We start from the raw sequence: 45,442 nt of genomic DNA, 5'->3' as shown, positions 1-45,442 counted from the left end.
TCTTCTCTTTTATGATGCTCCCTCCCCCGCGCCACCGCGGCGTCGGTCTCCCGCGAGACCAGTGGGGCCCCCCCCCCTTCCTTCCTACCCCCTTTCCCCCGCTTCACTTGTTCGACGGTCAGTCGCCGATCACTCGGCGTACGCGTCCAGCGGCGGGCACGAGCACACCAGATTGCGGTCGCCGTAGGCGCCGTCGATGCGGCGCACCGAGGGCCACACCTTGGCCCGGGCGTGCTTCACACCCATCGGGTAGACGGCGAGTTCGCGGCTGTACGGGTGATCCCATTCGCCCACCAGGCATTCCGCGGTGTGCGGCGCGCCGCGCAGTGGGTTGTCCTCGACCGGCCAGACCCCGGCCTCGACCTGGTCGATCTCGCCCTTGATGGCGATCATGGCGGCGATGAAAGCGTCCAGCTCTTCGAGGTTCTCGCTCTCGGTGGGCTCCACCATGAGGGTGCCCGCGACCGGGAAGCTCATGGTCGGGGCGTGGAAGCCGTAGTCCGCCAGGCGCTTGGCCACATCGTCGACGGTGACGCCGGTGCGCTTGGTGATCTCGCGCAGATCCAGGATGCACTCGTGGGCGACCATGCCGTTGTCGCCGGTGTAGAGCACCGGGAAGTGCGGATCCAGCTTGCGCGCAATGTAATTGGCCGAGGCGATGGCGGTCAGGGTGGCACGGCGCAGGCCGTCGGCGCCCATCATGCGGATGTAGGCCCAGGTGATCGGGAGGATCGAAGCCGAGCCGTACATGGCCGCCGACACCGCGTGCGAACCCTTTTCGAGGGGATTGCCCGGCAGGTACTGCGCCAGGTGCTCGCGCACCGCGACCGGACCCACGCCCGGGCCGCCACCACCGTGCGGGATGCAGAAGGTCTTGTGCAGGTTCAGGTGGCTGACATCGCCGCCGAACTTGCCCGGACGGGCCAGTCCGACAAGGGCATTGAGGTTCGCGCCGTCCACGAACACCTGGCCGCCGGCCTCGTGCACCAGCCCGCACAGCTCGGCCACCTCGTGCTCGTACACGCCGTGGGTGGACGGGTAGGTGATCATGATGCAGGCCAGCCGCTCGGCGTGGTCGGCGATCTTGGCGCGCAGATCGTCGAGGTCGATATCGCCGTTGGGACGGGTCTTCACGACCTCCACCCGCATGCCCACCATGGCGGCGGAGGCGGCGTTGGTGCCGTGCGCGCTGGAGGGGATCAGGCAGGTGTCCCGGTGCGAGTCACCGCGATCCAGGTGGTAGCGGCGAATGGCCAGCAGGCCCGCGTATTCGCCCTGGCTACCGGCATTGGGCTGCAAGGAAACCCGGTCGTAGCCGGTGACCGCGCACAGCCAGCCCTCCAGGTCCTCGATCAGCTTGATCAGGCCCGGGGCGTCCTCGACGGGGGCGTAGGGGTGCACCCGGTTGAAGCCCGGCCAGGTGATGGACTCCATCTCCGCGGCCGCGTTCAGCTTCATGGTGCAGGAGCCGAGCGGAATCATGCTGCGGTCCAGGGCGATGTCCTTGTCCGACAGCGCGCGCAGGTAGCGCAGCATGGCGGTCTCGGTGCGGTACCTGGTGAACGCGGGCGCGGTCAGGTACTCCGAGGTGCGGACCTCGATGTGCGGGCGCTGCTTGCCGTGGAAGAGCGCGCCCTCCGGGCCGACCGGGATCTCCGCGCCGAAGCAGTCCAGCACGTCGACCACATTGGCATCGGTGGTGACCTCGTCACAGGCGATCGCCACATGATCGGCATCGACCAGCCGCAGGTTGATCCCGCGCCCCTTCGCCTTGGTCACAATGGATTCCGCACGCGCGGGCACCTTCACCAGCACGGTATCGAAGAAGGTCTGGTGCACCACCGCGTCGCCGAGCCCGGCGGCCAGCCACTGGGCGTGCCCGTGCACCCGGCGCGCGAGCGAGCGCAGCCCGTCCGCGCCGTGATACGAGGCGTACATGGCGGCCAGGATGGCCAGCAGCACCTGCGCGGTGCAGATGTTCGAGGTCGCCTTCTCGCGGCGAATGTGCTGCTCACGGGTCTGCAGGGCGAGCCGGTAGGCCAGGTTGCCGTCCGCGTCCACGGACACGCCGACCAGGCGGCCCGGCAGCTGCCGCGCGTGCGCGCTGTGCACCGCGAGGTAGCCGGCGTGCGGCCCGCCGAAGCCCAGCGGCACGCCGAAGCGCTGCGTGGTGCCGAAACAGGCATCCGCGCCCTGCTCCCCCGGCGGCGTAATCAGCGTCAGCGCAAGCAGATCCGCGCCGACCGCCACCAGCGCGCCCCGCGCGTGCGCGGCCTCGATGACCGGCGCCCAGTCGACGATGCGGCCGGACGCGCCCGGCTGCTGCACGATCACGCCGAAGAAGTCGCCCTCGGGCAGCTGCCCGTCCGCCAGATCGGCCTCGACGATCTCGATGCCCAGCGGCTCGGCCCGGGTGTAGAGCAGCGTCCGGGTCTGCGGGAACAGATCGGTGTCGATGAGCAGCCGCCCGGACTTGCTCTTGCGGTTGGCCCGCTGCAGCAGCGTCATGGCCTCGGCCGCCGCGGTGGCCTCGTCCAGCATGGAGGCGTTGGCGACCTCCATGGCGGTCAGGTCGGCGACCATGGTCTGGAAGTTCAGCAGCGCCTCGAGGCGGCCCTGGCTGATCTCCGGCTGGTACGGCGTGTACGCCGTGTACCAGGCCGGGTTCTCGACGAGATTGCGCAGCAGCACCGGCGGGGTGAGGGTGTCGTAGTAGCCCAGCCCGATCATGGAGGTGGCCACGGTATTCGAATTCGCCAGCGCCGCAAGCTCGGCGAGCGCCTCGTGCTCGGACAGCGCGGCGGGCAGCGCGTTGAGCCCATTGCCCTCGGGCGCGTCCAGGATGCCGGCGGGCACGGCCCGGGTGGCGAGTTCGTCCAGCGACTCGACGCCCACGGTCTCGAGGATGCGGCCGGTCTCGCCGCTGTCGGGGCCGATGTGGCGGTCGGCGAAGGATCGAGTCCAGATCACGGCTGCTCTCCAAAGGGGTGGGCGGGGGTCGGCCCGACGGCCGACGTGTCGTCTGCCCTCCCCCTCTGTCCTCGATGCCTGAGAGATTCGGACCCCAGCCTTGCGGCCGTTGACCTTTCACCATGGGCGGGTGACGCGAGGTCACCACTTTCCAGAGGCGTCGAAACTCCGCACGGTCCCTGGTGCCTGAGAGATTGACGGGGAGGTGCTGCTCCTTCGGCGTCCGAGACTATCCCCGGAACTCTCCCGCACGGCTGCGACGCACTGTCAGTCTAAGCGGCGCCAGGTTACAAGAATGTTGCCTGGGCAGGTTTCAGACTGTGGCGCAGTTCAAACGGCCCGCCCCGGATACGCGAAACGCGCGCCGCAAGAAGCGGCGCGCGTCCGGAAAACGGTGCCTAGCCGGTCTTGCTCATGCGGGCCTTGCGGCGGAAGGACAGCTCGTCCTCGGGTCGGTCCGAGGTGGTCGCGGTCTCGGCGCGCTCGGCCGGGAAGTTGGCGATCGCTCCGGTGAGTTCGCGCATGGCGCCGCTGACGGCGATGCCGAACACGCCCTGGCCACCCTGCAGTAAATCGACCACTTCTTCGGCGGAGGAGCACTCGTAGACGGTGGTGCCGTCGGAGAAGAGGGTGATCCCGGCGAGGTCTTCGACGCCCCGGCTGCGCAGGTGATCCACGGCGATGCGGATGTTCTGCAGCGAGATGCCGGCGTCGAGGAGCCGCTTGACGATCTTCAGGACCAGGATGTCCTTGAACGAGTAGAGGCGCTGGCTGCCGGATCCGGTGGCACTGCGGATGGACGGGACGACCAGTCCGGTGCGGGCCCAGTAATCGAGCTGGCGGTAGGTGATGCCGGCCACCTGGCAAGCGCTGGGCACGCGGTAGCCGACGAGTTCGTCGGGCACCGTGTCATCGGGGAACAGCCCTGGCTGCACCACATCCTGAGGTTGCGGTTGATCTCCCACTGACTACTCCCTTACTGCTTACCTATCAGGGCTCGGGCTCTGTCAATCGACTCTGGAGCGTTGGCCTAACAATCGAGGCTACTCCCCTGATTGTCGCGGCAGAATCGGCACCGGCAAAGCTTGATCAGCCGCGTGTTTTTAACCCTAAACCTGAGGTAGAGACCCGGTTTTGTCCTGTTTGGAGATCATTACCAGGTCAGGAACTGGTCAGCTGTCCGTGGCCTTGAAATCATCGGGAGATACCGATTCGAGAAACTCCTTGAACTTCTCGACCTCGTCCTCGCGCTCGTCCGGCATGACCAGTCCGGCCTCTTCCAGCACCGGCTCCTCGACATAGATCGGGCAGCCCACCCGCAGCGCGATGGCCACCGAATCCGAGGGCCGCGCGGAGATGCGCAGATCGTTCTCGAAGACCAGGTCGGCGTAGAAGGTGCCCTCCTGCAGATCCACGATCCGCACCTCTTTGAGGGTGTGCCCGAGCTCCTTGATCAGGATCTTGATCAGATCGTGGGTCAGCGGGCGGATGGGCGTGACTCCCTCCTGCTCCAGCACGATCGCGGTGGCCTCGGCCTGGCCGATCCAAATAGGTAGATAGCGGTCGCCGGAGACCTCTCGGAGCAACAGCACGGGCTGATTCTGTGGTTGTTCGACACGGATGCCGATCACACGCATTTCGCTCATCGCACTGCCTCCCAAGATCCTCACCGGCCGCCCAACCCGGCTGTAATACCGAGTCTAGGCGAAGAATTCAGCCCCCGAGGGAAGCGCGCACAGAGGTCTTCACCAGGCAGGTGTGCAGAGTCAGCGACAATGCCGCCAACTCGCGGACCGTCTCCTCGGCCCGGGCGCGGGCATCCGCGTCGCGGCTCTTGGCGATCGGCGCCGCGATCTGCGCGACCATGGCGGCCTCGCGATCGGCGGCCAGTTTGAAGGCGCGCAGATGCCTTGCCTCCAAACCGAATTCGCTCAGAGCCTTGGCGGTGCGGGCCAGCGTGACGGCGTCACCGTCGAAATAGCCTGCGGCACCGGGGGTAATGAGGTTGGCGCGAATCAGCTCGGTCAGGAACTTCTCGTCGATGCCCGCCTGCTCGAGCAGATCCGCCCGGGTGATCCGGATTTCGTGGTCGAACCGGAGCTCCTCGGGCGATACCTCACCGGGCACGGCGTTCAGCCGCCGCAGGCGGCCGCCTCCATTGGGCGACAGACCATCTCTCGTGTCGGGCCCAGGTCTGGAATCGGGCACGGCCCCTCCCACGGCGTTCGCCCGGGCCCGGGCCTCCCGGACCCCGAGCGTCGCCGCCCCACTGTCGATCGCTTCGAGCTGTTCCTTGATCACCTTCAACGGCAGGTACTGATCCCGCTGCGCGGTCAGCACGAAGCGCAGGCGCTCGACGTCCGCCACATGAAAGCGGCGGTACCCCGAGGGCGTGCGCTCCGGGCTGATCAGGCCCTCCGACTCCAGGAATCGGATCTTGGAGATGGTGATGTCCGGAAAATCCGGACGCAGGAGATCCAGCACGGAGCCGATCGACATGCCTCCGCGCGTCCACTGCGCTGCGCCAGTCATTCCGCTCGGTCCTATAGACCCGAGTCGCTCGTCGCCGGTCGCGGTCCCGTCAGGAAGACGAGACGGAACTTGCCGATCTGGACCTCGTCACCGTTCTGCAGCTCCGAGGAATCCACCGGCTCCCGGTTGACGTAGGTGCCGTTGAGGCTGCCCACGTCGACGACCTGGAAGGTGTCGTCGTCCTGGCGGAATTCCGCGTGACGCCGGCTGACGGTGACATCGTCCAGGAAGATGTCGCTGTCGGGATGGCGTCCCGCCGAGGTGGTCGGCTGGTCGAGCAGGAAGCGCGAGCCGGCGTTCGGACCACGCTTGACCACCAGCAGGGCCGCGCCCGCGGGCAGGCCCTCCACTCCCTGCACCGGCTGCTCGCCGGTCTGCTCGGTGCGCGACGTGTCGACCTCGTTCAGGAAGTCGGCACGGAACACCGAAGTGGTCTCTGCTGCCGTTTCCTGGTAACCCGGGTCCTTGTTCTCGCTCACCCTTGCTCTCCTCCTCGAACCGAATAATCCATGCAAGCAGTTGATGCCCTCAGCGATGCGGCACTCCGGCCGCTCCCCGCTTCGGGTAGGTCCGGATAATCCGGACACCGGCTGCGCGCACTTCTGTTGGCATTGACCGTACCCTGCCAGGGCGTACCCGTGCAGGTAGAACTGTGAAGGCTCCTTCAGCCTCCGATAACTCCTTGATAACCTGCGGCATCGAGGAGCTTTCCGAGCGCCGCTTCGAGCGCCTCGGCGGACTCCGCCTCGACCTCGAAGAGCCACCCGTCGCCGTAGGCGTCGGAGTTGACCGTCTCGGGTTCGGCATCCAGAAGATCGTTCACCGCAACGACTTTCCCGGCCAGCGGGGCGTAGATGTCGGACACGCTCTTGGTGGATTCGATCTCGGCGATGCCGTCACCGCTGGCCACGTCGGAGTCCACCGCCGGCAGCTGCACGAACACGACGTCACCCAGCTGCGACTGCGCGTAATCGGTGATACCCACCCGCACCCGGGTCGGACCCACTTTGCTCACCCACTCGTGCTCTTCGGAGTAGCGCAAATCCTCGGGTACTGCGGTCACTGGCAGTGTCCTTTCAACGGGCGTTCCTCTCGGGATCGTCGTCGATCCGTCCGCCGCACACCCTATCGGGAGTGATCATGGTGTGGCACGGGCGGTATCGCTCGGGCCACGGCGACGGCTTTGCGGAGATACAGCATTCCGGTCCAGACGTAGACCGCCGTGCCCCAGATCAAGAATGCCCCACCGAACGCGCGGCCGAAACCTGCCGCCGCCCAGTCCATCTGCCCCGCCAGCAGCCAGGGCAGCGCGGACATCAGCGCGAAGGTGGCGGCCTTGCCCAGGTAGATGACCTCGGGCGGGGGGAGGTTGCGGCGCCGGTAGATGCCGAGGGTGAGGGTCAGGATCGCGTCGCGGCCGACCAGGATCAGCACCACCCACCAGGGCAGGATGCCGCGAATCAGGAAGCCGCCCAGGGTCGCCAGCAGGTAGAGGCGATCCACCAGCGGGTCGAGGATGGCGCCCAGTTTGGACGACTGATCCAGCAGGCGGGCCAGCTTGCCGTCCAGGAAGTCGGTGATGCCGCTGACGACCAGCAGCGCGAAGGCCCAGCCGTCGGCTTTCTCGGCGAGCAGCAGCCACAGGAAAACCGGGACGCCGATCAACCGGATCACGCTGAGCACGTTGGGCACGGTGAGGATGCGGTCGCTGTAGACCGGTTCGGCGTTCCGCTCGGTTGTCACAACCCGGTCATACCCCAATCGCTGCGCCATCTCCATCCGGGCACGCCGCCGCGCCGCCGCCGGAGCCAACCGATATGTTCGCTGTCATACTCACCCCGTGAGAGAATGACATCAGTATTTTCTCATCGTATTGGAGGGGTGCGAATTCGCAGGGCGTGCTGCGGTTCGGGCCCGAGTGGTGAAGGCTGATCGGTACAGCCCAGGGAGAGGAAAGACCATGCCCGACTTCGACTATGACGTCGTCGTTATCGGCTCCGGGTTCGGGGGGAGTGTGAGCGCGCTGCGCCTGAGCGAGAAGGGCTACCGGGTCGCCGTGCTGGAAGCCGGCCGCCGCTGGAACGCCGAGGACATTCCCAAGACGAACTGGAATGTGCGCAAGTCGATCTGGGCCCCGCGGCTGGGGCTGACCGGCACCCAGCGCATCAGCATTCTGGGCAAGTGCGCGGTGTTCTCGGCGGCGGGCGTGGGCGGCGGGTCGCTGATCTACGGCAACACCCTCTACGAGCCGCTGCCGGCCTTCTACACCGACCGGCAGTGGGCCCACATCACCGACTGGCGCTCGGAGCTCGCGCCGTACTACGACCAGGCGCAGCGCATGCTGGGCGTGGCCCCGAATCCGCGCATGACCCCGGCCGACGACGTGATCCGTTCGGTGGCACAGGATCTGGGCGTGGCCGACACCTTCCACGCCACCAATGTGGGTGTGTTCTTCAACGAGGCCGCGCCCGGCGAGGAGGTGGACGACCCGTACTTCGGCGGGGCGGGGCCGAGGCGCGCCGGCTGCATCCACTGCGCGCGCTGCTTCACCGGCTGCCCGCACAACGCCAAGAACACCACGCCGAAGAACTACCTGTACCTGGCCGAGCAGGCCGGCGCGCACGTGTTCGAGCTGACCACGGCCAGCAAGGTGCGGCCCATGACCGGCGGCGGCTACGCCATCGAGACGCAGCGCTCGGATCGCTGGATCCGCAAGGGGCGCAAGGTGTTCACCGCCGAGCAGGTGGTGTTCGCGGCGGCCGCGCTGGGCACCCAGAAGCTGCTGCACAAGATGCGGGACGAGGGTGTGCTGCCGAACCTGTCGCCGCGGCTGGGCGAGCTGACCCGGTCCAACTCCGAGGCCATCCTGAACGTGGTGAGCAAGGCCCGCGACGACTTCGCGGAGGGCATCGCCATCACCTCCTCGATCCATCCCGAGCCCGACACCCATGTCGAGGTGTGCCACTACGGCAAGGGCCAGAACGGCCTGTTCCCGCTGTCGGTGCCGCTGGTGGACGGCGGCGCGTTCCGGTTCCTGCGCTTCCTGCTGGCCATGGTGCTGCACCCGGTGGTGTTCGCGCGCAGTCTCAATGCCCGGCGGGCGTCGGAGAAGTCGGTCATCCTGCTGGTCATGCAGTCGCTGGACAACTCGCTGACCTCGTTCCGGCGCTGGGGGCAGCTGAAGACCAAACAGGGCATGGGCAAGCCGAATCCGACCTGGATCCCGCTCGCGCACGACGTCGGCCGCCGCTTCGGGGCGAAGGTCGACGGCGACGTGCAGATGCTGGCCATGGACGTGTTCAACATCCCGGCCACCGCCCACTACATCGGCGGCTGCGTCATCGGGGAGGGCCCGGAAAGCGGTGTGGTGGACCCGTATCAGCGCGTGTACGGCCATCCGGGCCTGCATATCGCCGACGGCTCGGCGGTGACGGCGAACCTGGGCGTGAACCCGTCGCTGACCATCACCGCCCAGGCCGAGCGCGCAATGGCGTTCTGGCCCAACCGAAACGAGGCCGATCCGCGGCCCGAGCTGGGCGCCGCGTATCGTCGGATCCGCCCTGTCGCGCCCAAGCACGCGGTGGTGCCTGACTTCGCGCCCGGCGCGTTGCGACTGCCCCTGTTCCCGAACGATCACGAGCTCTCCGCGTACTGAGCGCGGCGGCGTGGCCGGCGGTAGTTTGGGGTGTTGTGCCCGTACCATTCCCGGTATCGATTCGACGAGGAAGGTGAGAGCCGATGCTCGTCCGAGTGCAGAACGCCGCCGGCAGCCACGCCGAGAAGGTGCTCATCGATTGGCTGCGGACCTGGAAGGGCAGCACCGATCCCAAGGGCGTCGCCACCGTCAATTGCAGTCTGTTCCACGGCGATAAGCTGCATCCGTTCGACGCGGTGGTGTGGACGCCGACCAGCTGTGTGGTGATCGAGGCCGAGGCGCTGTCGGAGCGCATGGACGGCGAGCTCGAGATTCCGGTCAACGGCCCCTGGCGGGTCGGCGACCGGATCATCACCTTCGAGGGCGGCGACAAGCGCAGTCCGCTGGACAAGTCCCGCGATCACACCTTCGCGCTGCAGAACTGGCTGGCCGAGCGGGGACTCGGGCAGCGCGTCATCCACGGCATCGTGCTGGTGGTGCCGGCGCCCGGCTCGAATCTGCGGGTCACCCAGCTGTGGAACGATCCCAGCTTCCAGGTGCTGCTGGGCGACGAGCGGCGGCTGCGCGATCACTTCACCAGCCTGCTCTCGCGCGGGCGGCCGCAGTGGTCGGCCAATGACGTGGCCTGGGCGTTCCGCGGTCTGGGCATCCTGCCGTATCTGCCCGCGCCGCAGGATCTGCTGAACGAGGGCTTCCTGGGCCCGGTGGATCCGACGCTGTGGCACGGCGGTCCGCAGCAGGCCCAGGCCGAGGCCTTCGCCGAGGAGCAGGCGCGGCTGGAGCGCGAGCACTCGTCACGCGGTCTGAACATCCCCGAGCCGTGGTTCAGCCCGCGCAAGCTCTACCCGCGCCGCAGCGACCGGATCGAGGTGACCCGCGGGCTCATGCGGGTGATGCTGACGCTCGGTTTCGTGGTGGCCGCGCTGTGGGTGGTGTGGTTCATCATCGCGGTTGCGGCGTCGTATTAGACGGCGCCGCAACCGGTGTAGCCGTGAAGTAGCGGAACGGCAGGTAGAGGACGGTCACGAGCGCGACCGCGGCCGCCGTTCCGCCCAGGACGTCGGTCGGATGGTGGTATCCGAAGCCGACCATGCCGATCATGACGGCCGGCAGCACCACCACCATGACGATCACCGTGCCGGTCCGCACGCGGGCGGATTCGGCCACCAGCGCGAAGGCGGTGACGACCGCGACCAGCTGGACGGTGTGCCCGCTGGGGTAGGCGAGATAGTGGTCGAGCCTGCGGTCCCAGAACGGTTTGAGCGCAAAGGTATTGACGGCCACCACCAGCTCGGGGGCCACCAGCGCGAATCCGGCCTGCCACCATTGGCGGCGGTAGGCGAACCACGCCGCGGAGGCGCACAGCAGCGGCAGGACGACGTAACTGTTACTGGGGAACACCAGGACTCGGTATACCCACGTGTACGCGTCCAGCCCCGAGTGGATATCGCGCTCCAGCACCAGATCCGCGCTCGCCGACCCGCCGCCCGCCGGAAACGACAGCGGCACAAGCACAGTGACGATGACCCCCGCCAGCACGACGGCGGGCAGGGCGGCACGGTGTATCCGGTGATCCGGCGGGGTGGGGGCGGGCGCGGTCGATCGAGTCACGGCTGCACGATACCGACGGCCCGCCCGCGCCTCAGGACCGGCGCTCGAGCAGCATGCGCCGCAGCAGCCCGTCACGCAGCCCGATCGCATGCCACAGCACCGCGGACAGGTGGGCGGTGAACAGGGCCAGCAGCAGATAGGCCAGCCAGGAGTGCAGGGTGCGCAACTGTGCGTAGAGGTGCGCGTTCTCCGGCGCGATCGCGGGCAGGTGGATGCCGCCCCCGATCCGCACCGGAATCCCGGAGGCCGACACCAGCGCCCAGCCGACGACGGGCTGGAGCAGGAACAGCGCGTACAACGACAGCTCCGACGCCATCGCGATCCGGCGCTCGGCCGGTGACAGCGCCGCCGGGGCGGGCGCCCGCCGCAGCAGCCGGTTGACCAGCCGCGCCATGCCGAGCACCAGGATGGCGATGCCGACCGTCCGATGGACGCTCAGCAAGACGCCGTAATCCCCGACCGATCCGACCAGGGCGGCTCCAAGGAACAGCATGGCTACGATGAGCACGGCCATCAGCCAGTGCAGCGCCCGCGTGGTCAGGTCGAAATGGCCCGCTCGCGCGGTGGGTTCGGCGGGCGCCGGGTCGTCGGCCTCCGGCACGTCCGGTGTCGCCGGATCCGGTTCCTCGACCGTGGTCCCGGCCGGTTCCATCGCCCCGCTCATGCCAGACCCTCCACCTGCAGCGGCTGCCGGGTCGCGGTCTCGCCCGCCCGGCGTCGATACGACTCGGCGTAGGCGGCCGAGCGTGCTTGCAGCACACGGTCGTCCGAGGCCACGATGCCGTTCGGCAGTACCAGCGGATCGAAGTTGACGTCCCGCACATTGGCCGCGGACTCGCTCGCGACCCCGGTCAAAACCAGTGTGCCGGTGTCGATGCCGCGCCGCTCCGCCGGCCAGGGGATGGTCGGGTCGTGAGTCGGATCGGTGCCGCGATTGCCCACCACCGCGATCAGTTTCCAACGCAGCGATTCCCGGCGGAGGTCCCGGACCAGCCCGGTGAAGAGCTGATCGTCACCGGATGCACCGGTGGCGCCGGTGGTTTCGGGTTCGAGCCGCCAGCGGACCGGAGTCCGGGTGCCGTGCGCGTCGACGCATTCGAAGGCGTTGAGGCCGTGGAAGGTCGAGGTGGCGAAGCTCGCCGTCGGCGGGTTCCCCTTGATAACCTCCAGTGCGGCAGCGGTTTTCGGATGCGTGGCCAGGTAGGCGCGTACTCGCTCCGGATCGGGTTTCCCGGTGGCAGGGTCGGGCGCGTAGGCCGCGGTCCGGTCGTGGAAGTCCTGGGCGGAGGGGTCGGTGAAGACGGGGATATTGAGCAGCGCCAGCCGCCATTCCGCTCCGGCGGGCAGGGTGACCCGCAGTCCGAGTCCCCGGCGCGCGTCGAGAACGTCGGGCGCGAACGGCTTGCCGCCCGCCAGCGAGAACCGCCCGTGCACCGGGTAGCTGCCGGGCCGGAACACCGCGGCCATCGACAGCTCCGTTCCGGCCCCGTTGCTCTCGCAAGCGTCCCGCCACCGCGACGCCCTTGGCATGGTTGCGCCGATAGCCCGGGACGAAACCGTTGGCGGCCTGCAGGCCGTCGACGATGCGCCGGGCGGTCAGCCGCGCCGGTCCGATGGCATTCTCCGCGAACAGGAATCCGCCGACGCCGGCGGTTCCCGCAGCGGCGATCACCGCCGCGGCCAGCAGCGTGCGCCGATTCAGGGGTAGCGGACCGTTCTCCTCGCCCATTCGTATCTCCTCGTGTCGATCATCGAAACGGGAGAGACGATGCCGTGCGAGCGGGTGCGGACACCAAGCGACACGGCGGGTATCGGCATGACTTCACGGTTCCGTAAGAACTCGCGCGCCGTGGACGGTGGCGACAATCAGCCCGACCGTGCCGTCGCGGCTGCGGAGGACCCGGCTCGGCATGGGTTCGGTCCAGGGCGAGACGGCCTTGGTGACGCCGGTCGTGTGTGCAATCTCTCAACGATGTACGGAGGCAACAGGATTCAGCTGCGATGGCGACCGGGTCAGCCGAGCATGGCGGCGCGCAGCATGCCCTCCGGGACGCCGAGTCCCTCGATCAGGGTGAGCGCCTGCGGCCGCAGCCGATCGACGAGTTCGTTGACGCCGCGGCGCACCGCCTTGGCCCGCTCCACGGACATGAACCGGTGCATGATGTACCAGGCCTGGTTCTGCTCGATGGTCCAGTAGACGTACAGGTCGCAGACGGAATCGGCGAGGGCGCGCGCGTCCGGGTCCTCGATCTCCGCGATGCCGTCGATGAAGGCCTCCAGCACCAACCGCTCGATGTGCGCGGTGCCGGCGGCGAGGATGTGGTCCTGGGCATTGTTGAACGCCTCGAAGGGCCCGGTCTCCTTGGCGCGGGCCTGGAGCCGGTGCGCGGCGGTGCGGACCATGTAGTCCTCGCGATCGGCGAACAGCTGCAACTGGACCGACCGCCGGGACAGGTCGGCCTCGTCGACGGATTCGTCGCCGCGGTCGCGCAACCGCTGGATCATCTGCCGCACACCGGATCGCTCGCGTACCACGTCGCGCGCCATGGTGGCCGCGAAGCGCACCCAGCCGAGGGCGTCGAGGTCGCGCACCTCATCGGCATAGGCGGTCAGCAAGTCCTTGGCTACCAGCTGGGTCAGGACCACGTTGTCACCTTCGAAGGTCGTGAACACATCGGTGTCGGCCTTGAGGGTGACCAGGCGGTTCTCGGTGAGATAGCCTGCGCCGCCGCAGGCTTCGCGGCATTCCTGGATCGCCTGAGTGGCGTGGCGGGTCTGGGCGACCTTGAGTCCGGCGGCGCGGTTCTCCAGGGCGCGCTGGGCGCGCGGGTCGGTGGTCTGGCCGGTCTGCACCAGGTGCATGCGGTGCACGAGATCGTTCTGCGCGAAAGCCAGTGCGTAGGAACGCGCTACGAGCGGCAGCAGACGGCGCTGATGGCTGCGGTAGTCCAGCAGCACCGTCTCCTCGCCGGTGTCGGGGTCGGCGAACTGGCGGCGCTGCTCGGCGTAGCGGACGGCGATGCTGAGCGCGACCCGCGTGGCCGCCGAGGCCGCGCCGCCGACACTGATCCGGCCGCGCACGAGAGTGCCGAGGGTGGTGAAGAAGCGGCGGCTGGGGTTCTCGATCTCGGAGCTGTAGGTGCCGTCCGGTGCGACGTCGGCGTAGCGGTTGAGCAGGTTCTCCCGCGGAATCCGCACCTGGTCGAACAGGATTCGGCCATTGTCGACGCCCGGCAGGCCGCCCTTGAGACCACAGTCGGAGGTGGTCACCCCGGGCAGGTCGCTGCCCGCCTCGTCACGGATGGGCACCAGGAAGCAGTGCACGCCCTTGCTCTCGCCGCCGGTGATCAGCTGCGCGAAAACCGCTGCCATGCGGGCGTGTTCGGCCGCGCCGCCGATGTAGTCCTTGCGGGCCGAGGGGGTCGGGCTGTGGACCACGAACTCCCGGGTCGCCGGATCGTAGGTGGCGGTGGTCTCCAGGTTGGCGACATCACTACCGTGCCCGGTCTCGGTCATGGCGAAGCAGCCGAGCAGGCGCAGCGGAATCAGTTCGTCGATGTACTCGCGGTGGCGCCCGGTGCCCAGGTTTTCGACCGCACCGCCGAAAAGACCCCACTGCACACCGCTTTTCACCCACAGCGACAGGTCGGTGTAGGCCAGCATCTCCAACGCGGTGACCACCCCGCCCGGGTCACCCGGGCTGCCGTCCGGGTGCCGGAAGCCACCCTCGACCCAGCCGAAGGAGGCGACCAGCTGCATCTGGTCCAGCACGCGCGCCCGCGCCGCCTTGATGTCGAGGGCGGGGTCGCCGTAGAGGCGATCGTCGTCGAGGATGCCCCGCGCTCGTTCGCGCACGTCACGCCAGGGGCCGTCGAGTGCCGCGCGTAGCTCTTCCGAAATCGAAACGCCGCTCGTCGCCATACTCGAAAACACTACTGCCATCGAACTGCTCAACCTGGTGATCTCCCGCACCCGTGTACGTTTCTGTATGTGAGCACCGATGTGGCTATCGAGGCGGAGGCGCCTTCCGGGCTGCGCGCCCGGTGGCGTCGGATGCTGACCGGCGCGGTGGACCGCTTGGTCGCGGACCGCCGCGCGACCGTCGACGCGGTGGTCGAGGCGCCCGCTCCGGTCCAGCCGATCGATGTCACCGACGACGCGACGGTCACCGAGGTGATGGATCTGGCCGAGCGGGTGGGCGAGGTGGTGCTGGCGTCCGGGACCGCGGTCATGGACACCACGACGCAGATCGAATTCATCGCCTCCACCTACGGGCTGTCCAAGTGCGATATCGACGTCACCTACAACTCGATTCGTATCTCCGCCGACCGGGGACCGCGGCTGCCGCCGTACAGCACCATGCGCGTCGTGCATTACCGGTCGCTCGACTTCACCCGCCTCGCGGCGGCCGATCGGCTGACCCGCCGCATCCGCCGGGAACTGGTGCCGCCGCAGGAGGCGCTGGCGGCGCTGGACGAGATCACTTCCGCGCCGCACCCGTACCCGCGGTGGCTCGCCACGGTCGGCTGGGCGGTCATGGCCGCGGCAGTTGCGCTGCTGCTCAATGGCGGCCTGCTCATCGCCCTGCTGAGCTTCGCCGCCACCACCATGATCGATCGCACCAACCGGATCCTGAATCGGCGCGGTCTGCCGTTCTTCTTCCAGCACATGGTCGGCGGCATCATCGCCGCTGTGCCCGCGGTCCTGGTCTCCACCTTCGCCGAGAGCCTGCATCTGGACCCCGCGCTCATCATCGCCGCCGGAATCACGGTGCTGCTGGCCGGTTTACAGCTGGTCGGCGCGGTCGAGGACGCCATTACCGGCGCGCCGATCACCGCGGCGGCGCGCATGCTGGAAGTGATCATGATGACCGGCGGCATCATCGCCGGCATCGCGTTCACGCTGCGGGTGGCGGAGGTGTTCGAGGCGACGGTTCCGATCGCCGACATGACCTCGACCCGCGATCTGACCAATCTGCCCCTGAAGCTGTTCGCGGGCGCGCTCACCTCGGCGGCCTTCGCGCTCGCCTGTTATGCGGAGCGGCGCGCCGTCGCGGCGGCAGCGGTCAGCGGTGCGGCGGCCACGATCGTCTATCTGCTGGTCCAGCACTTCGGATTCGGCCCGATCGTGTCGTCGGGTGTGGCGGCCACGGTGGTGGGTCTGGCCGGTGGTCTGGTGGCGCGCCGCGCCCTGACTCCCCCGTTGGTGGTGGCGGTCGCGGGCATCACTCCCCTGCTTCCCGGTCTGCGCGTCTATCGCGGCCTCTATGCACTGCTCAATGACGAATTGATCGTCGGGCTCAACCAATTGTTCGGTGCGTTCGCCATCGGTCTGGCCCTGGCGGCCGGTGTGACCCTGGGCGAGTGGATGGCCCGCGATCTGCGCCGGCCCCGGATCGTGAAGCGCATGGGCTCGCTGCGCCGGCCACGGCTCAGCTCCGGGTGATCACAACCCGGCGATCCGGCACGGCCTTTTCACCAGGATCCATACTTGTTTTCTATCGCTAAATCACGTTCCGGAATTCACTTATTGTATTCTGATACAACGATTTTCACTCCTCGTGATCTTGACTGCTACCGTGCAGTATGACCACGAGAAGCCCGCGTGACCGCGATGTCTTCGCGCTATGGGGAAAACTCGTAGCCAACCACCGTTTTCTCGTTCTGGGCATCGTGGCGGCCGCCCTGCTCGGTCTCGGCGGCTACGCCTGGGGCTTCGAGAGCCGGCTCAGCGCGGGCGGTCTGGACGATCCGAACTCGGAGTCCGCACAGGCGGCGGTGCTGGCCGCCAATGCGTTCGGGCCGAACCACGCCGCCGATGTGATCGTGCTCTATCAGGCACCCGATGGGAAAACCGTCGACGATCCGGATGTGAGCCAGTCGATCGTGGACAGCCTCAACGGGCTCACCCAGCGCTTCCCGAACGACATCGCCGGCGTGTACGCCACGTATTGGCCCGAGGTCTCCGCCATCCGTGGTTCCTCCGCGGCCTTCGCCACCAAGGACCGGACCCGCGCGGTCGCCTCCATCGCGCTGAAGGACAATGCCGCCACGACCGTCAAGGACGCGTTCTCGATTCCGGGTATCAAGGTGTACGTCGGTGGCCTGCAGCCGGTCTCGACCGCCCTGACCGACACCATTTCGGCCGATACCCATCGCATGGAATTGCTCGCCATTCCGGCGGTGGCGGTGCTGTTGTTCTTCATCTTCGGCGGTGTGGTCGCCGCGGCGCTGCCGCTCCTGATGGGCGTGCTGACGATTCTGGGTGCGAACGGCATCGTCCGGGCGATCACCAATGTGACCGAGGTGAATTCCTTCGTGGCGCCGGTCGTTTCGATGATCGGCCTGGGCCTGGCCATCGACTACGCATTGTTCATCGTGAGCCGGTTCCGTGAGGAGGTGGCCGCCGGCTACGACACACCCGCCGCAGTGCGGCGCGCGGTGATGACCGCGGGCCGCACGGTGTTGTTCTCGGCCACCATGATCGTCGCCAGCCTGGGCGGCATGCTGTTGTTCCCGCAGGGTTTCCTCAAGTCCATCGCGTACGGCGCGATCGCCACCGTCACCCTGGCGGCGCTGACGGCCGTCACGATTCTGCCCGCCATGCTGGCGATTCTCGGGCCGTGGGTGAATGCCCTGGGCATCAAGCGATTCCGCCGTACCGATTCGGCGCGAGAGGTGGAGGAGGGCTTCTGGGGCCGGTCGACCAGCTGGGTGATGCGGCATCCCCGCGAGATCACCGCGGTCCTGATCCTCGGATTGCTGGTGCTGATCGTGCCGGTCCGCAATATCGCCTTCGGCGGCTTCAGTGAGAAGTATCTGCCGCCGGACAATACGACTCGTGTCGCCCAGCAGCAGATCGACACCTATTTCCCGCTCCGCAAGCCCGACCCGATCGAGTTGCTCATCACCGCCAGTGACAGCACCGAGGTCGGCCCCTTCATCGAACAGGCGAGCCGCGCTCCCGGGCTGGTCACCACCGGGCCCTCGACCGGTTTCGAGATTCCGACCCGCTCCCAGACGCAGCCGAATGTCTATCGCACCCAGGCCTATCTGATCGATTCCACCAAGTACGACAAGACCATCGACTACCTGCGGGCACTGCCGGTCCCCGACGATATGACCGTGCTGGTCGGCGGCGTGCCGACGGTTCAGCACGACGCCATCGCCGCGCTGCTGAAACGGCTGCCCCTGATGATCCTGCTGGTGCTGGCCATGACCACGCTGCTGATGTTCCTCACCTTCGGATCCCTGGTCCTCCCGCTGAAGGCCGCCTTCATGAGCGCGCTCGGCCTGGGATCCACGCTCGGCATCCTGACCTGGATCTTCACCGAGGGCCACGGCGCGACCCTGCTGAACTTCACGCCCCAGCCGATTCAGGCGAACATCCTGTTCCTGATCATCGCCATCATCTACGGCCTCTCCACCGACTACGAGGTTTTCCTGGTGTCCCGCATGGTCGAAGCCCGCGCGCGCGGCGCGACCACCGAGGAGGCGATCCGCTCCGGCACCGCCCAGACCGGCCGCATCATCACCGCCGCCGCCCTGATCCTGCTGGTGGTCACCGGCGCCTTCGCCTTCTCCGACCTGGTCCTCATGCAGTACATCGCCTACGGCATGATCGCCGCCCTGGTCATCGACGCCACCGTCCTGCGCATGCTCCTGGTCCCCGCTGCCATGAAGCTCCTGGGCGACCGCGTCTGGTGGGCGCCGGCCTGGATGAAGCGCATCCAGCAACGCATCGGCCTGAGCGAACCCGTCCTGCGCGACGAGCCCGCCCACCTACGCCGCACCGAATTGGCCGACGCCCGAAGCTGATTCATCCCAGGACCCGATACCGATGATCGAAATCCAGGCCCTCCGACCCGACGATTGGGCGCTGTGGCGCGAGCTCCGGCTGCGGGCCCTCACCGAATCGGCGGCAGCCTTCGGTTCGACCCTCGCGGAGTGGAGTGGACCCGGCGACACCGAACAGCGCTGGCGCGCCCGGCTGACCGATGTCCCCCTCAACGTCATCGTGCGCTTGGACGGCACGCCCGTGGGGATGGCCGGCGCCTACATCCGGGACGACGAAGCGGCAGAACTGATCTCGCTGTGGGTCGCCGAGTCGGCCCGCGGTCGCGGCGTGGGTGATGCGGCCGTGCGCGCGGTTGTGGACTGGGCGGGCGGGCGCGATGTCGTGCTCTCGGTCAAGTCCGGCAACGACAGTGCGATCGCGCTGTATCTCCGCCACGGATTCGTCGACGCCGGACCATCACCCGATGACGACTGCGAACGCTTCATGCGCCGCGTCCAGCAGAAAGTGGGCTGATCAGTCGGCGACGAGGCCGATGCCGCGGCCGATGTCGGCGAGGGTGGAGTCGAAGAGGACGTCGGGGTGGGAGATCTGGATCGGGTAGTTGCCGAAGACCTCGAGGGTGACGTGGCCGTAGAGGCGGGCCCAGAACTGGATCATGACGTAACTGACGCCGAGGTCCAGTTTTTCGGCGGGGAAGTTCTGGCCGGAATCGGCGAGGACGCTGAGGAGTTCGGTTTGGAACTTGATGAGGTCGTCGCGGAGTTCCGGGGGGATGAGTTCCAGCGGTGGGGTCACGACGGCGTAGTCGGTGAGGAGGCGGCCGGCGGCGCCGAGGAAGATGCGGCCGACGGGTTCGCCGAATTGCTGCATGGCGCTGGTGATTCCGGCGGTCACCGGGGAGGCGAAGACCAGGGTGAATTCGCGGGAGTGGGTGAGGGCCCAGCGTCGGAAGCCACGGCAGATGGCGAAGAAGCGGACGCCCGCGTCGTCGGGGAGGCCCTCGATGGCGGCCTCCAGATCCTTTGCCAGATCGGCACATACGTCCGTACGGACGGCGGCGACGAGATCGTCGCGGGATTCGTAGTACCGGTAGAGCGCGGGAGCGGTGATGCCCAGCTCCCGCGCGATGGCCCGCAGCGTGATCGCATCGGGCCCTTGGTCGACCAGCAGTGACCGCGCGACGCGCCGGATGTCGGCGTCGCTGACCGCTGGCATCCGGCCGCGTCGGCGAGGTTCACTCATGCTGACTCCATAGGTCGAAAGAACGGGGCCCCTACCGGGTTACGCACACTACCTCCTCGGGGCCCGGACGCTCATTCGTACGCGACTTCCCAGCTCTTGATGCCGTTGAGCCAGCCCGAGCGCAGGCGCACCGGCTCGGAGATCTGGTGCAGGTTCGGCATCACGTCGGCGATCGCGTTGAAGATCAGATCCAGCTGCAGGCGAGCCAGATTCGCGCCCACGCAGTAGTGGGTGCCGGTGCCGCCGAAGCCGACGTGCGGGTTGGGGTTGCGCAGCACGTTGAACTTGTACGGGTCTTCGAAGTAGTTCTCGTCGAAGTTGGCCGCGCTGTAGAACATGCCGACGCGCTGGCCCTTCTGGATCAGCTGGCCGCTGAGCTCGACGTCCTCGATGGCGGTGCGCTGGAAGGCGATGACCGGGGTGGCCCAGCGGACGATCTCGTCCGGAGCGGTGCGCGGACGCTGCTCCTTGTAGAGCTCCCACTGGTCCGGATTGTCCACGAACGCTTTCATACCGTGCGTGGTGGCGTTGCGGGTGGTCTCGTTGCCGGCGACCGACAGCAGGATCACGAACCAGGCGAACTCGTCCGACGCCAGCGACTCGCCGTCGATGTCGGCCTGCAGCAGGGTGGAGGCGATGTCGTCCATCGGGCAGGCGCGGCGCTGCTCGGCCAGGTTCCAGGAGTAGCCCATGACCTCGGCGGTGGCGACCTTGTGGTCACCGTTGAACTCGGGGTCGTCGTAGCCGATCATCTGGTTGGACCAGTCGAAGATCTTGCCGCGGTCTTCCTGCGGGATGCCGATGAGCTCGGCGATGGCCTGCAGCGGCAGCTCGCACGCGACCTGCTCGACGAAGTTGCCGGAGCCGTTCTTCTTGGCCTCGTGCACGATTCGCTCGGCGCGCTCGCGCAGCGCGTTGCGCAGCGACTCGATGGCGCGCGGGGTGAAGCCCTTGGAGATGATCCGGCGCAGCTTGGTGTGGCGCGGCGGGTCCATGTTCAGCAGCAGGTAGCGCTGCACCTCGATCTCTTCGCGGGCGATGTCGCCGTAGAAGCGGATGACCGCGGTGTTCTCCTCGTTGGAGAAGGTCTCCGGGCTCTTGGAGATCTCCTTGATGTCATCCATCTGGGAGATGGCCCAGTAGCCGCCATCGTCGAAGCCGGTGAGGCCATTGGCCTGCGGCACCCAGAAGGGCTTGGCCTGCTTGCGGAGTGCGGCGAACTCTTCGACCGGCAGACGCTGCGCGAGCAGGTCAGGGTCGGTGAAGTCGAAACCGGTGGGGATGGACGGCGCGGACACGGAACCTCCTTTGGAACACGTTCGCCACCGAGTGAACCACACCACAGCAGGGTTTGTGAACACCTTTTACTAAAACCCGTTCACTAGATTCCGCCGCCCTCGGAAACCAGACGCGCCCGCCGCGAGGAACGCAGCGGGCGCGACGGTTTCGGAATCGACGGTCAGTATGCGCCCTCGCCCCTGGTCACCGCGCCGATGGTCTTGGCGATCAGGAGCAGATCCAGGACCATGGACCAGTTCTCCACGTAGGACAGATCGAGGCGCATGGCGTCCTCGGGGGTGAGATCCGAGCGGCCGCTGACCTGCCAGAGACCGGTGACGCCGGGTTTCACCAGCAGGCGGCGGCGCATGACGCCGTCGTAGGAGTCGACCTCGCGCTGGACCTGCGGACGCGGGCCGACGATGCTCATCTCGCCGCGCAGCACGTTGAAGAACTGCGGGAGCTCGTCGAGTGAGTATTTGCGGATGACCTTGCCGACCGCGGTCACCCGCGGATCGTCGCGAACCTTGAAGAACAGCGGGTTGCCGCCGTTGCTCTCGATGAGCGCGTTGATGTGCGCCTCGGCGTCGGCGTACATGCTGCGGAACTTGATCATCCGGAAGGGCCGCCCGTCCCGGCCGATCCGCTCGGAGAGATAGAAGACCGGACCGCGACTGGTGATCTTCACCGCGAGCGCGATGAAGGCCAGTGCCGGAGCGATGGCCAGCACGGCGGCGCAGGCGAAGCAGAAGTCGAAGACGCCCTTGCGAATCGACTTCGCGCGGTCGTACTGCGGCTTCTCCACGTGCAGCATGGGCATGGAGGCGACCACCCGGTGGGTGAGCCGGGTGCCGGCGATGTCCACCAGGCCCGGTGTCACGATCAGTTCGGCGCCCAATTCGTCCAGCTCCCAGGCCATCCGGCGGAAGTCGGCCGGGCCGAGGTTGTCGGTGGCGGTGACCGCGACGGTGTCGGCACCCGTCCGCCGGACCGCCTCGATCACGGCGTGATCGCTTGCGACAACCGGGATCTCCCGTCCGCCCACCTCCAGCGCGGCGTCCGCGAGCGCCCCCTCGTCCCGGGTGCACACCCCGATCACCTGGTATCCGGAGTCACGGTCGCGGGAGAAGGCCGCGAGCATGGCCCGCGCCGCCTCCGGGCTGCCGACCACCAGCATGGCGGTGCGGTAGTGGCCGCGCGCGCGGCGCCCGGCCACCCAGCGCCGCCAGATCCGCCGCTCCACCATGAGCCCGATCATGCCGAGCGGCAGGGCGATGGCGAGATAGCCGCGAGCGATGTCGACCCGAAGTAGCAGCGACACAATGGCTATCCCACCGAACAGCTTCAGCGAAGCGGCCACCACCCGCCGGTATTCCTCTGTGCCACTACCGATTACGCGCGGTGACCGGGTGCCGCTGAGAGTCAGCGTGATCGACCACGCCAGTGCCAGCACGGCCGACACCATGGTGTAGCGAACTTCCAGCGGTAACTGGGAGGCCAGCGGCGGCTCGGCCCCCGCGCCGCCGAAGCGAATCCATTGGGCAAATCCGATGGATAGTACTAAAACGATCAAGTCACTAATAAACAGCCGACGCGCGTAATCCGCTTGCCAGCGTTCGCGATCCGAGCGCGGCTCGGGACGTGGAGGCCGAGGCGCGCGCACGGCGCGACCGGCAGAAATTTCGTAACTCATGAAACGAACGCACCTCCCCCACGGGAGAACTCGGTTCCGATCCCCGCTGATCAGTTCCACGACCGGCCGACGCCAGCTTCCCAAGGGCTTTCAGGACCATGACAACCGATGTGGCCGCCGAGTCTTTCGGTGGCCAGATGCCGAATGTTACACAACCACGGTAGCGCGCAGGATGTAACCCATAGGGCCCCAACGTTTCCGAAAAGTAACGGGATTCGTGACGACCGGTTTCCCGCACCTCTCCCCCTATTTCCCCTATTCGCAAAATCGCAGGTTGCACTACGCAAGATCCACCGTGTGAGCTGGTCGAAACCCTTGCACTGCAAGGCTCGAGCGTTTGCCGACCGGACGCCTGGTTCTGCGGGTCGCAGAAATCCAGCTGCTTTGGCACCATCGGCCACTCGCCGGGCGCCCGAACACCACGCAATCCTGTTGTAACGTAAGGCCGGACCGAGCCGACCACAGGTCATCCGGCGCTGCGCGGGCAGCCCGAACTCGGTGAAAGGTGGGGAACTTCGTGCAATGCCGTCTTTGCCATTCCGATCGACTGCGCAGCGTTCTTGATCTGGGCGCGACACCGCCGTGTGAAAAATTCCTCACCGTCGACGAACTGGACCTGTGTGAGCCGACATATCCGCTGCACCTGAGGCTGTGTGAAAACTGCCTGCTACTGCAGATTCCGGCGCTCATCACTCCGGAGGAAACATTCACGGAATATGCCTACTATTCGTCATTTTCGGACAGCTGGGTTCGGCATGCTCGGCTATTCGTCGATCAGGCAATCACGCAGCTAAATCTGACTGATAATAGTTTCATAATTGAGGTGGCGAGTAACGACGGTTATCTCCTGCAGCACGCCGTGGCCGCCGGCATCCCGTGCCTGGGAATCGAGCCGTCGGTGAATGTCGGTGCGGCAGCACGCGACAGGGGCGTACCCACCGAGACCGCCTTCCTCGACGAGGAGCTGGCCGCCCGGGTGCGGGCCGAACGCGGACCGGCAAACCTGGTGGTGGCCAACAATGTCTACGCTCACATCCCCGACCTGCTGGGTTTCACCAGGTCACTGCGTGCGCTCATGGCCGACGACGGCTGGCTGTCCATCGAGGTGCACCACGCGCTCAACCTGGTGGCGCTGGCCCAGTTCGACACCATCTATCACGAGCACTTCCAGTACTACACGCTGCTGTCGGCCCAGCGGGCCCTGGCCACCGCCGGCCTGGCCGTGGTCGACTGCGAACTGATTGGCACACATGGCGGTTCGCTGCGTGTGTGGGCCCGTCCAGAGGGCGTCGGCGCCCCTACCGCCCGGGTTGCCGAGGTATTGCGGCTGGAGGCCGATGCCGGTCTGCACGAGGTCGCCGGCTACCTCGAACTGCGACCCGACACCGAGCGGGTGCGCCAGGATCTCCTGCGATTCCTGCTCGACGCCAAGGCATCCGGCAAGCGCGTGGTGGGCTACGGCGCTCCCGGCAAGGGCAACACCCTGCTCAACTACTGCGGCATCCGGACCGACCTGCTCGAGTACACCGTCGACCGCAACCCCTACAAACACGGACGGTTCACACCCGGCACCCGCATCCCGATACACGAACCGGAGCGGATCGACGCCGACCGCCCCGATGTGGTGCTGGTGCTGCCCTGGAACCTGGAGCGGGAGATCACCGCGCAGCTGCGCCACGTCACCGACTGGGGTGGCGCGATCGTCTACCCGCTCCCCCACCTTCATCATGCGACGCTCGACGACGCCGCCGCATCCACTCATGCAGAAAGGCAAGCGAAGTGAAGGTCGTACTGTTCTGCGGCGGTTACGGCATGCGGATGCGCAACGGCACCGAGGACATGATCCCCAAGCCGATGCAGATGGTGGGCCCACGCCCGCTGATCTGGCATGTCATGCGCTACTACGCGCACTTCGGGCACAAGGACTTCGTACTGTGCCTGGGCTACGGCGCCGCCCACATCAAGAACTTCTTCCTCACCTACCAGGAGTCGGTGTCCAACGACTTCGTCATCCGCGGCGGCAAAGTGGAACTGCTGCAGTCCGATATCAGCGACTGGACCATCACCTTCGTCGACACCGGGGTGGAGTCGCCCATCGGTGAGCGGCTGCGCCGGGTGCGCGATCACCTCGCGGGCGAGCGGTACTTCCTGGCCAACTACGCCGACGTGCTCACCGACGCCCCACTGGACGAGATGATCACCCAGTTCCAGCATTCCGGGGCCGCGGCCTCCATGATGATCGTCCCGCCACAGTCCTCCTTCCACTGTGTGGACGTGAACTCGGCCGGGGAGGTCAAGAACATCACCCCGGTCTCGCAGCTGCCGATCTGGGAGAACGGCGGCTATTTCGTGCTGACGCAGGAGATCTTCGAGCATCTGCCGCCCGGCGGGGATCTGGTGGAGGACGCCTGCGGCGCACTTGCCGCGCAGGGCCGGATGTTCGGCTATCAGCATCACGGGTTCTGGAAGCCCGCCGACACCTTCAAGGAGCGCGCCGAGCTGGACACCGGCTATCTGCAGGGCGACCGCCCGTGGATGGTGTGGGAGCAGCGCAGCGCATGATCCGACTCGATACCGGCGCGATCACCGAGATCGCGCTGCTGGCGGCGCATTGCGACGATCTCGCCATCGGGCTGGGCGGGACGCTGCTGACGCTGGCCGAGGCCGTGCCGGGCCTGCGGGTGCGGGCGCTGGTGCTCACCGGCGCCGGCACCGAGCGCGCCGAGGAGGAGCGCGCCGCGCTCGAATCCTTCTGTCCCAGCGCAGATCTGGAGCTGCGAATCCTGGACGTGCCGGACGGCTACGCACCCGCGCACTGGGCGCGGGTCAAGGACGCGGTGGGCGCGCTGCGCCGCGACAGCGCGGCCCAGGTGGTGTTCGCGCCGCAGCGCGGGGACGCCCATCAGGACCACCGGCTGCTGGCCGAGCTGGCGCCCACCGAGTTCCGCGACCACCTGATCCTGGGTTACGAGATCCTCAAGTGGGAGAACGACACCCCGCAGCCGGCGGTGTTCCATCCGCTGCCCGCGGGCTGTGCGGAGCGCAAAGCCACGCTGTTGGTGAAACACTATCCCTCACAGCGCAATCGGGACTGGTTCGATGAGCAGTCCTTCCTGGCCCTGTCCCGGCTGCGCGGGGTGCAGTGCCGCGCCCAGCACGCCGAGGCGTTTCTGCTCGAGAAGGCCACCATCACTTTCGGAGGTGCATAGTCATGCGCGTGCTCGTCACCGGGCATCAGGGGTATCTGGGTACCGTCATGGTGCCGTTGCTACAGCAGGCCGGCCATGAGGTGACAGGGCTGGACAGCGGCCTTTTCGCGGACTGCGTGCTGGGCGAGGCACCGCCCGCGCCGCCCGCCCTCGCGGTGGATCTGCGCGATGTGAACGCCGATCAGCTCGCCGGTTTCGACGCCGTGGTGCATCTGGCGGCACTGTCGAACGATCCGCTGGGCGCGCTGGCGCCCCGGATCACCTACGACATCAACCATCACGCGTCGGTCCGGCTGGCGCGACTGGCCAAGGACGCCGGGGTGCGCCGATTCCTCTACGCGTCCACGTGTTCGGTGTACGGGGCGGCCGGGGACGGCCTGGTGACCGAGGACGCGCCGCTGCGCCCGCTCACCCCCTACGCCGAGTCCAAGGTCCGGGTCGAGGACGATGTGGCCGCCATCGCCGACTCCGGCTTCTCCCCCGTATTCCTGCGCAATGCCACGGCATTCGGGTTCTCGCCGCGGCTGCGCGCCGATATCGTGCTCAACAATCTGGTCGGGTACGCGGTGCTGACCGGTGAGGTGAAGGTGCTCTCGGACGGCACGCCGTGGCGGCCGCTGGTGCACGCGCAGGACATCGCGCGCGCCTTCGCCGCCTGCCTGGCGGCGCCCGACGAGGCCGTGCACTGCCGCGCCTACAACGTCGGCACCGAGGCCAATAATCTGACGGTCGCGCAGATCGCGCAGGCGGTGGTCGACGTGGTCCCGGAATCCACGCTGGTCATCACCGGCGAGAGCGGCGCCGACCCGCGCTCGTACCGGGTCGACTTCGGTTATGCCCGCAAGGAACTGGGCTTCGAAGCGGAGTGGAGCATTCCGGACGGCGCGGCCGAGCTGTACCGGGAGTACCGCGCGCGCGAGCTCACCGCCGGGGCCTTCTTCCAGCGTTTCACCCGCCTGGCGTGGCTGAAGTCGCTGAAGGAGACCGGGGTGCTGGACGACGAGCTGCGCCGGATCAGGACCGAGGTGTGAGATGAAGGGCGGCGAGCAGCTCGCGCCACGAGCCCGCGCCCGCATCCCGCTCCGACACCACGGTCACCGGCTGCGGCCAGGTGATGGCCAGGTCCGGATCGTCATAGGCGACGCCCAGGTCCTCGGCCGGGTCGTGCGGGCGGTCGATGCGGTAGCAGACATCGGCCACTTCGGTGACCGCCTGGAAGCCGTGCAGGAAGCCGGGCGGGACGTAGAGGTGCCGGAAGTCGGTGTCGTCCAGCAGGAATGCCTGCCGGCGGCCGAAGGTCGGCGAATCCGGGCGGATGTCGACGAGCACGTCGTGCACCGCGCCGTGCGCGCAGCGCACCAGCTTGGCCTCGCCGCGCCCGGAGCGGCCGTGCATACCGCGCACGACACCCCGGTGCGAGCGCGACTGCGAATCCTGCACGAACGTCGCCGACACCCCGGGTGTGCCCAGGTGGGCGTCGAATTCCTCGGCGTCGAAGGTTCTGGTGAACAGGCCGCGATCGTCGCGGAACGGCTGCGGGATCAGGATCAGGACGTCGGCGAGGTCGGTCGATTCGATACGCACCAGGTCATCGTGCCATGAGCGGCGAACCCCGGTACGGGTGTCGCGGCTGCGGGCTCGGACCGCTGGCCCGGGTGCTGGACCTCGGGAAAATGCCTGCGGCAGACGACTTTCCGAGTCTCGCATCGGCGGTCCTGCATCGCGCAGGAAGTAGCCTGGCGGCCGAGGCGGCGCATCCGCTGGCCATGGATCTGTGCGCCGTGTGCGGGCTGGCGCAACTGGCCGAGGACGACACCGTCACCGCCGAACCGCGCGGCGTGGAGCCGCAGGCGCTGCGGGATCAGGCGGCGGACGCGGTGGCCCGGGTGGCCGCGGCGGGCCGGCTGCCCGGCGGCGGGACGGTGCGGGAGTTCGGCAGCCCGCACGGCGGCAGCTGGCTGCCGCTGCTGACCGAGCGTGGGTACCGGGTCACCGATCGCCCCGCCGATGTGGTGATCGACTGCTTCGGCATCATGCACGAGCCCGATCAGCGGGTCGCCTTCGCGCAGCGCGCGGCGGCCACCGCGCCGGGCGGGGTGCTGCTGCTGCAGTTCCACTCCTTGCACGCCATCGTGCGCCAGGGACAGTGGAATGCGTTGCGGCACGGGCATTTCGCCTACTACACGATGGCTTCGCTACAGGGCCTGCTGCGCCCGGCCGGGCTGGTGGCGGTGACCGGGTGGGAGTTCCCGCTCTACGGCGGCACGGTGCTGGTGGCGGCGGTGCACGCGCCCGCCGTCCCCGACCCCGCCATTGCGCGGATCCTCGCCGCGGAGGCGACGGTGGCGGACCCGGTGGTGGTGCGCGGGCTCCAGCGCGCCGCCGACCAGCAGGCGCGGTCCCTGCGCGCCTGGCTGGAGGCCGAAACTGCCTCCGGAAGAACCATTTATGCGTACGGGGCGGCCTCGCGCGCGGTCGCGCTGCTGCATCTGGCGGGCGCGCATCGCGGCCTGCTGGCCGGGGTGGCCGATGCCTCCCCGGGCAAGCAGGGCCGCCGCATGCCCGGTACCGACATCCCGATCCTGTCTCCGGCGGAACTCGTTGCGGCGCAGCCGGATCGGGTTCTCCTGACGGTGCCCGATCTGTTGCCGGAGGTCTCGTCCCGGTGGCCCGAACTCCAGGGGAAGTGGGTGACCGACGTGACCGAATCACTATGAAAGCCAGCAAATATCGCCCGGCACGCGCATGAACCGCCGGGCACGTACCACGTCGGCCTGTGATATCGATCATCGGATTGCGGCCACACGCAGGGTAATCGAGTGGGTTAGTCTCAGCGTGGGGGTCGATCATCGACCGAGGGGACGGGGGACGTCGTCTCACGCCCCGTAGCACTGGGGAATCATCAATCACGCGTAGGCAATACGCAGCAATACCTGATGAGGGAATGGGATTCATCATGCGCAACAACACGACTGCGCTCTCTCGCACCGCGGCCGTCGCGGTAGCGGGCACCATCGGCCTGGTCCTGAGCGGCGGCGCCTCGTCGGCCGCCGTCGACGCCGCCAATTCGATCGTCGACCAGCAGGGTCGGACGGTCCAGGCCATCTCCGCCGATACCAAGATCGATTTCGTGCCGCCGCTGGACGGCAACCCGCTCACCCGGGAGTGGTTCCACAGCGGCAAGGCCTGCTTCAAGGTCGACCGCCCGGCCGGCGACCCGTGGACCGGCCACATCACCCTCGGCTACCAGGTCGGCTATCCGGCCACGCTGTCGGGCAAGCTGGAATTCCAGTACCAGACTCCCGGCCTCGAGCTGGAGATCGGCAATGACCCCAAAGCCGATGTCTTCAACCTGATTCCGACGCTGGGCGTGACCCTCGACGTCGGCTTCGGCCCGGGCATCCAGTCGGTGGACGCGGCCGGCGGCGATGTGTCCGGCACCGAGGGCTGCATCACCATGTCCGGCTTCCACGGCACCGTGTCCGGGGTGCTGGGCACCACCACCATCCGGCCGTTCGTGCGGCTGGTGAGCAGCAGCGGCGACACCGTTGTCGCCTACGGGCCGCTGTCGAGCATCTAGCGGCGGTCAGTGCAGCAAATCCGGGCGGCGCAGTGCGGTCGCGACCGTCCGGACCCGCACCCGTTCGGCGGCGGCGCGCGCCAGCCGCCAGTCGCCGCCGAGGACCGCGCCGCGGCCGACGTACTGCGGGTACTCCGCGCCCAGGCGGTGATGGAAGCGGAGCATCTCGGTCAGCTTGCTGACCGTCGAGGTCTGGCTGCACAGGTTGAAACTCGAATTGCGCCAGGCGGCCAGGATTTCCGGCATGCCGTAGAAGTCGCCGAAGGCGCACACGCGGGCGAACAGATCCACGTCCATCGGGAAGACCAGATCGCCGCGGAAGCCGCCCACCCGGTCGAAGTCCTGACGGCGGAAGATCGCCGCCGCGGTGGGGCCGAAGTCGGCGGGGCCGCGGTGCACGATGGTGCGCATGAGGGCGCGGGCGTTGCGGCGGCCCAACAGGTTCGGCAGGCCCAGATCGGTCTCTTCGACCGCGCCGTGCTCGTCGATGACCTGGAATTTGGACGAGCAGATGGCGATGCCGTTGTCGCCCATGATCTCCAACTGCTTGTCGAGAGAGCCGGGCAGCAGGATGTCGTCGGCGCAGACGACCTTCACGAAGCGGGCCGAGGTCAGCGAGACGGCCTTGTTCCAGTTCTCGCCGATGGGCAGGGTGTCCTCGTTGCGGTGCACGTGCACCCGCGGGTCGTCGAAGGATTTCGCGATGGCGCCGGTGTCGTCGGAACTGGCATTGTCCAGGACGAGCACCTCGATATCGGTGTTCTGGTCCAGAATCGAGCGCAGCGTCGTCTCCAGGGTGCGGCCGGAATTGTAGGCCGGGACGCACACCGAAAGGTTCTTCATCATTCCCCCTGAACTGGTTCGGCTGGTTCGCCGGGTGCGCCCTCACCTCCTGCCACGAGCCCGTACACCCGATCCAGACCCGCGCGGCCGGCGTCGATCTGTTCAACTGCCCTCTGCTGCAGCGTATCCCGCAGTTCCGGCGCGAATTCCCACAACTGGCGAATCGCACGTGACAGTTCGGCGTCGAGGTTGTCCACGTCCAGGTGCACGATGCGCAGACCGGCCCCGGCCGCGCCCGCGCCGAACATGTCGGCCAACCCATAGAATTTGTCGTCGTAGTACTGCGACGCCGTTACAGCCACGGCCGGAATGCCCTGGGAGAGCGCGAAAACCGCGAGGTGGTAGGCGCTGGTCACCAGCACCCGGCAGCGAGAGACCTGACGCGCCACATCCTGCGCGGTGCCCGCGCGCCCGATGACGGGCCGGGTGCTCGCCGCGCCCGTGAGCAGCGGCAGCGTGTGGCGGCGGTCCTCGTCGTCGTATTCGGAGATGATGAGCGGGGCCAGCGCGGTGTTCAGCTCGGCGGCCTCGCGGCGCACCACCACGCCGAGGGTGTCGCGGGCCGAGTCGCTCACCTTGGAATAGTCCGAAATGCGCAGGCACAGACCGAGGTCGGTGCCGATGCCGGGCCGCCGCAGACGGTAGGCGAACTCCACCGCGTCGTCGCCGGTGACCACGATCTTCTCGGCGGCGACGCCGAGTTCGGCCAGCAGCTTGGGGCCGCGCCGGCCCTCGCGCAGGGCGATGAGGTCGGCGCCCGGCAGCACCTCGGCCGCGCGGCGCAGTAGGTGCGCATCGCGCATGGGGCCCAGGCCCTGGCCGATCATGACGTTCGGAATGCCTTGGCGCTGCGCGGCTTCCAGCAGGTTGAGGGTGCGATGGGCCTGGTAGAGGTCGACATCGGTCATGTAGCCGCCGCCCTGGGCGATGACCAGGTCGGCGTCGGCGAGGGCGGCGGGCACCGGCGGCAGGTCGGGCATGGCGGCGGGTTCGGGTTCCCGGTCGCCCGTGGTGAGAACGTGGACCTCCTTGCGCGCCCAGTTCTTGGCGCCGCGCAGATAGTGCTTGGGCACCTCGGTGGCGGAGCGCCAGCGCATGGCGGCGGGGCCGAGCAGGTGGACCCCGGCGGCCTCCTCCAGCCGGCCCGCGATACCGCCCCGGCCCCAGTGCCCGCCGGTGTGGGCCGGCACGGGCTCGGCCTGCGGCAGCACGCCACGCAGAATGTGGGGTTCGTCTGTGAGCATGCCGATGCGGGCGTGCGGCCAGCGTTCCCGTAGGCGTTCGACGGTCATCACCATCATGGCGATGTCGCCGCGATTGCGTAACCAGTACTCGCCATTGTCGACGAGCACCCTTATTTTCCCGGCACCATCCCCCGCGCCAGAGTTCCCCACGCTCGATTCCTTCCGACGCCCGGTCCGAGCACGAATCCGCAGCGAATCTATCGCACGTCCAGTGCTTCGCGCCATACGGTGCGGGCGTCCCGGAATGCGAAATCGTTTCAGTGACAGGATCATCGGCGCGGCAGGACCGACCGGTCAGCTGGGGAACAGGGGGCTCACCAGATTGCTGCACAGCCACTTGCCGTCCACATAGTCCATGGACAGGGTGATCTTCTGGTGATTGGTGGTGTCGGCCTTGCCCTGGGTGGAGTTGATCTGGGTGACGTCGACGGCCAGATCGTAATGAGTGTTGCTGCCCGAGGTCACCGTGCAGGCCGCGTCGGCGGCGCGGGTGTGCTCGGAATCCGACTCCAGCAGCACACGGATCGTCGGCAGTAGCGTCTCGGCCTCGGATTTCCAGGTGCCGGTCGCGCCCGCGATCACCTTCGACTGCCAGTCGTCGCCATTGCTGTAGTCGTAGGTGGTCATGAGTTCGGCGTAGTCGCAGGCGGCCTTGGTGGCCGCGGCCCGGGAGGCGTCACCGGCTACCGGCGGCTGGGAGATGGAGCGACCTCCGCTACCGAAATGGATTGCGCCCGTTCCGAATCCGACGCCCAGGCCGCCGGCCAGCAGGAGGACGGCCAGGAAGGCGCCGAGGAGAACCGTGCGGACGTGGCGGCGCGGCGAGGCGGGGGTGGCGTCGGCGGGATGCGGGCCGCTGCCGGCCGGGCCGTACTGCAGTGGCGGCGCGGTGAGCAGGACCTGCTGAGGCGTGATCTGGGTCTGCGGGGCCGCGAACTGGGAGCGCTGCGCATCGAGCTGGGTCGGCAGCTCGCCGTACGGGACCGGCGCGGGCTGGGTGGGCATGCTGGGTTCGGTGGTCGCGCCGGTGAACTTGCTCGGATCGAAGCCCATCCGGGACTGCGCCACAGCGGGATTCGGTGGCAGGGCGCCTTGCTCGGCGGGTCCATCCTGGCCGAAGCCCGGCCCCCAGGGGCCGTTTGTGGCCGCGAGCGCCTGCTCGGCGGCCGCGGCCAGTTCCCCGCAGCTGCCGAAGCGCCGGTCCCGGTCCTTGGCCAGCGCCCGGTCGATGACCGTGTCGAACGCGGCGGGAACGCCGGTGTGCACCAGGCTCGGCCGGGGAATCTCGGCGCCGAGGTGAGCCGCCACCAGCTGTGCCGTGCTCGCGCCTGGATATGGCAGCCGGCCCGTGAGCATGTGGAACAGCGTGCAGCCCAGGGCGTAGACGTCCGCCCGATGGTCGGTGTCGCTGCGCAGTTCGAACTGTTCGGGTGCGGCGTACTGGAAGCTGGCGTACATTTCGCCGGTCCGGGTCAGCGCGCCGGTCTGATCGACGGCCTTCGCAATGCCGAAGTCCGCCAGGTACACCCGTTGATCCGGGCCCCAGGCCAGCAGGATATTGGCCGGTTTCACATCCCGGTGCAGCACGCCGGCGCGGTGCGCGTGGTCCAGCGCCCGCGCGGTCTCCCCGATGATGCGCACCGCGTGGTCGGGCCGGACCGGGCCCTCCCGCAGGATCGCCGACACATCGGTGCCCTCGACGTACTGCATGGCCATCCAGAGGCGGTGGTCGTCATTGCCGCGCGCGTACACCGCGACGATGTTCGGATGCGACAGCCGCGCAGCGGTATCGGCCTCCCGCAGGAAGCGCGCCCGCACCTCGGGGTCGTCGGCCTTGCCGGAAGCCAAGAGCTTCAAGGCCACCGAGCGTGGCAGATCCTTGTCCTTGGCGAGATAGACCTCCCCCATCCCGCCCACCCCCAGCAGCCGTTCAACGGTGTACCCCGCGAAAACCTGCCCCTGCGCGAGTGTCCGCCCCACAGCCTGCCTACCCTCCGACCACATCGTGCCCGCCGATCACCGTAACCCAGATATGGCAGCGCGGCGTCGGCGTTAATCGCCGCGCTCGACCTGGAATCGGAGATCGGTGATCTGCCCGGAGTCGTCGCAGCGCAGCTTGCGCAGCCGAACCGGCGCGGTCCCTTCGAACAGTCGCACTCCGCTACCGAGCAGGATCGGCACGATGTGCATGGCGATCTCCTCCACGAGCCCGGCCTCGAGGCATTGCCGGGCCAGATTCGCGCCGAAAATCCCGAGGTCGCCCTCCCCCGCAGCGGCTTTCGCCGTGGCGACCGCCTCCGCGATTCCGCAGGACAGGAAGGTGACATCGGGATCGGGCGACACGTCCCCGGGCCGATGGGTGAGCACGAATATCGGCCCGGACCACATGCCGCCGTACAGTTTCCGATCGCCGGTCCCGGGCCTGTTGCCCAGGTCGTATCCGCGTCGCCCGGACAAGACGGCCCCGGTCCGCCGCATCGCCTCCACCCCGAGCGGGCCCGCCGCGCCGTGCCCGAACATCCACCCGGTGGAGTCGTCCTCCGGTGCGATGAACCCGTCCACCGACATCGTGATGTGCCACAGAACCTGCGTCATACGAGTGGAGACGGGTCGGGAGGCGCAAACTCATCGGCGGCGGCCGGTCCTATCGACGCGGGAGCACGCGGTCCGCGGGCCGCAGTGCCCAGGAGGCGAGGACCAGCGCCACGATGCCGGCGGTGACGGTCAGATGCATGCCGGCGGCGCCGTAATCGCGCTCGACCAGGTGCGAGATGAAGGCTCCGGTCATGTTGAAGAACATTCCGGCGTAGGCCCATTCCTTCAACCGCGGGAAGCCTGGCACCAGAATCGCGGCGCTGCCCAGCAGTTTCCACGTTGCGATGAGGGTGAGGAAGTAGGTGGGGTACCCCAGAATCGTGTGGGTTTCCTGGGTCCCGTACTGCTGGGTGTACTCGCCGTAGGCGCCGCTGACCATCATGAACGCCAGACTCACCGTGCACGCCCAGTAGGCGTACGTGCGAATCCGGCCCCGCGCGGCCGGGATGGTCCGGGTCGGGATCTGCTGCGTGATGGTGGCCATGGTCTTCTCCTGTCGGGATGCACTCTTCGGTGTCATCTCCTCGACCATCGGCACGCGGGAAATGTGACAGCACCCGGGTGGGAGTGTTCTTACGACAGGTCGGAGAAGCGCACGGTGTGGGCGACGGCGGCTACCTGCAAGCCGTCGGCGCTCGGTTGGATGGACGTGAGCTGCGCGCCGAGCGGCAGCCGCTGCAATGGCACGGTGAAGGTGAGATTTTGCTGCAGCAGGGCCAGGGGAATCGTCGGGCCGCCGGCCGCGGCCTGGACCGAGACCGGAGTGACCACGATGCCGTCCTCGGTCGGCGCGACGGTGACGACGACCGTCGCAGGCACCGAAAGACCCTCCACCGAAAACGTTCCCTTCACGCGCAGTCCGTCCGGAGCATAGGAGATCGACTGCACACCCTCCGGGGCAAAAGTCTGCACGGTGTCGTACGGAACCAGCGCCGTCGCAGTCGCCGTCGCGGCAACCAGATTCGAGGTGCGGCCGTGCACCACGTCGCTCAGCGGCGCAGATACATCGGTCAGGCTGACATCGAGATCGTGAACAGAAATCTGCTGTCCACTCCAGTCGCCGACCTTGATATCGATGTCATGGAAATTGCCGTCGACGGCCTGCGTCAGAAACGGGAAGCCGCCTATCTCCACGCGCGGCTGCTGCGGAAGGTTGTACTCGGTAGCAATCTGGCGCCCGATCTCGTTCTGTGCCACCACAACCCCGATCCGGTCGCCCACGACCAGCGCAATCGCCAGCACAACCACCAACATCAACAAAACACGCATGCACTCACCCGCTCGGCCATCCCACCATCATGCTGTCGATCGCGACCATCCGCCGCCTCCGACTCGCCACCGGGTCCGGCGTGGGGCGACGACCGATTATTTCCTCGTGAGGCGTCGGGCAAGCCATGACTCGGCGTCGCGGAGGGCGGCGGTGGCCATGCCGGTCGGGCGCGAGGTGAAGGCGTGGGTGGACTCGGGGTAGACGCGGATGTCCACGTCGTTTCCCGCTGCGGAGAGACGGGCAGCCATGGCCAGGTTGTCTTCGAGGAGGAGATCCAGGGAGCCGACCATCAGTAGCGTCGGGGGCAGTTCGGCGAGGTTGCCATAGAGGGGCGATATGTCCGGGTTGGTGCGGTCGGAGATGTGGCCGGCGTAGGCCTGGATGAAGTACTCGTCGGCGTAGAGCTTGCCGCCGGGAGATCGCCCGCTGAGGTCGTAGGCGCCGAACTGCAGGACGGCACCGGCGAACCGATCGGCCAGGCCTCGGTCGCGCAGTCGTAGCAGGGTGGTCATGACCAGGGTGGATCCCGCGGATGCTCCGCCGATCGCCAGATCCGTTGTCCCGAACAATGATTCCGCCTGTTCCAGGAGCCAGAACGCGGCGGTTTCGCAGTCGTCGGGGGCGGCGGGCCAGGGATGCTCCGGCGCCAGGCGGTAGTCGACGCTCACCACGGCTACCCCGAGGGCGTCGGCAAGGCGAGCATTGCGTGCATCCTCGGCGGCGGCCGAGCCGAGATAGAAGCCTCCGGCGTGGATGTCGAGATAGGCGGCCCGGATCTCGGTGTCCCGGGGGACCGTGATCCGCACCGGGACTCGACGGCCGCCCGTCTCGGCGATGTGCTCGGTAGCCCTGGTGCTCGCTCGAGGGAGGGACGTGGCATGTCTGTCCCGCACCTCGAGGAGCTCCTCGAAGGTGGCCGGGCCGGCAACAGGTTTCGAGGCTGCGTTGAGCTGCCGGCATTCCGCGACATGAATGCCGAGTTCCTCAACGATCAACCGCGTGAGTCCGATCTCCACGTTCCTCCTGTTCACAGCCCTGTACCGCGTGGATGTCAGCGGCGCATCGCCACATCCGAACACCCTCGCATCGATCATGAGCATGCAATCAGGCGAGGCACCGGACATCAAACAACCAATCCACCTGCTGCCCACAACATTTGGTTGTGCGACGCCCCTGACACCGTCCTAGCGCGGTTGCTGGAAGCCGCCGATCTTCTCTTCGAGCAGTTCGGCCAACCGCAGTGGGGTGCGGTCCTCGAACATCGGCCCGATGAGCTGAACGCCCACCGGGAGCCCCTCGGGTGAGAGACCGGTCGGAATGGCGGTGGCGGGCAGGCCGGGCATGGTTGCCACCCCGGCCCAGACGAGCTGGTCGCCGAATGGGTGTGCGACGCCGTCGATGTCGATCCGCCGGTCCCGCATATCGGCATTGTGGTCGTGCGGGAACGCGGGAGTCGGCGTGATCGGGCACACGACGACATCGAACTCGCCGAAGAGCTGCCGCCAGGTCTGGCGGTGGAATTCGCGTCGGGTGTTCGCCTCGATCCATTCGCGGTGGCTGAAGACGGCGCCGCGCACCCAGGCCACCTCGGAACCCTCTGCGTCCGCGGGCAGTCCGGCCGCGACCGCCCGCACCTGCTCGTACTGCTCCGCCGGCATACGTGCCGCGAGGTTCGAAACCAGCAGCTGCGTATAGAGGGTCGCGGCTTCGGTGAGATCGGGCAGCAGCGGACTGTGCCGTTCGACGCGAGCACCCTCCGCGGTGAGCGCGTCGGCGACTCGGTTCAGCCCGGCCCGCACGGCCGAGCCCGTAGGAATCAGCGGGTGCTCGTCGATGATCAGGACGCGGAAGTCCGACAGCTTCTCGTGGCGGGCGGGCGGCAGAGCCACTTCGTATGCGACACCGAGGGTCAGCGGATCCGGTCCGGCCATGACGTCGAGCAGGAGCGAGAGGTCGCGGGCGGTACGCGCCATCGGACCGACGACGGCGAGATCGATCTCGGCCGGCAGTGCCGGTGCGGGCGGCGGCACCATACCGCGCGTCGCCGCCAACCCGAGGGTCGGCTTGTGTGCGTACACGCCGCAGAAATGCGCTGGAGTGCGCAGTGAACCACCGATATCGGACCCGATGGACAGCGCGCCGAACCCGGCCGCCAGGGCCGCCGCCGATCCACCGGAAGACCCACCCGGTGAACGCCCGTGATCCCAAGGATTGTTGGTGGTGCCATAGATCTCGTTGAAGCTCTGCAGATCCTGCAACATGAACGGCACATTGGTCTTACCCAGCATCACCGCGCCGGCAGCCTCGAGCCGCGACACCTGCACCGCGTCCTCGGCCGGCACATAATCCCGGAACGCAGGCATGCCCCAGGTCGTGGGCAGCCCAGCCATGTTGTAGGACTCTTTGACCGTCACCGGAATCCCGAGCAGCGGCTTGTCCTCGCCCCGCCCGCGCGCCTCATCGGCCCGACGCGCCGCAGCCCGCGCCCGGTCGAAGTCCGGCACACAAATCGCATTGATCGCCTTGTCGTCTCGCTCGATCCGCGCAATCGCCTCCTCGGTCAGCTCCACCGAGGTCACCTCACCAGCGCGCATCGCCGCCGAAAGCTCTTCCGCCGCACGAAAACTCCACTCCATGAACCCGACCCTACCGCCGTGCGCCGATCCCTCGACCCGACTTTCGCCGCCCACAATCCGCGGAAGAGTCCGCCACGACAGACCTCGCCCCGTCGTCAATCGCGGCCCACCACAGGTCACGGTGTCTGCGATGGACCGTTCCCCCTGGTGCAGGGCACGGAATACCGCGTCACACAACCAGATAGATGTGTCGCTCCGCGCTGCGGCCATGTCGCGGCATGCGTTCCGTGTAGTCCTGGTGATGGCGACGGCGCCGCCAGCACCAGGCTCGCCGGTCGCGCTGAAGGCGCCGGGGCCACCGACTCACCTGAATCCAAGTGGATATCAGCTGGCGACTGCCGATGGAGTTGTGCCGTTGACAGCGGCTTCCGAATCACCGAAGACATCCCGATGACCGCGTGCGGTATCCATGTACTCCCGAACCCGGTGGATCAGACCGTCGCGCAACTCGAACACGAAACAGTAGTCGTTGCTGTATCGATTCCCGTTCGCCAGCGTGGCACTCATCGTCTCCTCCACGATCACGCGGTCACCATCGGAATAGAAGCCATGGAATTCCACCGCGACATCGCCGACGAACAATCGAGGGAAATCGTTCGCGACGAACTGCGTGATGGCCTCGCGTCCGACCATGTGACTGGGGGCGTCCAACGCGACCGCGGTCGCGTTGGCGGACGGCGCCAGCCACTCCGCGTCGATGGTGAAGAATGCCGCGATCTGCTCGGCATCATGGCTGGCGAACGCTCGCCAGGCGGCCTGAACGACGTTCCTGCTGTCGGGTGTCATGAACCGCACCATATAGCCGCACATCGGGGCGCGCTGGCGGAAAAACGACAGCATCATCCGGCCGCCGGTCGAAGTGGATGCCGGAAGCGGATGGATTGGGCGGCAATGCATCTGGTGTGAATCATGCGGTAGGGTCGAATGACCGTGCACAATCACGAACCTTCCGGCTACGACTGCCCATTCTGTTTCCTTCTCACCGGTGGCGAGACCCCACTCGACAGCCCGCGAGACATCGTGCTGCGCACCGATCGTGCCACCGCTTTCACCGCATCCCGGTGGTGGCCCAACAACCGCGGACACGTCCTGGTCATACCGAACGCTCATCACGAAAACCTGTACGACCTGCCACCGGAATACGGGCACGCCGTGCATGACGTTGTCCGCGAGGTCGCCATCGCGATGCGCGCCACCTACGGTTGCGACGGAGTATCCACTCGCCAGCACAATGAACCCGCCGGCAGCCAGGACGTGTGGCACTACCACGTCCACGTCTTCCCGCGATACGACGCCGACAACCTCTACGGGTCTCAGCCACTGCCGGGGTACGCGACCGGCGAACAACGATGGATCTACGCCGACCGGCTGCGCAACTACTTCGACTCATCACCCAGAACCTGACTCCGCCGGACCGATGCGGTCGCCAGGTCGCCGATTACTCGTTCCGCGCAGTCGGTTTCGTTGAACTCAATGATGAAGGCGCCGCCGGAGGTTGGGCGCGTTGTCAGTACGACGAAGAAGCCCGGACAGAGCGTTTGTCTGTCCGAGCTTCGGGTCCCTGGTCGGAGGTGGCGGGTCGGTGCCGGTGGGGGTGGCCCCGGGGCATTTGGTCAGGCGGCGTCGAGGGCTGCGGTGATCTTGCGGGTCATGTCGGTGACGGTGGGGGTGGATCCGGTTTTGTGGGTGGCGGCTTCGATGGCGACGAGGACGGTGGTGCGGAAGTTGGCGGCCTCGGCCGGGGAGTGGTTGGCCAGCAGGGTCATTGCTGCGGTGAGGGCGGGGAGGACCTGGTCGGCCAGGGCGGCTACGGATTTGGACTCGAGGCGGACGCCGGTGGACTTCTCGGCGAGGATGTGGCCGACCAGGCCGGTTGCGGAGCCGAGGGCGATGCTGCCGGCGGTGGCGGCCTTGTGGGGCGAGCCGCCGGCGGCGTCGGCGGCCGAGATCAGGGAGACGGCGCCGTAGGCGGCGGTGCGGAGGGTCTGCTTGTCCTGGACGGTCAGGGTGGCGGTCATGGTGGGCTCCTCGGTTCGAGTTGCGGTGTTGTTGACGTGAATTACTTTCGCGGGGACGGCTGACGTCGAGCTGATACCGGCCTGACACCTGCGCTGACACGACATCCAGCCGATTCCGCGCATGGATGATCCGGCCGATTCCGCGCGGGGATGGTTCGTCCGTTTCGCGCCTCGACGATCCGTCCGATTCGGCGCCTGGAAATCGGCGGCTCGGAAAATACTGGTCGGTGGGTTGATTGCGGGTCGATAGCCCGCCCAGCAGCACGGATTGGCATACACTTGCGCTGCAAGGGCGTTCGGATCGTTATCTCGGTCCGAATGTGGGTGACGGACCCGGGGGTGAGGGTTTTGACACGGCCCATTCGGGTGTTGATGACAGGGTCGGAGTGGTTCACGGCCGCTCATGGGGGTCTCAACCGGTACTTCACGGATCTATACGGTGCACTGACGCTCGACGCTCGAATCAGTGTCGGCGCAAGGGCTTTCGGTGACGGTCCGGTCGGTGCGGGGTCATGGGGACCCACCGGCGGATCGACGCTCCAGCGCGCACGGACCGCGTTTCTGGACCGGGACGGGCTCACCCGCGACACCGTGATCGATCGGCACTTCTCCTTGTACGGGCCTGCGGCGGTGCGAAATCCGCTGGTAGTGCACTTTCACGGGCCGTGGGCGGCCGAGAGCCGGATGGCCGGAGAGGGCGCGCGGGCAGTGCGCGCCAAGTATCTGGTCGAGCGGCTGCGCTATGCCGGGGCGGACCGGTTCGTCGTGCTGTCGCAACATTTCGAAAGGTTGCTGGTCGGCGACTACGGCGTGCGGCCCGATCGGGTTCGGGTGATTCCGCCGGGTGTGGATCTGGAGCGTTTCACGAATTCGGAGCCCGAGGCCGACACCGGAATCGTGTTGTGCGTGCGGCGATTGGAGAAGCGGATGGGCATCGACGTGCTCATTCGCGCCTGGTCCGAGGTGTCGGCCAAGCATCCCGATGCCCGGTTGGTCATCGTCGGAACCGGGACTGCCGAGGCCGAATTGCGGGCGCTCGCAGCCGACCAGCCGTCGATCCGATTCACCGGATCGGTGTCCGACGCGGAGCTCACCGACCTGTACACCCGATCCGATCTGACCGTCGTCCCCTCCCTCGCACTGGAGGGATTCGGGCTCATCGCGCTGGAATCCCTCGCCGCCGGACGCCCACCGATTGTGTCCGATTGTGGCGGATTGCCCGATTCTGTCCGGGATTTGGACGCCACGCTCCTCGTCCCGCCGGGCAATGCCGAGGCACTCGCCGCCCGCATCGCCGCGGCCCTCGACGGCTCCCGGCCCGCCGCGAAGCAATGCCGCGCCCACGCGGAGTCATTCTCCTGGGCCGTCGCGGCGCATCGGCACCGGGATCTCTACGCGGAGCTCGTCGACTGATGGCATCGCTGAAGGCCATATTCCTGGCGCACACCGCGGCCCCCTCCGGAGCCGAATTGGCAACGCTCCGCCTGGTCTCGGCCATGCCCGCCGGGCGGACCGCCGTGCTCTACGCCGAGGACGGCCCGATGCTGCGCCTGATGGCCGCGCGCGGGATCGAAACCCGTGTCGTCACCAATAGTTTCGACTCCCGCGCCATGACCATCGACAAGGCCGGGATCCGCAGCCTGCTCGTGGGCGCGACGGGCCTGCTACGTCTGGGCTGGGCACTGGGCGCGACCGTCCGCGACCTGGACGCCACGGTCCTGGTCGCGGGCAGCACCAAAGCCATGCTCATGGGCGCGGTCGCCGCCCGCCGGGCCCGGGTCCCGCTGGTCTGGCATGTGCACGACCGGGTTTCGCGCGACTACTTCGGCCGGGTGCTCGCCCTCGTCATCCGAGTGCTGGGCTGGGTGGTGGCCCGCGGCGTGATCGCCAACAGCCGCGGCACCCTGGCCTCGCTGTACACCTGGCGGCGAGCGGCCGTCGTCGCCTATCCGGGCGTCGAGTTCCCACCCGACGACGACACCGCGGCAGACGAATCCGCGCTCGCCCGCGAACGACGACCCCAGGAACAACGCCCCGCCGGCGAGACCATCATCGCCGTAGTCGGCCGCCTCACCCCTTGGAAGGGCCAGGACCTGTTCCTGCGCGCCCTGGCCGATGTGAAAACCCTCCCCCGCGAGGTCTTCCTGGTCGGCGGCACCTTCTTCGACGAGGAGCCCTACCGCGCCGAACTCGAGGTGCACGCCACCGCCCTCGACCTCCCGGTCACCTTCACCGGCCACGTGGACGACCCGGAATCCTATCTGCGCCACGCCGATATCCTCGTGCACTGCTCGGTGCTGCCCGAGCCCTTCGGCCAGGTGGTGGTGGAGGGCATGCGGGCGGGCTGCGCGGTCATCGCGACCCGCCCCGGCGGACCGGAGGAGATCGTGGAGCCGGGGGTGAACGGCCTGCTGGTGACGGCCGGCGATAGGGCCGAGCTCACCCGCGCCCTGGACACTCTCATCGCCGATCAGGAACTGCGCGTCAAGCTCGCCGATGCCGCACGGGTACGATCCCGCGATTTCGATGTCGCCGAGTCGGGCCGGATCGTGACCGACCTCCTGACCGGTCTGCCCGGAAAGCGGTGGCGGCGTGGATGATCCGACCGATCCGCTGCCGGCCTACGACCCGCCCACCGTGCGGATGGAGGCCCTCGGCACGCTGGGCCGGTTGCGACAGCGCCGCCATATGCGGCACGGGATTCCGGAGGTCGACCAGCAGGCTTCCGCCTTCGAGCTCGACGCCCGCGGTGATTCCGGTCCGGCCGGCCCGCGCCACGGCCGCGCCGGACCGAACGGCCACGAGAACGGCACCGGCCGGGGCACGGTGTCGTTCGACGAGACCCGGGCCGCCCGCTATGCCGCGCCCTCCCGCGGTCCGGTGCTCCCCACCTTCTACGGCGATCCGGTCGACCCGCCCACCGTCCGGCTTCCGGTCACCCGCCCGGCGCGCGATGTCACCGGCGCCTACCGACAGGCCGCAACGGACGGCGAATCCCCCATCGCCACAGATCATTCCGACACCAACCGTAAGCATCGCAAGGATTCGTCCTCCGGCCTGGGCAGTATCGGCAGCATCATCCGCGATATCGGACTGGTGACCTTCGGCAAGTACGGCCAGTACGTCATCACCCTGGTCACCGTCCCGCTGCTGGCCCGCATGCTGGGCCCGCACGGCACCGGCCTGCTGGCCATCGGCATGTCGTCCTACTTCATCGGCTCGCTGGTCGTGGATCTGGGCGTCACCTCGTTCCTGGCCGCCAAAGTGCCCGAGGACGATCCGGGCCACCTCGAGGTGAACCGCCTGCGCGGCACCTATCTCGCCATTCGCGCGACCACCCTGACCCTCATCGGCGTGGCGCTGCTGGCCGGCCTCGCGATCGGGGTGTCCCCCAAACTGCACATGGTGCTGCTGGGCCTGTTCGCCGGTGGCTTCTGGTCGATCTCGGAGGACTGGCTGCTCATCGGCCAGGGCAGATTCGGCAGCTCCACCATGTATCAGGGCGTGGGCCGCATCGGATATCTCGGCCTGCTCGTCGGACTGCTACCCCGATTCCCCAGCGCCTCCATGGCCGTGCTGTGCCTGCTGGTCTCCTCCATCGCCACGGTCGCGCTGACCTGGTGGGACTCCTTCCGCAAGTTCGGACCGCCCGCCCGGCCCTATGGCGTGCGGGCCGTCCTGCGCATAGCCGCACCGATTTTCACCTCCCGGCTGCTGGTCACCGGTTACGGCCAGGGCTCGGCGGCGGTGTACGGCGCGGTGCTGGAGGCGGCCTCGCTGGGCCTCTACTCCGCGGGCGACCGGCTGGTCCGCGCGATCCAGTCCACCCTGGACCCGATCGGCTTCGCCCTGCTCCCCCGCATGGCCCGCCGCAGCGCCCATGATCAATTCTGGCGCAATCAGATCCAGATGCTGGTCGGCTGCGTGACCCTGGCCTGCCTGGCCGTGGTGAGCGTCTGGGTGATGGCACCCATCCTCGTCCACCTCATCTACACCCACGATTTCGACGGCGCGATACCCCTGCTGCGCGTCGAGATCCTCATCCTGCCCGCCACCACCATCACCTCGTACGTGACCACCGCCGTGCTGCCGGTCAAGCAGGACACCATCGGCGTGCTGATCGGCGCGATCATCGGCACCTGCGTGGCCGCGGTGGCGCTGGTGGTCGCCGCCCGGACCGGATCGGTCTGGACCCTGGTCTATGGCACAGTTTCCGCGGAAATCAGTGTCGCGCTGTGGTACATCATCCGGGTGCGGTGGCTCATGGTCCGGGAACGGGCCGGCCGCGGCGGGCCGGTCGAACCTGCCACGCTGCTGACCAAGGGGGATCTGGCGTGAAAGTACTTTTCGTCGGGGATGACTGGGTGGGCAGCAACGCGCGCTCACTCGCCGACGGATTCCAGCAGGCGGGGCACGAGGTGGTGGTGATCGACACGACCCCGGTCACGCTGCCCGCGCGGCTGTCGCCACCGTGGGTGTATTCGAAGGTCGCCCATCGGCGCGCACCCTGGAACGTCGAGGCACTGCATCGCGAGATCGACAGCGCGGCCGCCGCATTCGCGCCCGATGTGCTGTTCGCCTTCAAATCGGTGCACCTGGACCAGCAGCGGCTCCTGAGCGCCCCGGCTGGTCTGCATGTGCACTACAGCCCGGATGACGTATCCAATCCGTACAACACCAGCCCGGAATACTTGGCACACGAGGCCGAATGGGATCTCATCGTCACCACCAAGTGGCACAACGTTCCCGAGCTGGCCGCCCGCGGCGCCCGGCACGTGAAATTCGTTCGCAGCGCATACGATCCGGCCCTGCACCACCTCACCGCCCGCCGCACCGTCCGCAACTACCTGGTCGGTTTCATCGGTGCGGTGCGCCCGGACCGTCAAGACCTCTTGATCTCGCTGGCCCGGGAACACCACGGGGACATGCTGTTACGTGGTCCCGGCTGGCGGCGCGTGCGCGCGCTGTGGCAGACCGGCGCCGATGTCGGCGGCGCGGTCTACGGCGAGAATTTCTCCACGGCGGTCGCCGCGGTCACCGCGAACCTGGTGCTGCTCAATTCCGACAATCGCGACACCCACACCTGCCGCACCTTCGAAGTCCCGGCCGCCGGTGGCCTTTTCGTCGGCGAACGCACCGACGAACACGCCGAACTGCTCCAGGACGAGGCCGAGTGCTATTTGTTCTCCGGCCCGACCGAGCTGCGCGAGATCCTGCGCCGCTGCGCCAAGTATCCCGATCAGGTCGCCAAGGTCGCCGAGGCCGGTCA

Annotated in this window: 42 protein-coding genes and 1 riboswitch; of the genes, 17 read left to right on the top strand and 25 right to left on the bottom strand. The window is 67.7% G+C overall.

The genetic code is table 11. The features are described from left to right. Positions 1 to 129 precede the first annotated feature (129 nt). From gcvP to ACFXN1_RS29925, 7 genes are all read right to left on the bottom strand, one after another. A complete protein-coding gene (gene gcvP, locus ACFXN1_RS29955; RefSeq protein WP_379402043.1) occupies positions 130 to 2,970 on the bottom strand; it encodes an aminomethyl-transferring glycine dehydrogenase in 2,841 nt (946 codons plus the stop codon). A gap of 163 nt (positions 2,971 to 3,133) precedes the next feature. Continuing rightward, positions 3,134 to 3,229: riboswitch (glycine riboswitch) on the bottom strand. Between the two features lie 139 nt (positions 3,230 to 3,368). Beyond that, positions 3,369 to 3,935 (bottom strand): MerR family transcriptional regulator, encoded by a 567-nt coding sequence (locus ACFXN1_RS29950; RefSeq protein ID WP_354850586.1) that lies wholly within the window; start codon positions 3,933 to 3,935, stop codon positions 3,369 to 3,371. 207 nt (positions 3,936 to 4,142) lie between these two features. After that, the gene (locus ACFXN1_RS29945; protein ID WP_379338002.1) at positions 4,143 to 4,616 is read right to left on the bottom strand and encodes a bifunctional nuclease family protein; all 474 of its coding nucleotides are present in this window, start codon (positions 4,614 to 4,616) and stop codon (positions 4,143 to 4,145) included. A 67-nt stretch (positions 4,617 to 4,683) separates the two neighbouring features. Next, a complete protein-coding gene (locus ACFXN1_RS29940; protein WP_379402044.1) occupies positions 4,684 to 5,469 on the bottom strand; it encodes a MerR family transcriptional regulator in 786 nt (261 codons plus the stop codon). 44 nt (positions 5,470 to 5,513) lie between these two features. Then, complete coding sequence (garA, locus tag ACFXN1_RS29935) at positions 5,514 to 5,981, bottom strand: glycogen accumulation regulator GarA (protein WP_354850581.1); 468 nt, start codon at positions 5,979 to 5,981, stop codon at positions 5,514 to 5,516. A gap of 185 nt (positions 5,982 to 6,166) precedes the next feature. Continuing rightward, positions 6,167 to 6,565 (bottom strand): glycine cleavage system protein GcvH, encoded by a 399-nt coding sequence (gcvH, locus tag ACFXN1_RS29930; RefSeq protein WP_379402045.1) that lies wholly within the window; start codon positions 6,563 to 6,565, stop codon positions 6,167 to 6,169. A gap of 62 nt (positions 6,566 to 6,627) precedes the next feature. Next, positions 6,628 to 7,245 (bottom strand): CDP-alcohol phosphatidyltransferase family protein, encoded by a 618-nt coding sequence (locus ACFXN1_RS29925; protein WP_379402046.1) that lies wholly within the window; start codon positions 7,243 to 7,245, stop codon positions 6,628 to 6,630. 217 nt (positions 7,246 to 7,462) lie between these two features. On the opposite strand from ACFXN1_RS29925, the gene ACFXN1_RS29920 reads away from it, so the two are divergent. Together ACFXN1_RS29920 and ACFXN1_RS29915 are read left to right on the top strand one after the other, a co-directional pair. Then, entirely contained in the window at positions 7,463 to 9,157 is a 1,695-nt protein-coding gene (locus ACFXN1_RS29920) for a GMC oxidoreductase (protein ID WP_379445109.1), read from the top strand. Positions 9,158 to 9,240: 83 nt separating this feature from the next. Further along, entirely contained in the window at positions 9,241 to 10,125 is an 885-nt protein-coding gene (locus tag ACFXN1_RS29915; protein WP_379445108.1) for a nuclease-related domain-containing protein, read from the top strand. On the opposite strand, the gene ACFXN1_RS29910 is transcribed toward ACFXN1_RS29915, so the two are convergent. Genes ACFXN1_RS29910 through ACFXN1_RS29900 form a run of 3 tightly spaced genes read right to left on the bottom strand, consistent with a single transcriptional unit; the run spans position 10,100 to position 12,235 of the window. Continuing rightward, positions 10,100 to 10,768, bottom strand: coding sequence for a phosphatase PAP2 family protein (locus tag ACFXN1_RS29910; RefSeq protein WP_379445106.1), 669 nt, complete (start codon positions 10,766 to 10,768; stop codon positions 10,100 to 10,102). The two genes, ACFXN1_RS29915 and ACFXN1_RS29910, sit on opposite strands and share 26 nt — an antisense overlap. Positions 10,769 to 10,799: 31 nt before the next feature. Beyond that, positions 10,800 to 11,432, bottom strand: a complete 633-nt coding sequence (locus ACFXN1_RS29905; protein ID WP_379445104.1) for a cytochrome b — start codon at positions 11,430 to 11,432, stop codon at positions 10,800 to 10,802. Continuing rightward, entirely contained in the window at positions 11,429 to 12,235 is an 807-nt protein-coding gene (locus ACFXN1_RS29900; protein ID WP_379445102.1) for a catalase family peroxidase, read from the bottom strand. Before ACFXN1_RS29900 ends, ACFXN1_RS29905 begins: the two co-directional genes overlap by 4 nt. 61 nt (positions 12,236 to 12,296) lie before the next feature. Here ACFXN1_RS29900 and ACFXN1_RS29895 point away from each other — a divergent pair, with 61 nt between their 5' ends. Further along, positions 12,297 to 12,476, top strand: coding sequence for a hypothetical protein (locus ACFXN1_RS29895; protein ID WP_379445101.1), 180 nt, complete (start codon positions 12,297 to 12,299; stop codon positions 12,474 to 12,476). 305 nt (positions 12,477 to 12,781) lie between these two features. Here ACFXN1_RS29895 and ACFXN1_RS29890 read toward each other — a convergent pair whose 3' ends face one another. Then, positions 12,782 to 14,689 carry an acyl-CoA dehydrogenase gene (locus ACFXN1_RS29890; protein ID WP_379445099.1) on the bottom strand — a complete coding sequence of 636 codons (1,908 nt, stop codon included), beginning with the start codon at positions 14,687 to 14,689 and terminating at the stop codon, positions 12,782 to 12,784. Positions 14,690 to 14,821: 132 nt separating this feature from the next. On the opposite strand from ACFXN1_RS29890, the gene ACFXN1_RS29885 reads away from it, so the two are divergent. The 3 genes from ACFXN1_RS29885 to ACFXN1_RS29875 all read left to right on the top strand — a co-directional run bounded on the left by ACFXN1_RS29885 (position 14,822) and on the right by ACFXN1_RS29875 (position 19,078). After that, a complete protein-coding gene (locus ACFXN1_RS29885; protein ID WP_379445111.1) occupies positions 14,822 to 16,213 on the top strand; it encodes a threonine/serine exporter ThrE family protein in 1,392 nt (463 codons plus the stop codon). 140 nt (positions 16,214 to 16,353) lie between these two features. After that, positions 16,354 to 18,585, top strand: a complete 2,232-nt coding sequence (locus ACFXN1_RS29880; RefSeq protein WP_379463721.1) for an MMPL family transporter — start codon at positions 16,354 to 16,356, stop codon at positions 18,583 to 18,585. Positions 18,586 to 18,607: 22 nt separating this feature from the next. Beyond that, positions 18,608 to 19,078, top strand: a complete 471-nt coding sequence (locus tag ACFXN1_RS29875) for a GNAT family N-acetyltransferase (protein ID WP_379445096.1) — start codon at positions 18,608 to 18,610, stop codon at positions 19,076 to 19,078. On the opposite strand, the gene ACFXN1_RS29870 is transcribed toward ACFXN1_RS29875, so the two are convergent. The 3 genes from ACFXN1_RS29870 to ACFXN1_RS29860 form a co-directional block, all read right to left on the bottom strand. After that, positions 19,079 to 19,807 (bottom strand): TetR/AcrR family transcriptional regulator, encoded by a 729-nt coding sequence (locus tag ACFXN1_RS29870; protein WP_379402056.1) that lies wholly within the window; start codon positions 19,805 to 19,807, stop codon positions 19,079 to 19,081. Positions 19,808 to 19,878: 71 nt separating this feature from the next. Further along, positions 19,879 to 21,105 (bottom strand): cytochrome P450, encoded by a 1,227-nt coding sequence (locus ACFXN1_RS29865; protein ID WP_354850552.1) that lies wholly within the window; start codon positions 21,103 to 21,105, stop codon positions 19,879 to 19,881. Positions 21,106 to 21,266: 161 nt separating this feature from the next. Continuing rightward, on the bottom strand, positions 21,267 to 22,658 hold the full coding sequence (locus ACFXN1_RS29860; RefSeq protein WP_379463720.1) for a sugar transferase: 1,392 nt from the start codon (positions 22,656 to 22,658) through the stop codon (positions 21,267 to 21,269). Positions 22,659 to 23,295: 637 nt separating this feature from the next. Here ACFXN1_RS29860 and ACFXN1_RS29855 point away from each other — a divergent pair. From ACFXN1_RS29855 to ACFXN1_RS29840, 4 genes are read left to right on the top strand one after another with little or no spacing between them, the layout of a single operon-like run. Then, positions 23,296 to 24,561, top strand: coding sequence for a methyltransferase domain-containing protein (locus ACFXN1_RS29855; RefSeq protein ID WP_379445053.1), 1,266 nt, complete (start codon positions 23,296 to 23,298; stop codon positions 24,559 to 24,561). Then, positions 24,558 to 25,340, top strand: coding sequence for a sugar phosphate nucleotidyltransferase (locus ACFXN1_RS29850; RefSeq protein WP_379402059.1), 783 nt, complete (start codon positions 24,558 to 24,560; stop codon positions 25,338 to 25,340). The genes ACFXN1_RS29855 and ACFXN1_RS29850 overlap by 4 nt, the downstream gene beginning before the upstream one ends. Further along, positions 25,337 to 25,987, top strand: coding sequence for a PIG-L deacetylase family protein (locus ACFXN1_RS29845; RefSeq protein ID WP_379445051.1), 651 nt, complete (start codon positions 25,337 to 25,339; stop codon positions 25,985 to 25,987). Before ACFXN1_RS29850 ends, ACFXN1_RS29845 begins: the two co-directional genes overlap by 4 nt. Positions 25,988 to 25,989: 2 nt before the next feature. Continuing rightward, complete coding sequence (locus ACFXN1_RS29840) at positions 25,990 to 27,018, top strand: NAD-dependent epimerase/dehydratase family protein (RefSeq protein WP_379445050.1); 1,029 nt, start codon at positions 25,990 to 25,992, stop codon at positions 27,016 to 27,018. On the opposite strand, the gene rfbC is transcribed toward ACFXN1_RS29840, so the two are convergent. After that, positions 27,002 to 27,571 carry a dTDP-4-dehydrorhamnose 3,5-epimerase gene (gene rfbC / locus ACFXN1_RS29835; RefSeq protein WP_379445049.1) on the bottom strand — a complete coding sequence of 190 codons (570 nt, stop codon included), beginning with the start codon at positions 27,569 to 27,571 and terminating at the stop codon, positions 27,002 to 27,004. The genes ACFXN1_RS29840 and rfbC overlap by 17 nt on opposite strands. A 14-nt stretch (positions 27,572 to 27,585) precedes the next feature. Between rfbC and ACFXN1_RS29830 the strand changes: the two genes are divergently transcribed. Further along, on the top strand, positions 27,586 to 28,704 hold the full coding sequence (locus tag ACFXN1_RS29830; protein ID WP_379445048.1) for a transferase: 1,119 nt from the start codon (positions 27,586 to 27,588) through the stop codon (positions 28,702 to 28,704). Positions 28,705 to 28,943: 239 nt separating this feature from the next. Further along, positions 28,944 to 29,567 (top strand): MspA family porin, encoded by a 624-nt coding sequence (locus ACFXN1_RS29825; protein ID WP_379402064.1) that lies wholly within the window; start codon positions 28,944 to 28,946, stop codon positions 29,565 to 29,567. Between the two features lie 6 nt (positions 29,568 to 29,573). Here the strand turns inward: ACFXN1_RS29825 and ACFXN1_RS29820 are convergent, their stop codons facing one another. The 9 genes from ACFXN1_RS29820 to ACFXN1_RS29780 all read right to left on the bottom strand — a co-directional run bounded on the left by ACFXN1_RS29820 (position 29,574) and on the right by ACFXN1_RS29780 (position 39,097). Further along, positions 29,574 to 30,413 (bottom strand): glycosyltransferase family 2 protein, encoded by an 840-nt coding sequence (locus tag ACFXN1_RS29820; RefSeq protein ID WP_379445046.1) that lies wholly within the window; start codon positions 30,411 to 30,413, stop codon positions 29,574 to 29,576. Beyond that, positions 30,410 to 31,804, bottom strand: a complete 1,395-nt coding sequence (locus ACFXN1_RS29815; protein ID WP_379445045.1) for a polysaccharide pyruvyl transferase family protein — start codon at positions 31,802 to 31,804, stop codon at positions 30,410 to 30,412. Before ACFXN1_RS29815 ends, ACFXN1_RS29820 begins: the two co-directional genes overlap by 4 nt. Positions 31,805 to 31,948: 144 nt before the next feature. After that, positions 31,949 to 33,634, bottom strand: a complete 1,686-nt coding sequence (locus ACFXN1_RS29810) for a protein kinase (protein ID WP_379445044.1) — start codon at positions 33,632 to 33,634, stop codon at positions 31,949 to 31,951. Positions 33,635 to 33,706: 72 nt separating this feature from the next. Beyond that, positions 33,707 to 34,249 (bottom strand): dihydrofolate reductase family protein, encoded by a 543-nt coding sequence (locus tag ACFXN1_RS29805; protein WP_379445043.1) that lies wholly within the window; start codon positions 34,247 to 34,249, stop codon positions 33,707 to 33,709. Positions 34,250 to 34,298: 49 nt separating this feature from the next. Further along, positions 34,299 to 34,733 (bottom strand): DoxX family protein, encoded by a 435-nt coding sequence (locus tag ACFXN1_RS29800; protein WP_379445041.1) that lies wholly within the window; start codon positions 34,731 to 34,733, stop codon positions 34,299 to 34,301. A gap of 89 nt (positions 34,734 to 34,822) precedes the next feature. Then, the gene (locus ACFXN1_RS29795; RefSeq protein ID WP_379445040.1) at positions 34,823 to 35,518 is read right to left on the bottom strand and encodes a DUF2993 domain-containing protein; all 696 of its coding nucleotides are present in this window, start codon (positions 35,516 to 35,518) and stop codon (positions 34,823 to 34,825) included. 96 nt (positions 35,519 to 35,614) lie between these two features. After that, a complete protein-coding gene (locus tag ACFXN1_RS29790) occupies positions 35,615 to 36,535 on the bottom strand; it encodes an alpha/beta hydrolase (RefSeq protein WP_379445039.1) in 921 nt (306 codons plus the stop codon). A 168-nt stretch (positions 36,536 to 36,703) separates the two neighbouring features. Beyond that, entirely contained in the window at positions 36,704 to 38,155 is a 1,452-nt protein-coding gene (locus tag ACFXN1_RS29785; protein ID WP_379445037.1) for an amidase, read from the bottom strand. A gap of 324 nt (positions 38,156 to 38,479) precedes the next feature. Further along, on the bottom strand, positions 38,480 to 39,097 hold the full coding sequence (locus tag ACFXN1_RS29780) for a nuclear transport factor 2 family protein (RefSeq protein WP_379445036.1): 618 nt from the start codon (positions 39,095 to 39,097) through the stop codon (positions 38,480 to 38,482). Between ACFXN1_RS29780 and ACFXN1_RS29775 the strand changes: the two genes are divergently transcribed. Then, complete coding sequence (locus tag ACFXN1_RS29775) at positions 39,080 to 39,559, top strand: HIT family protein (protein WP_379445034.1); 480 nt, start codon at positions 39,080 to 39,082, stop codon at positions 39,557 to 39,559. The two genes, ACFXN1_RS29780 and ACFXN1_RS29775, sit on opposite strands and share 18 nt — an antisense overlap. A gap of 209 nt (positions 39,560 to 39,768) precedes the next feature. Here the strand turns inward: ACFXN1_RS29775 and ACFXN1_RS29770 are convergent, their stop codons facing one another. Further along, on the bottom strand, positions 39,769 to 40,173 hold the full coding sequence (locus ACFXN1_RS29770; RefSeq protein WP_379445033.1) for a hypothetical protein: 405 nt from the start codon (positions 40,171 to 40,173) through the stop codon (positions 39,769 to 39,771). 372 nt (positions 40,174 to 40,545) lie between these two features. On the opposite strand from ACFXN1_RS29770, the gene ACFXN1_RS29765 reads away from it, so the two are divergent. The 4 genes from ACFXN1_RS29765 to ACFXN1_RS29750 all read left to right on the top strand — a co-directional run. After that, positions 40,546 to 41,586, top strand: a complete 1,041-nt coding sequence (locus ACFXN1_RS29765) for a glycosyltransferase family 4 protein (RefSeq protein ID WP_379445032.1) — start codon at positions 40,546 to 40,548, stop codon at positions 41,584 to 41,586. After that, entirely contained in the window at positions 41,586 to 42,773 is a 1,188-nt protein-coding gene (locus tag ACFXN1_RS29760; RefSeq protein ID WP_379445031.1) for a glycosyltransferase family 4 protein, read from the top strand. Before ACFXN1_RS29765 ends, ACFXN1_RS29760 begins: the two co-directional genes overlap by 1 nt. Positions 42,774 to 43,230: 457 nt before the next feature. After that, entirely contained in the window at positions 43,231 to 44,511 is a 1,281-nt protein-coding gene (locus ACFXN1_RS29755) for a lipopolysaccharide biosynthesis protein (protein ID WP_379445055.1), read from the top strand. Then, on the top strand, positions 44,508 to 45,442 hold a 935-nt coding region (locus ACFXN1_RS29750; RefSeq protein WP_379463719.1), incomplete at its 3' end, for a glycosyltransferase. The genes ACFXN1_RS29755 and ACFXN1_RS29750, both read left to right, overlap by 4 nt.

Origin of the sequence: Nocardia sp. NPDC059154 (genome assembly GCF_042755705.1) — a bacterium.
Classification (GTDB): domain Bacteria; phylum Actinomycetota; class Actinomycetes; order Mycobacteriales; family Mycobacteriaceae; genus Nocardia.
This window is presented reverse-complemented; position numbering and strand designations above follow the sequence as displayed.

Bases quoted from the DNA above. Each gene is read 5' to 3' on its own strand.
- ACFXN1_RS29945 (WP_379338002.1), bottom strand. From the start codon at position 4,616: ATGAGCGAAATGCGTGTGATCGGCATCCGTGTCGAACAACCACAGAAT.
- ACFXN1_RS29940 (WP_379402044.1), bottom strand. From the start codon at position 5,469: ATGTCGATCGGCTCCGTGCTGGATCTCCTGCGTCCGGATTTTCCGGAC.
- ACFXN1_RS29920 (WP_379445109.1), top strand. From the start codon at position 7,463: ATGCCCGACTTCGACTATGACGTCGTCGTTATCGGCTCCGGGTTCGGG.
- ACFXN1_RS29915 (WP_379445108.1), top strand. From the start codon at position 9,241: ATGCTCGTCCGAGTGCAGAACGCCGCCGGCAGCCACGCCGAGAAGGTG.
- ACFXN1_RS29905 (WP_379445104.1), bottom strand. From the start codon at position 11,432: ATGAGCGGGGCGATGGAACCGGCCGGGACCACGGTCGAGGAACCGGAT.
- ACFXN1_RS29900 (WP_379445102.1), bottom strand. From the start codon at position 12,235: ATGGCCGCGGTGTTCCGGCCCGGCAGCTACCCGGTGCACGGGCGGTTC.
- ACFXN1_RS29895 (WP_379445101.1), top strand. From the start codon at position 12,297: ATGGTTGCGCCGATAGCCCGGGACGAAACCGTTGGCGGCCTGCAGGCC.
- ACFXN1_RS29890 (WP_379445099.1), bottom strand. From the start codon at position 14,689: ATGGCGACGAGCGGCGTTTCGATTTCGGAAGAGCTACGCGCGGCACTC.
- ACFXN1_RS29885 (WP_379445111.1), top strand. From the start codon at position 14,822: ATGCTGACCGGCGCGGTGGACCGCTTGGTCGCGGACCGCCGCGCGACC.
- ACFXN1_RS29880 (WP_379463721.1), top strand. From the start codon at position 16,354: ATGACCACGAGAAGCCCGCGTGACCGCGATGTCTTCGCGCTATGGGGA.
- ACFXN1_RS29875 (WP_379445096.1), top strand. From the start codon at position 18,608: ATGATCGAAATCCAGGCCCTCCGACCCGACGATTGGGCGCTGTGGCGC.
- ACFXN1_RS29870 (WP_379402056.1), bottom strand. From the start codon at position 19,807: ATGAGTGAACCTCGCCGACGCGGCCGGATGCCAGCGGTCAGCGACGCC.
- ACFXN1_RS29845 (WP_379445051.1), top strand. From the start codon at position 25,337: ATGATCCGACTCGATACCGGCGCGATCACCGAGATCGCGCTGCTGGCG.
- ACFXN1_RS29840 (WP_379445050.1), top strand. From the start codon at position 25,990: ATGCGCGTGCTCGTCACCGGGCATCAGGGGTATCTGGGTACCGTCATG.
- ACFXN1_RS29830 (WP_379445048.1), top strand. From the start codon at position 27,586: ATGAGCGGCGAACCCCGGTACGGGTGTCGCGGCTGCGGGCTCGGACCG.
- ACFXN1_RS29825 (WP_379402064.1), top strand. From the start codon at position 28,944: ATGCGCAACAACACGACTGCGCTCTCTCGCACCGCGGCCGTCGCGGTA.
- ACFXN1_RS29820 (WP_379445046.1), bottom strand. From the start codon at position 30,413: ATGATGAAGAACCTTTCGGTGTGCGTCCCGGCCTACAATTCCGGCCGC.
- ACFXN1_RS29805 (WP_379445043.1), bottom strand. From the start codon at position 34,249: ATGACGCAGGTTCTGTGGCACATCACGATGTCGGTGGACGGGTTCATC.
- ACFXN1_RS29800 (WP_379445041.1), bottom strand. From the start codon at position 34,733: ATGGCCACCATCACGCAGCAGATCCCGACCCGGACCATCCCGGCCGCG.
- ACFXN1_RS29795 (WP_379445040.1), bottom strand. From the start codon at position 35,518: ATGCGTGTTTTGTTGATGTTGGTGGTTGTGCTGGCGATTGCGCTGGTC.
- ACFXN1_RS29785 (WP_379445037.1), bottom strand. From the start codon at position 38,155: ATGGAGTGGAGTTTTCGTGCGGCGGAAGAGCTTTCGGCGGCGATGCGC.
- ACFXN1_RS29775 (WP_379445034.1), top strand. From the start codon at position 39,080: ATGACCGTGCACAATCACGAACCTTCCGGCTACGACTGCCCATTCTGT.
- ACFXN1_RS29770 (WP_379445033.1), bottom strand. From the start codon at position 40,173: ATGACCGCCACCCTGACCGTCCAGGACAAGCAGACCCTCCGCACCGCC.
- ACFXN1_RS29765 (WP_379445032.1), top strand. From the start codon at position 40,546: ATGACAGGGTCGGAGTGGTTCACGGCCGCTCATGGGGGTCTCAACCGG.
- ACFXN1_RS29760 (WP_379445031.1), top strand. From the start codon at position 41,586: ATGGCATCGCTGAAGGCCATATTCCTGGCGCACACCGCGGCCCCCTCC.